Annotated in this window: 39 protein-coding genes and 5 pseudogenes (1 of these 44 cut by a window edge); 19 read left to right on the top strand and 25 right to left on the bottom strand. The window is 58.3% G+C overall.

Annotated elements, in window-relative coordinates; genetic code table 11:
• Positions 1 to 132 (top strand): annotated as a pseudogene (locus NKI67_RS24090) (IS630 family transposase); the annotation flags it as partial.
• Positions 133 to 580: 448 nt separating this feature from the next.
• Here NKI67_RS24090 and NKI67_RS24085 read toward each other — a convergent pair.
• The 3 genes from NKI67_RS24085 to NKI67_RS24075 form a co-directional block, all read right to left on the bottom strand.
• Positions 581 to 937 (bottom strand): hypothetical protein, encoded by a 357-nt coding sequence (locus tag NKI67_RS24085; RefSeq protein WP_352647231.1) that lies wholly within the window; start codon positions 935 to 937, stop codon positions 581 to 583.
• Positions 938 to 1,465: 528 nt separating this feature from the next.
• The gene (locus tag NKI67_RS24080) at positions 1,466 to 1,615 is read right to left on the bottom strand and encodes a hypothetical protein (protein WP_352647229.1); all 150 of its coding nucleotides are present in this window, start codon (positions 1,613 to 1,615) and stop codon (positions 1,466 to 1,468) included.
• A 620-nt stretch (positions 1,616 to 2,235) separates the two neighbouring features.
• On the bottom strand, positions 2,236 to 2,535 hold the full coding sequence (locus NKI67_RS24075; protein ID WP_352647244.1) for a KTSC domain-containing protein: 300 nt from the start codon (positions 2,533 to 2,535) through the stop codon (positions 2,236 to 2,238).
• Between the two features lie 447 nt (positions 2,536 to 2,982).
• Here NKI67_RS24075 and NKI67_RS24070 point away from each other — a divergent pair, with 447 nt between their 5' ends.
• Entirely contained in the window at positions 2,983 to 3,492 is a 510-nt protein-coding gene (locus NKI67_RS24070; RefSeq protein WP_352647227.1) for a ferritin-like domain-containing protein, read from the top strand.
• Positions 3,493 to 3,938: 446 nt separating this feature from the next.
• Positions 3,939 to 4,244: a hypothetical protein gene (locus NKI67_RS24065; protein WP_352647225.1), complete on the top strand. Its 306-nt coding sequence runs from the start codon at positions 3,939 to 3,941 to the stop codon at positions 4,242 to 4,244.
• 820 nt (positions 4,245 to 5,064) lie between these two features.
• On the opposite strand, the gene NKI67_RS24060 is transcribed toward NKI67_RS24065, so the two are convergent.
• Entirely contained in the window at positions 5,065 to 5,241 is a 177-nt protein-coding gene (locus NKI67_RS24060) for a hypothetical protein (RefSeq protein ID WP_352647223.1), read from the bottom strand.
• 259 nt (positions 5,242 to 5,500) lie between these two features.
• On the opposite strand from NKI67_RS24060, the gene NKI67_RS24055 reads away from it, so the two are divergent.
• A complete protein-coding gene (locus NKI67_RS24055; protein ID WP_352647222.1) occupies positions 5,501 to 6,139 on the top strand; it encodes a hypothetical protein in 639 nt (212 codons plus the stop codon).
• Positions 6,140 to 6,160: 21 nt separating this feature from the next.
• On the opposite strand, the gene NKI67_RS24050 is transcribed toward NKI67_RS24055, so the two are convergent.
• The 9 genes from NKI67_RS24050 to NKI67_RS24010 form a co-directional block, all read right to left on the bottom strand.
• Positions 6,161 to 7,822, bottom strand: coding sequence for a DNA polymerase/3'-5' exonuclease PolX (locus tag NKI67_RS24050; protein WP_352647242.1), 1,662 nt, complete (start codon positions 7,820 to 7,822; stop codon positions 6,161 to 6,163).
• 107 nt (positions 7,823 to 7,929) lie between these two features.
• The gene (ligD, locus tag NKI67_RS24045; RefSeq protein WP_352647220.1) at positions 7,930 to 9,828 is read right to left on the bottom strand and encodes a DNA ligase D; all 1,899 of its coding nucleotides are present in this window, start codon (positions 9,826 to 9,828) and stop codon (positions 7,930 to 7,932) included.
• Between the two features lie 452 nt (positions 9,829 to 10,280).
• Positions 10,281 to 10,532 (bottom strand): DUF982 domain-containing protein, encoded by a 252-nt coding sequence (locus tag NKI67_RS24040; protein ID WP_352647240.1) that lies wholly within the window; start codon positions 10,530 to 10,532, stop codon positions 10,281 to 10,283.
• Positions 10,533 to 10,567: 35 nt separating this feature from the next.
• Complete coding sequence (locus NKI67_RS24035; RefSeq protein ID WP_352647218.1) at positions 10,568 to 10,813, bottom strand: DUF982 domain-containing protein; 246 nt, start codon at positions 10,811 to 10,813, stop codon at positions 10,568 to 10,570.
• An 8-nt stretch (positions 10,814 to 10,821) separates the two neighbouring features.
• Complete coding sequence (locus tag NKI67_RS24030; RefSeq protein ID WP_352647216.1) at positions 10,822 to 11,067, bottom strand: DUF982 domain-containing protein; 246 nt, start codon at positions 11,065 to 11,067, stop codon at positions 10,822 to 10,824.
• 217 nt (positions 11,068 to 11,284) lie between these two features.
• The gene (locus tag NKI67_RS24025; RefSeq protein ID WP_352647214.1) at positions 11,285 to 11,527 is read right to left on the bottom strand and encodes a DUF982 domain-containing protein; all 243 of its coding nucleotides are present in this window, start codon (positions 11,525 to 11,527) and stop codon (positions 11,285 to 11,287) included.
• Positions 11,528 to 12,610: 1,083 nt separating this feature from the next.
• Positions 12,611 to 12,949: a hypothetical protein gene (locus NKI67_RS24020; RefSeq protein WP_352647212.1), complete on the bottom strand. Its 339-nt coding sequence runs from the start codon at positions 12,947 to 12,949 to the stop codon at positions 12,611 to 12,613.
• A 50-nt stretch (positions 12,950 to 12,999) separates the two neighbouring features.
• Entirely contained in the window at positions 13,000 to 13,356 is a 357-nt protein-coding gene (locus tag NKI67_RS24015) for a DUF4336 domain-containing protein (protein ID WP_352647210.1), read from the bottom strand.
• Positions 13,357 to 13,481: 125 nt separating this feature from the next.
• Positions 13,482 to 13,745: a hypothetical protein gene (locus NKI67_RS24010; RefSeq protein ID WP_352647208.1), complete on the bottom strand. Its 264-nt coding sequence runs from the start codon at positions 13,743 to 13,745 to the stop codon at positions 13,482 to 13,484.
• A 567-nt stretch (positions 13,746 to 14,312) separates the two neighbouring features.
• Between NKI67_RS24010 and NKI67_RS24005 the strand changes: the two genes are divergently transcribed.
• From NKI67_RS24005 to NKI67_RS23970, 8 genes are all read left to right on the top strand, one after another.
• Positions 14,313 to 14,558: a hypothetical protein gene (locus NKI67_RS24005; RefSeq protein ID WP_352647206.1), complete on the top strand. Its 246-nt coding sequence runs from the start codon at positions 14,313 to 14,315 to the stop codon at positions 14,556 to 14,558.
• Positions 14,559 to 15,119: 561 nt separating this feature from the next.
• Positions 15,120 to 16,262 (top strand): helix-turn-helix domain-containing protein, encoded by a 1,143-nt coding sequence (locus NKI67_RS24000; RefSeq protein ID WP_352647203.1) that lies wholly within the window; start codon positions 15,120 to 15,122, stop codon positions 16,260 to 16,262.
• Between the two features lie 420 nt (positions 16,263 to 16,682).
• The gene (locus tag NKI67_RS23995) at positions 16,683 to 18,332 is read left to right on the top strand and encodes a putative bifunctional diguanylate cyclase/phosphodiesterase (protein ID WP_352647201.1); all 1,650 of its coding nucleotides are present in this window, start codon (positions 16,683 to 16,685) and stop codon (positions 18,330 to 18,332) included.
• 170 nt (positions 18,333 to 18,502) lie between these two features.
• Positions 18,503 to 19,024 carry a ubiquinone biosynthesis methyltransferase UbiE gene (locus tag NKI67_RS23990; RefSeq protein WP_502909359.1) on the top strand — a complete coding sequence of 174 codons (522 nt, stop codon included), beginning with the start codon at positions 18,503 to 18,505 and terminating at the stop codon, positions 19,022 to 19,024.
• Positions 19,021 to 20,199, top strand: coding sequence for a methyltransferase domain-containing protein (locus tag NKI67_RS23985; RefSeq protein WP_352647198.1), 1,179 nt, complete (start codon positions 19,021 to 19,023; stop codon positions 20,197 to 20,199). Before NKI67_RS23990 ends, NKI67_RS23985 begins: the two co-directional genes overlap by 4 nt.
• The gene (locus tag NKI67_RS23980; protein ID WP_352647196.1) at positions 20,196 to 22,562 is read left to right on the top strand and encodes a SpoIIE family protein phosphatase; all 2,367 of its coding nucleotides are present in this window, start codon (positions 20,196 to 20,198) and stop codon (positions 22,560 to 22,562) included. Before NKI67_RS23985 ends, NKI67_RS23980 begins: the two co-directional genes overlap by 4 nt.
• 2 nt (positions 22,563 to 22,564) lie before the next feature.
• On the top strand, positions 22,565 to 23,125 hold the full coding sequence (locus NKI67_RS23975; protein ID WP_352647194.1) for a slr1658 superfamily regulator: 561 nt from the start codon (positions 22,565 to 22,567) through the stop codon (positions 23,123 to 23,125).
• 18 nt (positions 23,126 to 23,143) lie between these two features.
• On the top strand, positions 23,144 to 23,482 hold the full coding sequence (locus NKI67_RS23970; protein WP_352647192.1) for a slr1659 superfamily regulator: 339 nt from the start codon (positions 23,144 to 23,146) through the stop codon (positions 23,480 to 23,482).
• Positions 23,483 to 23,903: 421 nt separating this feature from the next.
• On the opposite strand, the pseudogene NKI67_RS23965 reads toward NKI67_RS23970, so the two are convergent.
• A pseudogene (locus NKI67_RS23965) lies at positions 23,904 to 24,377 on the bottom strand (IS110 family transposase); the annotation flags it as partial.
• Positions 24,378 to 24,449: 72 nt separating this feature from the next.
• Here NKI67_RS23965 and NKI67_RS23960 point away from each other — a divergent pair.
• Both NKI67_RS23960 and NKI67_RS23955 read left to right on the top strand, forming a co-directional pair.
• Positions 24,450 to 24,932: pseudogene (locus NKI67_RS23960) on the top strand (SOS response-associated peptidase); the annotation flags it as partial.
• Between the two features lie 52 nt (positions 24,933 to 24,984).
• On the top strand, positions 24,985 to 25,161 hold the full coding sequence (locus NKI67_RS23955) for a hypothetical protein (protein ID WP_352647190.1): 177 nt from the start codon (positions 24,985 to 24,987) through the stop codon (positions 25,159 to 25,161).
• Between the two features lie 316 nt (positions 25,162 to 25,477).
• Here NKI67_RS23955 and NKI67_RS23950 read toward each other — a convergent pair whose 3' ends face one another.
• The 7 genes from NKI67_RS23950 to NKI67_RS23920 all read right to left on the bottom strand — a co-directional run bounded on the left by NKI67_RS23950 (position 25,478) and on the right by NKI67_RS23920 (position 33,808).
• Entirely contained in the window at positions 25,478 to 26,002 is a 525-nt protein-coding gene (locus tag NKI67_RS23950) for a helix-turn-helix transcriptional regulator (RefSeq protein ID WP_352621304.1), read from the bottom strand.
• Between the two features lie 270 nt (positions 26,003 to 26,272).
• The gene (locus tag NKI67_RS23945) at positions 26,273 to 26,554 is read right to left on the bottom strand and encodes a hypothetical protein (RefSeq protein ID WP_352647188.1); all 282 of its coding nucleotides are present in this window, start codon (positions 26,552 to 26,554) and stop codon (positions 26,273 to 26,275) included.
• A 644-nt stretch (positions 26,555 to 27,198) separates the two neighbouring features.
• Complete coding sequence (locus NKI67_RS23940) at positions 27,199 to 27,600, bottom strand: hypothetical protein (protein WP_352647186.1); 402 nt, start codon at positions 27,598 to 27,600, stop codon at positions 27,199 to 27,201.
• A gap of 759 nt (positions 27,601 to 28,359) precedes the next feature.
• Positions 28,360 to 28,905: a hypothetical protein gene (locus tag NKI67_RS23935; protein ID WP_352647184.1), complete on the bottom strand. Its 546-nt coding sequence runs from the start codon at positions 28,903 to 28,905 to the stop codon at positions 28,360 to 28,362.
• A 178-nt stretch (positions 28,906 to 29,083) separates the two neighbouring features.
• Positions 29,084 to 29,266 carry a DUF982 domain-containing protein gene (locus NKI67_RS23930; RefSeq protein WP_352647182.1) on the bottom strand — a complete coding sequence of 61 codons (183 nt, stop codon included), beginning with the start codon at positions 29,264 to 29,266 and terminating at the stop codon, positions 29,084 to 29,086.
• Positions 29,267 to 31,507: 2,241 nt separating this feature from the next.
• Positions 31,508 to 32,620: a tetratricopeptide repeat protein gene (locus NKI67_RS23925; RefSeq protein ID WP_352647180.1), complete on the bottom strand. Its 1,113-nt coding sequence runs from the start codon at positions 32,618 to 32,620 to the stop codon at positions 31,508 to 31,510.
• Between the two features lie 507 nt (positions 32,621 to 33,127).
• The gene (locus tag NKI67_RS23920; RefSeq protein WP_352647177.1) at positions 33,128 to 33,808 is read right to left on the bottom strand and encodes an outer membrane protein; all 681 of its coding nucleotides are present in this window, start codon (positions 33,806 to 33,808) and stop codon (positions 33,128 to 33,130) included.
• Between the two features lie 1,268 nt (positions 33,809 to 35,076).
• Here NKI67_RS23920 and NKI67_RS23915 point away from each other — a divergent pair.
• The 5 genes and pseudogenes from NKI67_RS23915 to NKI67_RS23895 form a co-directional block, all read left to right on the top strand.
• On the top strand, positions 35,077 to 35,850 hold the full coding sequence (locus tag NKI67_RS23915) for a sulfite exporter TauE/SafE family protein (protein ID WP_352647175.1): 774 nt from the start codon (positions 35,077 to 35,079) through the stop codon (positions 35,848 to 35,850).
• A 29-nt stretch (positions 35,851 to 35,879) separates the two neighbouring features.
• Entirely contained in the window at positions 35,880 to 36,125 is a 246-nt protein-coding gene (locus NKI67_RS33900; protein ID WP_502909358.1) for a hypothetical protein, read from the top strand.
• A gap of 94 nt (positions 36,126 to 36,219) precedes the next feature.
• Positions 36,220 to 37,215, top strand: coding sequence for an oxygenase MpaB family protein (locus NKI67_RS23905; protein ID WP_352647173.1), 996 nt, complete (start codon positions 36,220 to 36,222; stop codon positions 37,213 to 37,215).
• A gap of 20 nt (positions 37,216 to 37,235) precedes the next feature.
• Positions 37,236 to 37,598: a transposase gene (locus tag NKI67_RS23900; protein WP_352647170.1), complete on the top strand. Its 363-nt coding sequence runs from the start codon at positions 37,236 to 37,238 to the stop codon at positions 37,596 to 37,598.
• An 89-nt stretch (positions 37,599 to 37,687) separates the two neighbouring features.
• Positions 37,688 to 38,146 (top strand): annotated as a pseudogene (locus NKI67_RS23895) (Ros/MucR family transcriptional regulator); the annotation flags it as partial.
• Positions 38,147 to 38,309: 163 nt separating this feature from the next.
• On the opposite strand, the gene NKI67_RS23890 reads toward NKI67_RS23895, so the two are convergent.
• The 4 genes and pseudogenes from NKI67_RS23890 to NKI67_RS23875 all read right to left on the bottom strand — a co-directional run.
• Positions 38,310 to 38,621: a DUF736 domain-containing protein gene (locus NKI67_RS23890; RefSeq protein ID WP_352647168.1), complete on the bottom strand. Its 312-nt coding sequence runs from the start codon at positions 38,619 to 38,621 to the stop codon at positions 38,310 to 38,312.
• A gap of 902 nt (positions 38,622 to 39,523) precedes the next feature.
• Positions 39,524 to 39,865 carry a VOC family protein gene (locus NKI67_RS23885; RefSeq protein ID WP_352647166.1) on the bottom strand — a complete coding sequence of 114 codons (342 nt, stop codon included), beginning with the start codon at positions 39,863 to 39,865 and terminating at the stop codon, positions 39,524 to 39,526.
• 271 nt (positions 39,866 to 40,136) lie between these two features.
• Positions 40,137 to 40,280, bottom strand: a complete 144-nt coding sequence (locus tag NKI67_RS23880; protein ID WP_352647164.1) for a tautomerase family protein — start codon at positions 40,278 to 40,280, stop codon at positions 40,137 to 40,139.
• Between the two features lie 118 nt (positions 40,281 to 40,398).
• Positions 40,399 to 40,704: pseudogene (locus NKI67_RS23875) on the bottom strand (SDR family NAD(P)-dependent oxidoreductase); it runs 403 nt beyond the window's last position.

Raw genomic sequence — 40,704 nt, 5'->3', positions numbered from 1 at the left:
AAGGCGCACCTGCGCGCAAAGGCCATCAGAACCATCGACGCCCTGTGGCAGGCCATTGGCGATATCTGCAATCTCTTCTCTCCAATAGAATGCAGAAATTACTTCGCAGCCGCAGGGTATGGACTCACATGAAAGTCCGCCGCTCTAGACTGTACTCTGGCCGCGCTCTGCTACTTCCGCCTTCCTCCCTGCCCTTTCGCAAAGATGGCGGCTGCTTCGAGTAGCTCATGTTCGGGAGCGACTCCGATTGGCGCGGTCAGCCGATGAGGTGTTGGCGATTGTCGAAAATGAGCCGCTTCCGGGAATTTCCACCAATTTGAATAATTCCCGTGTCCAGCCTGGCGTTGTGATGTCTAGGCAGTTCAGCAATGCCTGATTCCATTGACGCGGCGCATACCGCAGTCAACTAAGGGGGCTCGCTACCAGCCGATGAGGCGGCCTTCGCGGGGAATTGAAGCATCTTCGGGGTTCCTTTTCTGCGCGGTAACCCAAACAGAATGTCTGCGTCGTCAAATTACTCCGAGGCCGCGTCGCGCTCCGGCAACGCGCGGTCTGGTTCCCCCGCGGGTACTGCGATCGATCAGCCCCGTATCGTTGAGCGCAGGATGGCCTGCATGTGCTCTTTCAAGTCGAGTTCGCCTCGTGCCTCAACAGTCAACAGGTACTCGGCCTTGACCCGGCGGTCGCCTCGGCTGGTCGCAGGATAGGAACAGATGGCCAGCAAGGCTTGCTCTTCAATTCCGTCTGCCATCTTGCGGTCGTGCCAGTTGCTGCCCGCTCGATGAACAACCCTGTGGAGCGCGGCATAGGCGGTTTCATGGCTTGCGATCAGCGCCTGCAGTTCGCGCGAGATACCTTCGCCTTCAGCAAACGTCGGTTCAACGACAGACGCAACGGCGGTGAACGCAAGAAGTGTACGGCGGGTGACTGCGAGCATGCCTCATATCCTTGCCGTCTGATGAGTGCGGGCACACCATAGCACCGGCGCAGTGTTCGGAGAGATGCTTTGCAACGTGACCCTATTGTCTGCTGACAAAACGTTTCCGATCCCGCGCCTGCTCCTCCTGCAACGGCTGGCACGTTCAGTCTCCTGAAAGGTCCTAGGTGTGACGCTAGTATGCCATTGAACGCCAGCCAATCGACCTGAAAGGCGAGGTCACCCGCATCGACGAGGACACCGTGACGATCGACCTCGGGCCGCTGGTCACGGTCGACCGTGACAAGGTCCGGCTAATGGAGAAATATCGGCCGCCAAAACGACGAAAGGCACTTGTCGATGCCCCGGATTATAACCGACAACATCGCGACAGGCTATGAGGGCAGGCCGCAAGACGGGCCGGTAGAGGACGAGTCGAAGCACTTTGTGCCCAGTCTGCGGCCAAACGTTCGACGCGCGCGATCTTGGACAGGTGTTCCACCACGCTGAGCCGCAGCACGAGCCGCTTCCGGTCGAGCAATAGTCCAGCTAGCTGAGCTCCGGCGGCAGACCGACGTTGAGACCCTTCAGCGCGCCAGCGACCTTGGATTCGGAGAAAAAGGGTGACGTCAATACCAACTTCTTGCGATGTAATTTCCCTTTGAGACAGGCACGCTCGAGGTGGGGAGTGATCGCCATGACCGTCCTCGCCTACAGAATTACCAACGACATTAGAGGATCGTGGAGAGTCGTCTTCGTGCGTGACGAACTGCATTTGTATGCATCTGGACATCGAGTTCAGTCAGCTAGAGGCCGATTCAGATCCGGTCGATTGGATGAGCCTTGATGACTTCCCTGCACGGCGGCCAGCCGGCGCACTCCACAAGCGAGCGCGCGACAGCTTGGTTCCACTGATTTGTAAAGCGCTGACAAAGGACCGAAGCTACGTGATCGCCTCTAGCGTGAACAGACCTGAGGGCGCGCTGATCCACGGACATTGGCCAAGAGCCCGCGTCTCTGGATTGAGGAGACGCGGGCCGCATCGGAGTCAGCCGATCTTGCAGCAATATCGTACGGAGGATGTACTGCGTGCACCGAACCTTCTCCGCGCGCCGGTGTTCCACCCGGACCGCAAAAAAAACTCCCGCCGCACTGCCAGGGCGGCGGGACCGATCAAGCGCCTTTGCACCAGGCAGGGACTTCGGGGGTGGGCTTTGCGAGGTGCGCGCGGACCGAAAGCGAACCTAGGGCAACAGCGGCAAGGCGTCCACCAACCGCCGGTTGGAGCGACAGGACGATTGAGCCACCGGCAGGTCAGGTCATGCCGAGTCGCTATCGCTCGCAACCAGATGGTAGCGGAAATTGTTGCGGATATGGTCGTTGAAATATCGGCCCTTGGCGAACGCGGCCCGGAACGCGGCAAAGGTTTCCGGCGGCACGTCCTCAAACTCGTACCGTTTGCCGCTGGCCAGGAACCAGACCGAGAGGATTCTTCTGTCGGGATCGTATTCCGTTTTGCGTATCGATGTGGAGGGCATGACGGCGGCTCGATTCGAATCGCAATCAACGAGCGGAGAGGCCGTCGCGTTCCCTATGACTGTGCTGGTGCGGTGAGGCACGAGGCTCAATGCGGAGTTCCAGCGGCCGCGATCAGCGCCTCGAGCAGCGCCTCGAGCAGTCAATTCAACTCGCCGAGCGCTGCGAGCTTCATCTGCTGCCGTTCTCATTTGCCCGGAACGACAGGCAGCGGTCGCGGTATGCGGGGCAGCTTCAATATGTCCCGCGTCGGATACCGGGAAAGCGGGCCAGCGCCAGTTGGACTTTGTAATGGAGCGGCGCAGCGGCTAGCACGTTGATCGGCTCGTCTCGGCGTCCACGGGCCATTCTCCTTGCGCCGGTCTTCCGCGATCTTTGCCTTCCACGCATCGCTGCAGGATTTTCGCGAGGTGAATTGAGACCCGCCACAACGCTGATCCTCTGGGACGATCAAGGCTGTTCGACGGACTCTATTCCGGAACTATGTCTTCTTCTGAAAGTTTTTCCTTACATCGCAAAGGAGATTCGAAATGTCAGAAAGCCGCGAATGGTTTGTCCAATGGCTTAGAGATGCTCATGCCATGGAAGAGCAGGCCGAAACGATGTTGAACGGGCAGTTGGGTCGCATCGAGAACTATCCCGAGCTGAGCGACCGAATCCGACAGCACCTCGACGAGACCAAGCAGCAGGCTGCTCGCCTGAAAATTTGTCTCGACCAGATGGATGAGGGTTCATCCACGATGAAGGACGCTGGCGGCAAGCTGACGGCGATGGCGCAATCGCTGAGTGGTGTCTTCGCCGGAGACGAGGTGATGAAAGCATCGCTCGCGAGCTACACGTTCGAGCACATGGAAATAGCCTCCTACACGATCCTGATTGCCGCTGCTCGATCGCTCGGCGAAACCGAGGTTCTTCGGGCTTGCGAAGAGAATCTGCGAGAGGAAGTCGCGATGGCAGATTGGCTGAAAACCCATCTTCCCTCCACGACCGAGCAGTTCCTTGCGCGGGCCGAAGCGGACAGCGACAGCGCCAAGCGGTGATCGACGGCGGCGGACGGCAACGATCGAGGGTGCCCATCGATCGTTGCCGCCAAAGAGAAACACAGCGAAAATTGCTTGTAGGCGTTGCCGTCGCATTAAAGCACGCTCGATACCTGCTTCCGGCGTCGGCGTTCTTCGAATTTACCCGAACGACGTACCTGAAGGCGAAATATCGATGTCCGCTCCACGCTCCTCGTTTGTGGCCATCGCCGGACCGAGAGGAAGTCCGCCGCTCCGCTAACACGTGGCTGGGCGCGCCAAGGTCATCGCTGAATGTAAAGCCATTTCTGCAGAATTCGACGCACACAATGCCGATCCGAGGCCAACTGGGAGTGCATACCCCAGCTTGGAATTGTGCAGAACCGTACGAAGCCGATTGCAAGCAACCAACCTGGTTGGCCGGGCATTAGCAAAGCATCAAATAGGAAAGCATCGGGAGGAAGACCATGCTGCACGTTAACATGCCTCGCGAATTTGAGGTCGGCGATGAGGTTGCGCTGGCAGGTACCGTCATCACGATTCTCCCCAGCGGGCGCGCCAGGGTGAGCATTCCTTCGTATGACCATCCTTATACGATTGATCCGCCACCCAAAGTCCGGGCCGGCGACCGAGTGGTTCTTGTTGGGGACGTCACCCGCATCGATCGCGGAGCAAACAAACTCACTGTGCGGATTGACTGCGGCGGGGTGATCACGGTCGACACGTCGGCGATCACTCGGCTGAGAAAGCACCGCCGGACTTCAGCGGGTTGACACTACGGCGATACAACGGTGCCGCGCTTGTCCGCGTACGGAAGATGCAAGCGCACTTTGAACAGCCCAAGGGTGCGGCGCTGTCCAGCCGGATACGGGGCGGACGAACGGATAAGCGGGAGTTCGACGGCTAGGGCACGCGTCCAGCGTAGTGCGTCCTTGGCGGCTTCGGATTACTGGGTGAAGCAAGTCAGATCTGGCCTATCGCAACCGCGCCTCACCTGCCGTCCGGCGTTCGGATTCGCGATCGTCGCTCTCGGCAAAAGGCGGCGCGCCCGTCCAGAACGTGTCGCACGTGTGCGCTGTGGAAGGAGACGCCCTGCACATTTCGGGTGAAGGCAGCGCGGGCAGCGCGATCGATCGTATCCTTTCTCTGCAGCGAGCGCCTGATCGCCGGTCAGCAGTTTCAATCGCGATGGGCTCCGGCTCGTACCCATTATGGCGATCACATGTCCGTCCCAGGCCCCGATGCCGGCAATAGGTCTGCTTCGGAGCGTCGCGACGGAACTGGGCGACATGGTTGCGGTGGAGTAAGCGCCCTCCCCTGGCTTAACAACCCGGTCGGTGACGGCCGCGACCGCATCGACAACGACCGCAACGGCATCAAGTCGTTGCTGAAGCCCGCAAGGTATCTGTCAAGACATAGCGTGCCGGCGAAGGTCCGCCCTCGCGACAGGGGTTCGTTCTAGGCCGATCGGTCGGCAACGCGACCGGCCAGATGAGCGAGAGCTTACCCTCGGTGTTGGTCTCGACCCGGCTCGCATAGAGGCCGTGAAGGGACATCTCCAAACACTCATCGACGGTCGTCGATCACTGCCGACTACGAGTCGAGGTCGTATGGCTCGTGGCCTAGCTCGTTGTGATGAAGCGCGTCTGCCATACACCTGATGTCGAACGCCTGGCCGCACGCCGGGCAGAGGACGAAATACTCCTCCTCCCGAAGTGGCGATGCATCGTGGTCTTGGGGGATGACGATGTCATTGTATTCGTCGGGCATTGGGTCCTCCGGCAACGCCGCCCGCCATGCTGGAACGCCTGCCGGCAGGATTTGTTTCAAAGTTACTGCGCTTAACAGGGAAGCCCGGAACGGGTGAAGCACAATGTCGGTAAGCGCGAGGCGACGACAATCAGCGGCCCCGCTAACAATCGTGGTTGCGCCTTTGGGCATCGTGGTTCAGACCGCTGGCGGATTAGAACTCTGTTGGCTTTGCGATCGGCTCATCGCTGCCGACAATCGGTGACCTATATAAAGGGGCATGTCCACGCGCCGAAAAATCAATGCAACAGCGAAGCTGATTGGAGAGTGGCCTTTAACCCCAGCTGCAACGTTTGGATCGTCCGTCAGAGCGAGGGGTATTTTTCTCGAAATACGCGCCCGCCTTCCAACGGAGTTCAGGAAACTGCTCCATATCGAGTCCCGCGTGCTTACCCTGCGCCTATCTGAGGGCGCCGAGAATGATGTGCAGGTGGTATTCGGGATCGTAGCCAAAGCACTGCAGAATATCGAAGACCTGCCCGTAATCCCCCGTGAAATCGAGGACATTCTGACGATCTCGACGGCCGAACGGCACCGCTGGCTGAAAGATGGTCGCTTGCAGAGCGCCGGGACGAAAACGGTGAAACTCCGCGGGCGGGCAAGGAACATCACCTTTCACGTGTTCGACCCGCAGCACGTAGAGGATGTGCTTGACCGCGACCTGGTTACGGTCTGGCGCGAACAGGACGCAGCGACAGCTGCAGAGAATAGGCGGCGAGCCGCGGGGAAGGCCGCTATGAAACGTGCTCGAAGAAGCGGTCGCGGAACTGCAGCTTCAGTTGGCTATGGCCCCGATGAGAACTCGCACTCCAGTTTGCGCGGCTGGGAAGATTTTGAGAATGACGGACTCCTGCGCTGATAGGCCGGGCGCACAAGCAGTTTAGGACGTTTGCCTGCGCCGTGCGAGATGCGCAAGGAGGGCCGTCAAACGCATCGCGTTCAGGACCCGTTTCGCAGGGACACTGCCCTTACGCGCCATCTCGACACCCCAATGCATGTGATCGAGCTCGCGGATCGAATGAGCGTCTGGATTGATGCTGAATATGCAGCCCTGATCGAGTGCCTTTTGATGCCAGCGCCAGTCGAGGTCGAGTCGCCACGGATGTGCGTTGATTTCGACAGCGACGCCGTGTTTCGCACACGCTTTGAGGACTTTGTCGACGTCGAGATCATAACCGGGTCGGCGCAACAGCTGGCGACCGGTCATGTGCCCGATGATTGTCGTCCGAGGATTTCCGATCGCCTCAATGATACGCTCCGTCTGTTCCTTCTTGGGCAACTTGAAGCGGCTGTGCACGCTCGCGACAACGAAATCGAACTGCTCCAAGATATGATTCGGGTAATCGAGCGAGCCATCCGCCAGGATGTCCGCCTCGATGCCCTTCAGTATGCGAAATTTTCCATTGTATGCCTTGTTCAGCCGGTCAGCTTCGCGGTGCTGTTCAGCAATCTCCTGCAACGAAAGGCCGCCTGCGTAGTGAGCGGACTGCGAATGATCGGCGACACTATAGTATTCGAAACCGCGCCTACGCGTGGCTTCAGCCATTGCCTCAAGCGTTTCGGTGCCATCGGATGCGGTCGTGTGAGAATGCAGGATGCCATGCAGATCTTCATCCCGAATGAGGGCGGGTAGCTTCTGCTTTGCCGCTCGCTCAATCTCGTCCCTGCCTTCGCGCAATTCAGGCTCGATAAACTGCAAGTCTAGAGCTTGGTAGATTTCTTCTTCTGTCGCTGACGCGATCAGCTTTCTCCCGCGATGAAGCCCGTCGGCGTTTAGGGTGAATCCCTTGTCGGCCGCGAACGTCTTCAGTTGCTCAAGGTGGTCTGCCGAACCGGTTGCCTCGAGCAGGCTCGCGCCAAAGTGCTTCCTGTCCGTGACAACAAGCCTGAGGGCCATATCCTCGATTCCAGTCGACTTTCTGGCCTGCGCTACCAGGGCGAAGTCGGAAACGAGCTCGCAACCGCGTCGGAAGTCACCTGCAATTTCCACGCGCGAAAACTCTGGATGCTGTTGCTTTACCGATATGACCGCATGGTGGAGAAGAGCGGCGGCCTTGTGCAGGTGAAGTTGCGTTTCGCCGCTTCGCACGATGGCCAGGTTCTGCAGCAGCTTTGTCTGAAGCGCCGCGCCGAGGCCTTTGACTGGGCGGATGCGGTCTTCTCTTGCCGCGGCCTCGAGCTCCGCCAGCGAGTTCACGCCGAGCGCCTGATGAAGCTTCAGTATCTTATCGGGACGAAGCCCGGGTATGGCAAACAGCTCCATCACGCCCGCTGGAACATCCTCGCGCAGCTTCTCAAGGCTTGGGTGCGTGCCGGTTTGGTAAAGCTTGGTCACGATGTCTGCGATCGCGTCACCGATCCCCGGGATCTTGGTGAGGGCGCCGGCGGCGATGATCCGATCAAGCGGCTGCGACAGCGCCATCAGACTGTCTGCCGCGCGCAAGTATGCCTTTGTGCGATAGGGATTGTCGCCGCGCATAGACGCCCGTTGCGCGTATTCCCTTAAAAGACTGGCGACGGTCCTAGGATCGATTTTTGCCATGGCTTCAGCCAAACGAGACCGATCTCCGCAGGTTCCAATGAGGCAAGGCCGTGAGCGCCGCGTTGCCCTTTGAATCCCGGCTTTACTGCCTCTTCCCGCGTCGGACGCTACAGATTGGGCAAGGATTGGTCAGCGCGACCCCATCCAGCCAGAGTTTTGGAGACTGCGCGTTTCTTTAATTCAGGAGCATCGCCCACGTGGAAATGAGAGGGCGCATCTATTGTCTTCATCTCCGCCCACGTGATCGGTGCCGCGACAGGAGCGCCCGGACGTGATCTTGCGCTGTAGGGCATGATCGCGGTCGCCCCGCGCTGATTGCGTAGATAGTCCACAAAGATGCGACCCTTGCGGCGCGCCTTTGACAACACGGCCGTGAAATGGGCCGGATCGCTCCGGGCGACCGCCTGCGCCAGGCGAGACGCGAAGTCCTTCACCTCTGGCCACTCGGCGCCAGGGGTGAGGGGCGCGATGACGTGCACTCCTTTGCCTCCCGTCAGCATCGGGAAAGTCGTAAGCCCCAGAGATTTAAGGATAGCGCGGAACTGAAAGGCAGCGTTGCGGACGGCCTCAAAATCGAGGCCTTCATCGGGGTCGAGGTCGAACACGAGGCGGTCGGCCTTTTCGACATCCTCGATCCGAGCCCCCCATCCATGCAGCTCAATCGTTCCCATCTGGACGCAAGTCATCAGTCCGTCGGCATCGTCGATATAGAGATATGGTTCCTCGTGCCCGTCTTTCTCCGTGATGCCGACGTGGTGGACTTTGTCGCCAAAGCTGCCGGCGTCGTGTTTTTGGAAGAAGCACTTCTTCGCGCGGCCCTGTGGGCATCGAACCAGACTGATCGGCCGGCTGCCAACCCAAGGCAGCATGATCGCCGCGACCGCTGCATAATGGTCGGCGAGCTGTCCCTTGGTGATGTTCGATTCCGGATAGATGATGCGGTCACGGTTACTTATCGCGATGGCGGTTGTCGCAGATGCGGCGAGATCGGCTGCATGACGTTCCGTCTCGAGCACGACCGCCTCCGCCTTCTTGTCTTCGCGCAGACCAAGATAGCTCGGATGTCGTAACGTCCCTTCATTTGTCATTTCGGTGAAGGCAATCTCAGCGACCAGTTTCGGACGGAGCCAGTGTGCGCCGCGCACTTCGGCGCGTGGAGCGTCGACGGTCGCGGCCTTCTGCTCAAGCGGCGCCATGATCTTCAAGAGACGAAGAAGTTCAGCGGTATCGAAGCCGGTGCCGACTTTCCCGGCGTAACGCAGCTTGCCGCGGTTATGAACGCCAAGGATCAAGGACCGAAACGCGCGGACCTTGTCGGACGGCGTCCAGCCGACAATCACAAATTCCTGCCGCCTGATGCATTTGATCTTCAGCCAGCTTGCGCCGCGGGCCGCCACATAACTCGAATCCGCGAGCTTTGAGATGACGCCCTCAAGGCCGGCAGCGCAGAAGCGATCGAGCAGCTCTTCTCCGCGGCCGAGGATATGGTCGGAGTAACGAAGGACCGGATTTTTCGCAGGCAAGATCGCCTCCAGCTTCGCCTTGCGCTCAACAAGAGGAAGCCTTGTCAGATCTTCGCCGTCGAGCTGCAGCAGATCGAACGCATAAAAGTCGATAGTCGCCGGGGCACCCTTCAATGCATTTTGAAGCGCTTGGAAGTTAGATCTTCCTTCCGCATCGACAACCACGGCCTCGCCGTCAATCAGGGCGGAGCGCACCTTGAGCTTGCGAGCCTCGGAGAGGATCGAGGGAAAACGGCTAGACCAGTCCAGACCAGATCGTGTGTAGGCTCGCGCCTCGCCACCGCCCACGGCAACGAGAATACGATAGCCGTCGTATTTCGTCTCATGGATCCAACGATCGCCGGCAGGGACCGTCTCCACGAGCGTTGCGAGCTGGACCGGCCGGAAAGCGGGCGGCGCTAAAGTGACCTCGTCACGAGCGGGCGACTTCGCTTGACTAGCGCTCGACGCATTGATTGCCTTACGCGACGTTGGCTTGACCACTCTGACCTAAACCATACTCAGAGACGAAACAGCGTTATCCGCCGTCCAACGCGCGACTACTTCTTTAGTTTCGCTGCCGGCCGTGTTGAGCTTTTCGCGATCATTGCCGACCCGCTTGATTAGCGCCTCGGCCTGAGGCCGTGCTTCCTGCCTCCGGCCCTTCCATTCCCGATTTTCGCGCACAGCTCACAGGCAATAATCAAGAGCAGGAACGTGCCCTCAAATGCCGCCACAGCGTATCCGGTTTCTGCCATCGGCTTTCGAAGCCTGACATTCCGGTTCCGGTCCCCCTACCTCAACGTGCCCCATTGACGCCAAGTACCTCGCCCAGAGCAAGCTCCGATGCCAGTTTCAAGAAGTGCAAAATGGCCCATAAATGCGCCGACCAGAGTGAATGCTCTCGTATCCGGGTCTATTTCGAGCAGCGCGGACTTGGTCAGCATTCAGACAGCCTAGCGGGTCCTTCCCAACATAGCCACGGGCACCGGCCTGCTACTCACGGAGCACCCCCTCCTCCTTGGCAGCAGCTCGAAAGCCTGACGGACCTCTTCCGGAGTGACACGGTCCTGAAAGGCGTCGGCGCACAGTTGCACAGCCTTCCTCCACTTAGGTCCCATCTTGGTCCACTTCATGAGTTCCTCGGCGGCACCCTCGACGTTGTTGCACCCGTAGGTGACCCCAGGTCGGTCGGTCTTGACGTACACCGGAGGGGAGAACCAATGGGTTGCCACGACACCTCCTACTCAGGGGAGAGATACACGTTGGCCTCCTTAGCGGCAGCCTCAAAGGCCTTTCGTATTATGTGGGGGTCAATCGAATCGCCCTCCAAGGCTGACAGGCACAGGGTCACCGCCTTATGCCAGCGAGGCCCTCGCCGGGTCCACATCTTGAGCTGCTCAAGGGCTTCCTTCGCGTTGTTGCAGCCATGCCTGACACCGGTTTCACTCTTCACGAACACCGGAGGGACGAACCAGATGGGCGCCATGATACCTCCTACTCAGGGAAGAGATACACGTTGGCCTCCTTGGCAGCCGCCTCAAAGGCTTCACGGACCTTATGGGGGGGCACCCTGCCCTCGAACGCGTCGACGCAGGATTGGACCGCCTTCGTCCACCTCGGGCCCTTTGTGTCCCACCCCATGAGTTCCTCGGCGGCTCCCTCGACATGGCTGACCCCCTTGCGAATGCCCGGACGTTTCGTCTTCACGTAGACCGGTGGAGAGAACCAGAGAGGACCCATAAGGGAGAACTTAGAGCGGCAAGAGCCGGCTGACCAACCCCGCTTTAGCCGCAGCTAAGGGAACGATGTAGGCCCCCGCGGGTTTAGAGGTTGCAGTGGTCCTTCTCGGATGTGCAGCCGCTGTGGCGGGGTCCGTCGCCTCTCTTTGCTGGCGGCGGGCTCCTTTCGCGAAGGCGGTGTTGGTAAGAGACTTTACCGCATCCAATTTAGCTAGTTCTCATTGGGGGAGTAATGTCCCCTCCTCTTTTGCAGCAGCCAGGAACGCCTTGCGAGCCTCCTCAGGTTCCATCTCGTCGAAAATCACGGCCATGCAAACACGCACCGCGAGGTCCCACCAAGGGCCACGCTCGGTCCACTTCATCAGCTCCTCGCCGGCTGCCTCGGCGTTGTTGACGTTGTGGATGATCCCGAGACGCTCGGTCTTGACGGGGACCGGAGGGTTGAACCAGTGGAGGGTCATGCGGTCACTCTTTGTCGACCTTATCAAGTTCCTCCAGCAAATACCTTTGCTCAGCCCGCAGTTCCCGTTCTACAGGCAGATTTAGCAGGTTGCGAAGGTAATTACGGATTACCTCCGACTATTGAAAAATTGAAAATGGCGCAGGACGGCGCGCTTTCGTTGCGATGCCACAGTGACTGAAGTTGGCTGACAGCTACTCGCGACAGTCGAAAGCCACGCAGAGGCCCATGGCAGTTGCTGCCTCGACGATCGCCTCGGTTAGTTCTTCGTCGGAGGCCACCAAATAAGGCGCAGTCTCCCGAGCTTCGCGTAGTGCCGCTTTGATCGAGACGGTGTCGCCACGGTCCGCCCTGTTGAGGAGCACGGTGATTGCTTGCTCTAGAAGCGGACCGACCCTTTGCGCGAGCTCATCCAGCCCTCCCCAGGGACACGCCGAAGGGTACTCTACTCCCTACCTGAGCGGCATCAAGGCCATGTACGTGTACAATTGGTACGGTGCTGGGCCGCAACAGTCAGGAATATTTGGTAGAAATTTCTGAGCGGGGGATCGGATAACTGGCTCGCGCGACGACCCCCGGTACCCCTTCGATCCGCCGCAACCGGCTCCGACGCTGCGCTCAATGAAGGCTTCGCGTCTCCGCGGGTTGCTCAAACCGCGCCATACGGCATAACAGAAACGGCCGAGGCTGAAATCGCCACTGGATGAAAGCTTCATCTCCCACTACCGCCTGCAGCAGTGCGATCACCACCGAGAAGGTTATTCAGCTTCGAAGAGGCATGGCGGCTCGTCCCATAAGCGAAACGCGGCAACACTACTTCGAGCGTGTAGGCTTCGCCAGTGGCCATCCGATTATCGACGTAGATTGCAGGATGAGGGCCGAGGAGGTGCTGCAAGGTCACTACTGCCCAGATGCGGCAGACCACGTGCTACACTGACAGCCAGCGTCGGCTGGGAGTGTGAACTTTGCCGTTCGTCTCGTCCATCGAAACGAGCAAGGAGCAAGGAGCGCTCATAAAGCGATCGGGGCGAGCGGCGGAGCCGACCCGAAATGGACATTTGGCTTCCCCCAAACCACTGCGTTACTAAGCCGACTTTCCGAATATTCTACCGACAATCTCGTCTTCATTCGCATCGAAGCACCGGCCGTGACTGAGAATCACCCGCCGCGGTTGCCACGACCGGAGTTTGCTTATTACTGCCTGTGTCTTCCGTCGATGCAGGAGAATTGGCAGCCGCATGCCAAAGAAGGTCCGCCCGTGCGGGTAAGCCATCCGAGTCAGGTTGGTCACCGTGCGCCAAGGCTCATCGATCATGTCCAATTCGAGATTGATGATCGTGTCTGTAAGGATCAGCGTCTTTGAAGCGTGGTGGAACAATATGAACTCTTTGAAGTAGCCACCGGGAAACAGTATCTGGTCCATGTCCCGCCGCCACTCCTCCGGCGGATCGGCTTCCAAATCCCGAGCGAACGTCACATCAGCATGCCGTGCGCGTGCTCTTTGGCGGACTCCGGGCGATGCCCAGTGGTTGCCTCAGGGAACGCCTTCGACCACTCACCGACATGAGCGTAGTGAAATTGGTTGGGTGAGACGAGGTGGCGAATTCTGCCCAAGTTCCGTAACTCTTCGGCCACTGTCGAAGCAAACTTGATGGGCGAATGAAGGAACAGATCGCCGTTCGATAGGCGCACCACCGTCATCCGAGTGGTGAATGGCAGCGGAAGTTTTACTCCTGCTACCGTCAAATACTCAAACGGACCGTCAACGACACCAACATCGGGTCCCTGAGGTTTGTAGACGTTCACCGGCTCGTAAAGGGACGCACTCATAGCCCATTCCACTTCACCAGCTCGGCGCAAGGCGATGCACGCTATCTGCGCCAGGTTTCGTCATGCCGAACCGCAGCACCCGCTGCTTCTGGTGGAGCAACAGAACTTGCGCTCGAGGGCAAGTCTCAAGACGCGCGTGCCAAGGCAATCGAGATCACATCGTCCGTGTCAATGTCAGGCAAATCGAAGATCATTGGCAATTGCCGCGTCATGGCCATCTTCACGATCAACTCTTCCATCGATTCAACCGGAAGGCGGGCGTTTGAACGCTGCCGCATTAACAATGCAAGCTTGTGGACCGGCACGGGCGTCGACTTCGCGCGGTCATCTAAAAGCCTGCCGATTTCGATCAGAACGTCTGCGTCGATGGTGTTGGGCAATTCGCGCATGGTCTATTCCTCCCTGCCCCTGACCATGCGCGCCTCGGGCAGCCGAGTCTCGGGAAACCTCCGTACGTTTTTAACGATGTTGAAGAGCGTAAATGCAACTCTCTGGCTGCAGAGTGGCGTGAGCCGATAGGCTCGGCTGATGTTCACCACCGGTCGGCCCGCCTTGCCGTGTGAATTTGTACCCCCTTTAGTCGTGAGACCATTCTGCGAGAATGTCTGGAAACGAGCTCATAGTTGCCGGTGCTCGATCGGTGACGAAAGCGAGACGGACGCGACCGAATAGGGACTTAGCCGCGGAACCATCGGCGCGCTCGCTTGCGCCAAGATGCCAGCAATCGAGACTTCCGCGACAGCAAGGTCCGCTTGCACCAAAAACGATCTTCCGAAGCAAATATCAACCGGTGGAGGGAGTAGTATTGAAACCACTGTGAACCCGTGCCCGCGGCGGTTTTCAAGTCCGGTGTCTTGGCAACAGCGCGTCGCGACTGAACGGATTCATGCGACGCGCCTTCCCGCAGCCTTTTGCCAATGAGACTTGACAGCCGCAAGTAGTTCGCGCTCGCTGGTGTGAGCATTTCGAAAAATGGCCACGACCATTACCGTCAAGATTTCGGCCGCCGGGTCCAAAGGGTCGAGATGCTCATCCGCGCAGACCTGATCGAACACGCGTTCGCAAATAGCCAGATCATGAGGGCTGAGGCAGGTGCGATTGAAATGCCGAGGCAGCATCTGTGCGAACCTTTCAGTGCCCGCGACCGTGCTTGCGGCGGGCTTTTGGCTGATGAACCGCTGAAGCGGTGGCTGTCAAAATGACATTGTCATCTGCAGTGACTAGGAATCAATTTACTTGGTTCCTGATTGCTCCTTTATTAATCCTAGCATAAGCGCACACTCACGGGCTTTATATTGTCCGGTAATCATAAGTCTATAGTAATCCTGCCGCTTGTTTTCGGGGACGTGAAATCCGCGCCGAAATTCCGCCGCCTCTTTTGGAGTTCGAGTGCAACCGAGTTTACTGGCCGCGACCTTCAAACTCCCCAGTGAGCATCCGATTTTTGCCGAAATGTCTCTCAACGGTTCGTTGTTACCGTACCCATCAAGAATTATCTTGCGACGATCTTCGCTGTTGAGCTTTGTGTTCATTTCAGCGGTCCCCTCAACTACGCTTTCATGATGCCCGATTCTATACGCACCAGGTTGAAGAGTGTCGTTAGCTTCGCATCCAGAAACTTATCTCGGCATGCATTTCTGACTGTAATCCAGCGTGATCGCCGTTTCAGTCGCCTCGAGTCGGCCAGTCTTGCCAGATGCCTGAGGTACACCACATGATTGAGAAGGGCATGGGCATACCCGAATCGGATATGACACCACGCGATGGATGCTAAAAGGCAAGAGGAGGCGCTTGCGAGGCAGGCGCTCGAGCGTGATCGACGTCGTTGGCCGCGCGAAGCTCAACCTTACAATGAGGGTGCCCCGTCACTTGCGCCGGCGCTCGAACCTTTGCCCTTTTCAACGCTCGAACTGGCGCCAGAGGATCAATTCGCCGCTTGGCAGGCGCATATGGCACCGCTCGTCGAGGTCAGGTTGCCGGATGACAAATCGCTCGACGATGGCTTTCCCGCCGACCACACGGCTTGGAACCTCGACGGCATGCTGATCGTTCAACAGCGCGCACCGGCACATAGTTATATGCGTTCTGCCGCGAAGCTTCGGTCCAGCTCGATCGATCACTGGTATATCGCCTTGCCACGTACTGGCCGGTCGTGGACGGAGGTCGATCGCCGTGTAGCGGAGAACCAGCCGGGCAAATTGGAGATCAGATCGCTTGGCTACCCGTTTCGCGGGAGGACAACGGACTCCGAAAGTCTCTTTGTCTATTTGCCGCGCGATTTGTTCGCCGATGCGGCGGCAACCCTGGACGCCAAGAACAATTCAATTCTGTCCGGCAACTTTGCCAACCTGTTGCTCGACTACGTCAACAGCATCGAAGCAAGCCTGCGCAGCCTCACGGCTGACGATCTGCCCCGCATCGTGCACGCAACACGCAGCATGATCATTGCCTGCCTCGGGCCTCCGGCGGAACAGGTTGCGGCCGCGGAACTGTTGACGAGTGTCGCGCTAATGGAGCGAGCGCGTCGATACGTCCACCACAATCTGGATGCGGCTCATTTGACACCGGATTCAATGTGCCGGGCGCTCGGCGTCTCGCGCTCTCGTCTCTATCAGTTGTTCGAACCAAGCGGCGGTGTTCTCCATTACATACAAAGTCGCCGCCTTCTAGCAGCCCATATTGCGCTAAGCGATCCGGCGGACAGCCGGCGCATTGTTGAAATTGCTGAAGCCTTCGGGTTTAGTTCAGCGGCTAATTTCAGCCGGGCATTCAGCAAGGAATTCGGTTACAGCCCCCGCGAAGGCCGCAGTACTGTGGTATTGCCGCGCCCCGCCCACTCTGTTTCGCATGCCGGAGGCCAGGAGGCCTCTTCCTTTGAAGGTTGGCTCAAGGCGCTCGGAAACTGATTACAGGATCGCGAAGCTGATTGGGCGGACTTAGAAGAGGGGTTGCCCGGGGCGGCGAAGGTCACGCCGCCTCATGGGCCACAATATCTTCGTGTCGCGCCTACTGCGCATCAATCACACAGCTGATTCTCACCAATTCACGGTTTGTTAACGAACTGTGACGGTTCATTTTTATCGATAATTTGCCGCCGATCACGGCGGAGCATACATGGAACTAGGCTGCGGGCGGCTCTTATTAAGAGTGCGATTTGAAAGTTTGCCAAGCTTGACAGTTATGCTATTTCTAGACTGGGGGGCGCGAGTCTGCACCGCCTATGGAGGTGGTTCTTGCCCTCAGAGGCTTCAGGCGTCGGCACGGAGAGTGAGGGGCCTTCATCGAGCGACGCTCCAAGTGTCGGCGATGGGGTTCTCGCAGACCTTTTGGCGAACACGACCGAACTTTTGTCGTTCTATGACCGTGACTTTCGCCTGACGCACTACGCGGCCAGGCTCAAAGGCTTGTACGGAGGCGCGGTAGCGCCGGGCGCCGCCATCTGGGAGATCTACCCGAGCTTTCTCGATGCGAGCCATCGCGACGAATTTCTTCGTGTGTTCCAGGGCGGCTCCCCGGCACGCATCGATTTGCCGCCATCATCAGGCGAAGCGCCCCGGTCCGTTTTCGTCTTCGCCACTGCAAATGGGGTGGGAGTCATCGAATCAAGGGTGCACGGCGGGCGGAGCGCTGCGGAGGAGCAAGAGCATGTAATTCTGCTCCATCAGGCGACGCACGACGTGCTGACCGGACTGCAGAATCGGCGGCGATTCGGCGAGCGGCTCCAGCAGGCAATGGCGGCCCTCGGCGGATCAAAGCCGAAAGCCGCCCTTCTGCAAATCGACCTTGACGATTTCAAAGCGGTCAACGACACGCTCGGCCATGGAGCAGGCGACACTCTTCTTCAACTCGCGGCGGGTCGTATCCGCGACGCGCTGCAGGACGGCGAATCCGCATACCGGTATGCGGGCGATGAGTTCGCTGTCATCCAATTGGGAAAGGAGCAGCCAGCAGAGGCTGAACGCCTCGCCGGATCTCTAGTCGACGCGTTCAAGGACCCGTTCGTCATCAACGGCATTCCCGTGTTCGTCGGCTCAAGTATCGGAATTGCTTTCGGGCCGGAGCACGGGACCGATGGCGAACAGTTGATGAAAGCCGCTGACATTGCTCTTTACGCGGCCAAGACAGATGGACGCGGCTGCGCTCGAACATTCAACCGTTCGATGCTGCTCTTGCTCGAGCAACGCGAGAATCTCAGGCGCAGCCTTCGAACCGCGCTGGAGCGCGGCGAGCTTTATTTGGAGTATCAGCCGCTCATTCGGCCTCCCTCGTCAGTGACCGGTTTCGAAGCGCTGCTGCGGTGGCGGCACCCTGAGGTCGGAATCATTCCACCCAACGTGTTCATACCGATCGCCGAAGCCGACGGTCTGATGGACGAGATTGGACGATGGGTGCTCGAGGAAGCCTGTCGCCAGGCGTTGACGTGGCCTTCCTCGCTGACAGTCGCAGTGAACCTGTCGCCGGCTCAGTTCCTTAGCGGTTCGCTGACGGACACCGTCGCTCAGGTCATCGACGCAGTTGGGATTGAAGCCGACAGACTTGAACTTGAGATAACCGAGAGGGTTCTACTTGAGAAGACGATCGACAATATAGACACATTGAATACGCTGAATGTCTTGGGAATACGAATATCGCTAGACGATTTTGGAACATACTATTCATCGTTGAGCTACCTTAAAAATTTTCCCTTCGATACGTTGAAGATAGATCAGTACTTTATTGCGGACTTGGAGACCGATCTCAAAAGCCAAACGATCGTGCGATCGATCATGAATCTGGCGCACGGCCTCGGGATAAATGTCACTGCCGAGGGGGTCGAGACCCCGGCACAGGCACGGTGGCTGATCAAGGAGAATTGCGATTGCCTGCAAGGCAACTTCCTGGGAAAGCCGCTTGGAGCCGAGGCGATCAGCGGTTTCATCAGGCGGTCCCCGCTGAGGGTGGTACGCGCGATGGAGGAATCAAAACAAGCGCTCTAGCGCCTGCGCCCTTCGTTAACGGTGAGGCGGAGATTTGTAGAACGATCGAGACAGATACCGCGCAATTTTCGAGTCGGTGCGAGACTGACTCATTACGGGCGCGGGAAATTTTTCATCGCGGGCCATCACCCCGCGAGAGCTCAATACTGGTGGAACAAGTGAGGATGCCGATGGGACCTGTTCATCATGACCTGGCTGGCGAGCCGACTTTTGAGCCGATGATCCAGATCGACATGGAAATCAAAGCGTTTGTCTCCGCTTGGAAGCATTGCGATTATGTCTCGACATACGTGGCCCGGATGATCAGTCAAAACAGGTCAGACTCGGTCCACCATTCAAATCTCTTTTCCTCTGCCTTCAACGAATTGCTGGAAGTCGCCTTTCGTACGCGCCATGCCGATGGCGAACTGGCATGCAGGGTGTCTCGCCACGGCGCGACGGACAGGATCGAGTTGACGTTTCCTTGCCTGCCAGAAGAGCGCCAGTTCTACGAAGAAGCCGTGTCGCAAGTCGCAGGGTTCGAGGCCAGGGAGCGATACCTCAATTCGGTGTCTGGGGATCTCACGCCCAGCCGCGAGGTCGTACTCCTGGAACTGGCTGTCGACTACAACGCGACACTCTGGATCGAGGAAGTCGACGGCGATGCAATCAAACTTGTCGTGGATCTTCCGCTCGAGGGCCTGGAAAATTGAGCCCTTACGACCTTCTCCCGCGCTTCAAGGCGCAATACGACGCCAACAACCAGGAGTTCTCCATATCGGGAGTGGTCCGGCCTCAGTCGATCGATGAGCTTGGGCCGAGCATAGCATTGCTTCGCGATGCGATCGGCCGTGTGCGCGGCGTTCTCTACGTCAATGTCAGACGTCTGACGCAGATGAACAACGCTGCGTTTCACACCTTTTCGAGGATCATCATCGACGCCTGTCGCGCTCGACCAGATCTCAAATTCGTGGTCATCACGTCAAGCGTCGTCGGATGGACCTCGCGAAAATTCGGCCGCCTGAGCGGAATCGAACCGAACATCACAGTCGAGGAGTATGACACCGAATTCTATCCGGGGCAGGGTTTTCTTGAGGAAGGCGGGTTCGTACCGATCCTGCGCACTCAGACAAAGATGACATGGCGTCACGAGCGCGCAATCTTGCCGCGACACGGCATGAGGCCCGGGATCGTCATGGCCGACATCTGTTGCGGGATCGGTGATTTCGCCGTGCTCGCGCAGAAGGAGTTCCAGCCATCGCGGATCGTCGCCCTCGACCACTCCATATCAAGCCTGAACTATGCTCGACAAGTGATGCGGGAGTTCGACATCCGAGGGATCGAATATACCTATGGCGATGCGTCGGAGATGCTGCTCGACCAAGCGCAGTTCGACTTGGTCACCTGCCGACATTCCCTTCAAATCTTCAATCGACCTGAACTCATCCTCAAGGAGCTCTACCGCATCTGCAAGCCAGGCGGGCGGGTCTATATCACCAACGAGAAGAATTCGCATTGCCTCGGCGAGCCGCGCGCAGAAAGCATTCGTTGGACCTACAACGAGGTGGCGAAGCTGTTCGGGCATTTCGAGATGGATGTCGAGCTTGGGCCCAAGAGCCGGCGATACCTGATCGAAGCCGGATTCCAAGACATCCGTGTGGAGACCTTCATGGTCACTAACCTGGACGGGGATCCGCAGGACTTCGCCGATGTCATTGCGGCCTGGGCGGACGTCTATGCGGGCGAGATGGCGACCAGACGCGGCGATGGACCGGAGTTCGTCGCACGCTTCCGGCAGGGCTTCGAGGATCATATTTTCGCTGCGCTCCACCCCAAGGGTTATGCGGGTTGGCCGATCTGGGTCGCATCGGGACGACGGCCGCAATGAAAGCCGACGATGAGCCTACACCGCGATTCGGCCTGCGCTCCTTTCGAGCGAAATTCGTATTGGTCGTTGGCGGCGCGGTATTGTTCGACCTCCTTTTGAGCGGTGGCCTGGCGCTTTGGAATGTTCAAAAGCTGTCGCGCGACGCCACATCCGAAGTCGGTGAGGGCCTGACGATCGCAAACCAGGAATACATTCGTTCCTATGCCGAATCGACAGCGTTAAGCGTCGACCTGCTGCTCGATCGAGTCCATGGGGACGTCAAGGCGTTGGCCGGCGTGCTGCAGGCCCAGATCGACGATCCAAGCAGGCAGCAACAGGTCGGAGCTACCCTTTCGCAGGAGGCGCCCGACTCGGTAAAGGTCGTCTACGACGCGAAGGGCGACTGGGCGCAGAACCTGCCGGGCGCGCCTTCCGTGGTCAGCGTCTGGGGCTACCTGCTGGGCGCCGACCACAGTCCGCTGCCAAGCGTTCAGCAGGAAATAGAAGACAGTACCGTGCTGGATCTCGTCGCGCCGACGCTCATGGCCAGCGGGTCGTCCAAACTGCAGATGTATTATATTGGTCCAAAGGAACGCCCGATCTTCAGGACGGTACCGTATACGGACCAGGCACAGACCTTCGATCGACTCTATCCAGGCCACAACAAGGCGGAATTCTGGGAATTCTTCTTTCCAGGCATCTATGGGTCATGGCAGCAATGGGCCAGGGATTCAGCCTCGCGTCCGGTCCCTGACGATATCACCCAGACAGCGCCTTACACCGATGCGATCACGGGAAAGTTGATCGTCAGCTTTTTCCACCCGCTTTGGACGCGCGACCGCACCGGTATCGCCGGCACGGCGGGAGCAGACATCACTCTCGATCAACTCGCAGAAGTCGTCGAACGTGTGAAGATCGCTGAAACCGGGTTCGGCTTTCTCACGATGTCGACTGGCAACGTGGTGGCGATCAATCCGTTGGGCCAGGCGATCATCGGCCTGACTTCATCGAGCGATGCGGGCACCCAGGGCGTCACCGGCCTGGAGAGGTCCCTGCGGGGAAGTACGCAGCCGGCTATCGCGTCGCTGCCTCTCGACCAGAACAATGACGGTGTCATTCAGCATGTCATGCTCGCCGACAAGGGCGAACGCGTACCCTACATTGTTGTCCTCAAAAGATTAAAGCCGACCAATCTGTGGAGTTCGGGACCGATCAAGTCCGAGATGATGTCGGTCGGGATCGTCGTTCCCGAACGAGAGATCTATGCATCCCTGTTCGCCGCGCAAATGAGTATTTCCCGCGCAACCAATCGTATCCTGCTCTTTCAGATCGCCGCGATCGTCGTTTCGCTTCTGATAGTTTTTGCCGCCGTGCTCGGAATTTCGAAGCGGATCACGGCAGGCCTCAGGGCGCTTGCCAGTGCCGCCCAGCGGCTCCAGTCCAAAGATTATTCAGTCCGCGTGAGCATTCCAACGCGCGACGAGGTTGGAGCGGCGGGAATCGCTTTCAACCGGATGGCCGAGCAGATCAGCTTTCACACGGAAAACCTCGAGCAACTCGTTGACGAGCGAACCAGGGAGCTTGGGGACGCAAATCAGGAGATTTCCGCACTCAACGAAAAGCTGCAGGACGAGAACGTCCGACTTGGCGCCGAACTCGCGGTCGCCAGGCAGATCCAGATGATGGTCCTGCCGAAACAATTCGAACTCGAAGCTATTCCGGGGCTGGAGATAGCGGCCTACATGCGGCCGGCCGACGAGGTCGGCGGTGACTATTATGACGTCCTGCAGAACGGGTCGCGGGTCAAGATCGGCATCGGCGACGTGACCGGCCATGGTCTGGAGAGCGGCGTGCTGATGCTGATGGTCCAATCCGTTGCACGGGCGCTGCAGGAGACCAACGAGGGGGATCCGCACCAATTTCTGGATCGGCTGAACAGAGCGATCTACAAGAACATCGAGCGGACGAACACCGGCAAGCATCTCTCGCTGGCCTTTCTTGACTTCGAGGATGAGCGGGTAACGCTATCCGGCCAGCATGAGGACGTTCTCGTCGTGCGTGCGGACGGAGACGTCGAACGTATCGATACGATGGATCTGGGTCTGCCGGTCGGCCTCGAGAATGATATCTCGAAGTTCATTGCCACGCGTGACATCCTGTTCGGAAGCGGGGACGTGATCGTGCTGCACACCGACGGTGTGACCGAGGCCGAGGATCAAGACAAAACTCTGTTCGGGTTCGAGCGCCTCTGCCAGAGCGCGCAAAAACGTCACGGCAGTAGCGCCGAGGACATCAAGACCGGGATCATCGACGATCTGATGGCTCATATCGGGATCCAGAAGATCCACGACGACATCACCCTCGTGATCATAAGGCATACATAGCAATGACAACGCTGTTCGGTACCCCTGACATTGCAATCGGGATGAAAGAGAGCGTCAGTCGCGTGCGGCTGTTCGACGGACCTCTCGACTTGAGTTGGCGTCATTGTGCCACGACCTCGGATTTCATCGCCGATCTTTTCGCGTTGCGCTTCCGGTCGTCCCGCAATGACTACTTGGAAGTGCGACACAGCATCGGATATCTGGTCAACGAACTCATCGAAAATGCCGTCAAGTTTCGCGCACCGGGTGAGATCGTGATCGAGGCGTCGATGGATTCGGATTGCTTCAAGCTCAAGGTGTCGAATGACGTCGATGGTGAAGATGCGTCTGAGTTCCAAAGTCTCCTGGCGGACATCACGGTTGGCGACCCCGTGGACCTGCTGATACAGCGAATTGAAGCCAATGCCGCCAACCCCAACGCAGGAGGCTCCGGACTTGGATTGCTGACGTTGATGAGCGACTACGGCGCACGCCTGGCTTGGATATTCAGCGCCGCCGATGAAAGCGATCGGATTTGCGTGGAGACATATGCTTCCATTCCGATCTCGCAAATTCACAACTAAATGAAACGAAGCAAGACCATGGAAATCAAGACAGACGACTACCGCGTATGGACCGAAGGAAGCGAAATCTTCTTCGATGGTGCCATGCGGCTTGCCAGTTCCGACGCCGGTGCGCCTATCGCGGCATTGGCGGCCAGTGTTCTTGCCTCGAATCCCGCTTCCATTACGCTCAATCTGAAGGACCTTCACTTTCTCAACTCTTCCGGCATCAACCTGCTGGCGAAATTTACCATCGAGGTGCGCAAGCATCCCGATGTTCGACTCGTCGTGCGTGGAACGCCAGACATACCCTGGCAATCGAAATCATTGCCGAATCTGAAGAAGCTGCATCCCGCTGTGGTGCTTTTGATGGACTGACGAAAGTCGTCCGAAATTAGCGAGATATGTACGCCCGGATAAGTATTCGGATGCGAAGCTAACGACAATTTGGCCACGTGCGCAGATGCTCGCAATGGCTTGGTGGGGCTGGCACAGGCGGCAGGCGTCCGGGTTGGGGGGATGTCGGGCCGCCTGTGCCGATCAGCCGTCGCTGCGCAGTCAGAAGTGTGGGTCGTGCAGTCGCGGTCCACGACCGTGAGATAGATCGTGTCGCTCGACGGCGCGGGCGACTTCGGCAGTGGCACGCGCTTGCCGGGATCAAGCAACTTCGCGAGCTTCCTCGCAAAGCCCTTGTCGAGCAGCCCCGCGATCGGCTCACGCATGTAGGCAGGAATCCGCGATGTGCGTGTCCCGTTCGCCGAATGCAAGCCGCGCGGCTTCGAACGCGAGATGCAGCCGCTCCGAAGTTCGGTAGCAAGCCGCGGGGATCGTTCTCAACGGCAATGGCCTTTTCCTGCAAGAGCTTGCGGGCGGTCAGCAGCGCCCGGCGCTTCTGGCTCGTCAGGGTCTTCACATGCACCGGGCGAAACAGGTTGACCCGCATCATCTGCGCATCTGCGCAATGCCGCGGGCATCATTGCGGTCGGTTTGTTCACCTGCGCCTTAAGGAATGCCTTGGTGTGGCGGGTCTCGATGCAGATCACCGGCTGGCCGGCCCTGGCCGGCCTTCGAACAACCACTGCGACAAGGGCCCGGCTTCAAGCCCAACCCGCTCAACCCACCAGCTGGGCTCCTTGAGCACCCGTGCCAGATCCTCCGGATGGCTCGCCACCTTTATCTCGCGGCAAATCTGGCGGCAAATCTGGCCTGTTTCGTCGATAATGCAAATGGCGGTCTCTTTCACTGACACATCCAATCCCGCATAATGCTTCATGCTGCGCTTCTCCCTTCTGATGCTTGTGGCTGCCCATGCAGACCACGTTTATCATCAGCTCGAAGCGCAGCACCTTCGATCAACGCCAAGAGCGAGACCGTAAAGACCAACGGCATGTTCAAAGCCGCCGATCAGTCACGCCGCGCGCCGATGCCGATCGACGGCTTCTTTGAATGGAAGGACATCTTCGGCACGGGCAAGAACAAACAGCCCTATGCCATCGCGATGAAGTCGGGCGAGCCGTTCGCCTTGGCGGCGCTCTGGGAGGATTGGCGCGACCGCTACCGGCGACAACATCCGCACCTTCACGCTGCTGACCTGTGAGCCGAATCCGCTCATGGCGACGATCCACAACCGTATGCCGGTGATTCTGACGCCCGAAGACTACATGACCTGGCTGACGACCCCGACCCGGAACATCTCATGAAGCCGTTTCCAGAAGAGCTGATGACCGTGTGGAAGATACATTCTCTCTCGTTCTTACATTGTGAGCATGCTTCTGAATCCGGTTCTTTGGCCATTATGATGGGCACAGACAGGCAGGCAAAAGCATAATCACAGCGTGACAACCGCCGGTTCAATCTGAGGAGAGAAAATAGAAAACGACATGATCGCCCTACCCACCCAATTCGATGCCATCCACCCGGAAAGCGGACGGATAGTCAAGGTCGTCGGCACCGACGGCACCAGCGCATTCTCGCCGAAACTTGTGCTCGTCACAGATGTCGACGGGACGCACGTCCAGGCTTTGGACTACGTCAAGAACAAGCGGCCAGGGGCATAATAGGGCAACCACAAGGCCGGTGATATCTAAGGATTCTGCGTGCGGTAGAAGGCGCAAATTACAAACGCGTGCCGATGAGGCGCATCAAACCAGGGGAATATGAATAGGCTACGAAGTAGGCGACCCCAAGCACAGCAGTAGCTATCAACCACCTGCCTGTGTGCTTGTCCGTAGACGCCATTGCGGCTTTGGTGCCTGCGAGTGACTCTCTTTTTCGAGATTCATACTCCTGCTGCCCGCCCGCGCCATCGCCCAGCGGAAAATCAAAGCGTTTCGGGATTGGCTGTCTGCTGAGATGGAGTCCAAACGACGGCCCTTATGGCAAGACTGAAATGCGCCCAAGAAGAGCCACCAGTTCCGCCTGACGTTTCGTTTCGGTCTTGGCGAACAGCGAGGCAAGCTGGGAGCGGATCGTGGTGCGGCTGAGGCGCCAACTACGGGCGATCTCCAGCGGCGCATCGCCCTGAGCCAAGCGCAACGCCAAGTGCGTTTCCGCGCTCGTCAAACCAAACATCTTTTGCAGTGTCTGAGGATTTGGCCCCGACCTGTTCTCGCGGTCCAGTAACGCCACAATGCTCGTTCCGTCAGGAGCGATAAACCCGTTCTCGTTCAATATCACCGGCCTGTCGCCGTTGCTGCGGATCACCACCCACGATAGTGAGCCCGGCAGGAAATGGGCTGGAACATTCGCGATCAGCCGCCTCAAGGCCACCGAAAGACCGCTGGCCGTATCGGCCACTTCTCCCTGGCGCTCCAGCGTGGTTTGAGCGGCTGCGTTCCATTCGACCACTTTCCTCTCGCGGTTCAGCACGAGATAGCCGCAGCCGATGCGATCAAGCATGCCGGTTATGGATTCCAGGCTGCGTGCTCTTGGCTCCCCGACCCCTGCGCCCGATGCACGATCTGGAGGAAAAACATAAGAGGGCCGCGTCGTATGCGCCTCATGGTTATACTTGGTCGTTATCGCAATGTATCGGCTACCCGAAACAGGATCACTGTGTCTGTCCATCAGAGTCATTTTCTACCCCTACCCAAAGTTTTTCACGGCCAGAATAGAGTTATTCGTGATCTACAGAAAGTCTTCAAGTGATGATATCCGTCGGTAGTAATATTACTCGAAATGTCCCAAAATTTGCGCGCAATCGCGAGATTTATACCGTCCAGAAATCATCAACTGTTTGTAATCTTCCCGTTTGTGTTCCGGCATATGAAAGTCACGCGGAAATTCCGCCGCCTCCGTTGGGGTTCGAGTGCAACCGAGTTTACTGGCGCTGACTCTTAAACTCGCCAGTGAGCATCCGATCTTGGTCGCAATATCTTTCAACGGTTCGTTATTAAGGTATCCATGAAGAATTATCTTGCAACGGGCTTCCCTTTTGAGCTTTGCGTTCATTTCGGGGGCTCCTCAACTACGCGTTCACAACACGCGATTCTATACGAATCAAATTGAAGATTGTCGTTAGCTTCACATCCAGAAACGTATCTCGGAATGCATTTTTTAAGATTTCTTGATGCCGCCAAGCTGCCGATAATATTCCTGCTCACCTGTTTCCAACACCACACAGCCCTCCCACGAAAGGGCAAGATTAATAACGAGCGAGATGGCGAGAAAGAAAGGTGGCATAGGGGTGGTCGCCGACCTGGACGACGACAGTAAGGACCGGTCGCCAAGTCGACTGTTATCGTTTATACAGGACAGAACTTCTCGAGGTCGATGTCCGACGGCATGAGTGTCGAGGCCTTGGCACTGCATCTGAAGGACCACTGGCCCGAACTTCGCGTCCAACTGCTCGAAGGCTCGCAAACGAGCTGCCGATCCGCCTCATTTCCACTCTCGGGAAGTCTTGAAAGCTTCCGCACCTGGAACGGTACACGCCTACATTGCTAGACGGCATGCCTCCGTTCCGGCAAAGCTGCGAATCGCGGGGCCACTGGCAATCCGCAGGTCGGCGGGTTCAGGCAATGCTCACTGAAAGATGGGCCGCCGACTTCCTTTTGGCTGTAAAGCTCGGCGGGTTGTCGCTCTCAATTGCCGTCTCAAATTGATCGGCGGGACGTGGCGACGCGGATGGCTGTCACACGCTTCCATTCGGACGCACCAGCGTCGTCGGCGCCTTGCTTTTGTGTCGGAACAGAAGACTTGCCTTTGGGTGATCCCCCGTCCTGACTAGGGATGAAGCAGAACAGGGTGTTCGCTACTTTTGCACAAAATGGGCTGAAGAGCGCGGGCTTCCTCATCAGCCAGAGAATCCAAGATTTTCCGATTTCTTTTCTTGGCTTGAGCAGAAGTCGCCGGGCCACGCGAAATTCCGAAGCAGTACTTCGGTGCGGGACGACGTCGAGCGATGGTTCACCGACGAATTCAAGCGAGGTTGGCGCTACTAGCAAGCGATTTCCGGAGAAGCCGGTGCCGTGCTCCGGGCCACCTTCCGCGATCACGCCATACCCACCTCACTTGCCTCTGTTAGCTTATTCCCTGCGGCGGGAGACCCCAATCCCACCTGGCCGGCGCCTAACAGGCAAATCTACCCCAACGCCCCCCAAACGGCGCCGGCCACCTTCCCGGGAGCGACTGTCAGCCGCTCACCTCATCCCGAAACCTTTCGGTGTGCCAGCGGATTTGCCCCGTCGGGGCCCGACCGTGCACGGATGCGTCGCCTCGGCCTTGGCGGCCTGCTCGCATGCCAGAACGGCGTCAGCCTGCAGAATCGGGTTGCGGGCGGTGAACGTTGAACCGCGTTACGGACGGGTTGCACGTCCGGTTCAGCTCGTCAGCCATTTTCTTATCGCCGCGCAGGGCTTGAATGGCGAAGTCCCGGAGCTATCAGAACGGCCATAAGCCTGCCAAAAAGGCCAGCATTTCGCTGCCCCACTGCAGGAAGTTTTGGTACCAGCCAGACACCGTTTCAAAAGCAACCTGCAGTGCACACCCAGGAAGAAAACGAAACAGATCACGATAGCAAATACCTTGCCAAACCCCTCGTCACCCTTCGGCTCGCTGCTCTGGACAAAAGGGAGAAGAAGGACGTCTTTAGACGCCTCGCGCTGCGATGAGTGGCAGCAATGGTCAGTTTCCTGCAATGCTAGATCGGTAAGTTCATGTCGGAAGTTGACGCTCTGCTCCCCGGACCTGGATGGCGAAGTAGAGCTGGTCGCCAGCGAACGCCCGTGCGCGATGGCGGCCAGTTGGTCTGAGCGTTATCTCTTCATGCACTGCCCGGAGCCGCCGGGATCGCAGACTTCTCCTACACCGCAATCGAAATCGCGTGTGCAGGCGGGCGGCGACAAGGGCGGGGCGAGGACGATATAAGGCGTATGGACCCTGTCGCCAGGCGGCACGAAAGCCGGCGCTCGCTCGCCTGCGTCACCGAGTGTGCGGATATAGAGATAGAGCGACTTCTTGTCCTCATCGCTCATCGCCCGTACATTATACCCTGGCATCGGTGGATAAGTCCCAAGGCCTCGAAGATATGAAACGAAGCCGTCGGCTGTGAGGTCGACGGCCGTCAGCCGTAGGTTTGCCGCATAGCTGGTTCCCCACGGTCCCTGAAAGCCGAGTGCATTTCCCTTGAGAGCCTTGGCCGGATCGATCTTGCCGCCACTTTCGCTATAGCCTTCGGTGTGGCAATCGTGGCAGCCGCCGATGATGGAGATGTAGAGTCCTCGCTCGACCGAAGGTTCCCCTGCCGCCGGCGCGGCATTGAGAGCAAGCGCGGCAATGCGCATCAACCAATATGCACGCATCGCATTCCCCTTCTTTGGTGCCGAACGGCTTCTGCGAGGGACTTGTATCCGGCTTTGTCGCGCTTTGTCATGTCGGCCGAGCTTCCCCGCCTGTCGCGCAACTCGGAGATCAGGGAATAGTTGCATTAGGGATCAGGAATGTTTGGGTACTGGGCTCGGGTAACTGGCACATTCGGCCCTAATCAGACGAGCGTAGCACTAACCCCTCCTCCTCGGCAGCAGCCAGGAACGCCTTACGTGCCTCCTCAGGTTCCATCTCGTCGGAAATGCATGCGATGCAGACGCGCACCGCTTGGTTCCATTTGGGGCCACGCTTGGTCCACTTCATCAGCTCCTCGCCGGCTGCCTCAACGTTGTTCACGTTGTGGGTCAGACCAGCGCGCTCAGTCCTCACAGGGACCGCAGGGGGAGAACCAATGGGTTGCCATGGCGGGGAATGTAGAGCGGCACAGGCCTACCGACCAACGCAGGTTATAGGGAACGATGTAGGCCCTCGCGGTTTTAGAACTCGCAGCGGTCGGTTCTTCTTGGATGTGCAGCCGCTGTAGGGGTCCGTCGCCTTTCTCACGGGTGGCGGGCCTCCTGGTTAGAGAGCTGACAACAGTCCGCTGGTTGCCATTGGGGGGAGTAAACTCCCCTCCTCTTTTGCAGCAGCGAGGAATGCCTTACGGCCTCCTCAGGTTCCATACTGACCGGCTCAGCGATGAGGACGTTTAACCATTTGTTAGCCACGTGTGAGACCGTGATGGGACTGTTTCCAAACGTTCGTCGACGGTTGTCGGAGCGGTCGGTACGAAGCCGGTATGCATCATCTTCCGGTATTTGTCGCCCTGGCCATTTCGCTTGTTGTGGGTTTGGTCGTGGCGATAGGTTTAACATGAACGCCAACACGCCCCCAAGCGAGGCTATTCGCGAAGGTCGAACCCGACGCACATGCCAAAGGCTGGGGCAAGGTCGACAATAAGCTCCACCAGCTCGCAGTCACTTTCCGCCAGATGCGGGCCGTCTCGGCGCACCGCTGCGATAGTCTCTTTGACGGAGATGATTTGGCCGCGCCGGGGCCTGTAAGATCAGCTCTTCAACAAGCTCAATGGCAGTCACTTTTTTGGGTCGGCAGTTCGTCCAAACGTTCATACAAGGCCTCCCACCTCAGCGAGAACCCAAGGGGAACATTCATGATCCTCTGTCGGGAAAAATCAAGAGAATTTTTGGTAGAAATTTCTGAGCGGTAATTAGAGAAACAAGCACGGAGCGAGCCTCTGTACTCTTTCGCTTTGATGCTCAGCCAGCCGCTAAGGACCTTCTTCCGTCGACCCCTGTTTTGCCTGGTCAATAGCCGCAAGTAATGACTGTAAGGTTGGCGGCAGTTCTGGTTCGACCTCCAGATTTAAGAACGTTTGTACGTGATGACGATAGCCTTCGGAACGGATCAGTTTCCGAAACGCTTCGGAGACAGACTGATGGTCTGCTTTGTTGCTGGTTCTCATGTTCGGGAAGTCCGTCCCAATGAGCCGTAACTCGCCCGCAGCGAACGGGTTCCATCAGGAGGTCGGAATATTTGGTAGAAATTTCTGAGCTGGGGATCGGATACAGGGAAGCGCGCGATCACCCCCGTGCCCCCTTCGGTTCCACCACACAGCACCCTCAGGAACGTTTAGACAGCCCCGCTTTACCCAACGGGTTGACGCGCCAGGGACGCAGGGGCAGACCTTCGGCGGTTACAATAAGGGTGGGCCGAAAGGGTGGGCCGACCGATGCACAGAAGGCGGCTTGTGTCGAGGCCGTGAAGCTGCCTAAGCAGACCACTAAAGCGCAGCCAAGTAGCGGATAAATGCCATTCCTCGCGGGCCATGAGGACCGCAATATCGATGGGGGCCTCATGCTCCTGCTCTTCGGCCGTGCCGTGTCGGAACGGGTGGGCTGTTTTGGCCCAATGCCTGAACTGAGTAAGCAGCCGTTCGACCTTGTCCCCGGCATCGGTATATGAAGCATAGCGAGCTAACAGCTTCGGCTTCAGATCGTTCTCGAGGGTCCCCTCATTGAGGTTGTTTACGCGTGGATTAGCGAGGACAACCAGATACGTACTTTCCGTAGCTTCGAAGACTTCCCGAATGAGCCCCTTACCGCTTGGGTGATCGATCTTCAGGTGCGCGAAGGCCTTCTGGAGGGCTACCCACGCCGCAGTAAAGCGTGGACCCTCTAAGCCAGCTATTGTTGCCGAGGCGGACCACAGCAGTTGTCGTCCCAAGTGTGGACTAAACTGGAAATCGGGCTTCGGGCATATAGTGGACAATAGGCCTTTAAAAATCCACTGGTGTTGCTGGGAAGTGTAAGCCAGTACCCAGCTCATCGCTTGCCCGCAAGACACGATGGTGGTACACAGCATGCAATTGGCCGCAAAACATCACTTAAAATCAGCTAGTTGCTGGCGATCTGGGCGAGTTCAATCCTCTCTCGCAGCACCCGATCATCCACTCAGCATACGTCAGGTTAATGGCGTAGCGCGTCTTTGTCGGCGGGACGCGCGTTCCTGAGCGACAACGTGCCTGATCACGCCCTACTTTGCCGCCGTCGAGTCTTGCAAACTGCCCGCAGCAGCACGCTATGGCGACACACCAAGCGCGCGCAGTGCCTTGCTTGCGGCGACATATTCGATGATATTGCGGGGGCAGTCGCGGACGGCTAGCCGGTAAAGTCGCAAGGCCCTGTTGGGATGGCCCTTGAGTTGGTGGAACTCCGCCGCATAAAAGTCGGCCTCACACAGATTTCCGCGGTTCCTGCTCGGGACCGGATCGTCTGCTTCGGCGAGTGCCGCTTCGGGCGTCTGCACGCCAAGGAACATGCGAACGAGCGGGGCAGGCCATTTGGTCATGTCCAACTTGCTGGCAGCCTCACGCAAATGGCTGACGCCGCTACTGCGCTGCTCCGCCAGATCCGCCCAAATCGCATAATAGGCATTGCCGGGTGCTAGTGCTGCCGCCGTGGCAAAATCGGCTTGCGCTTTCGCCGGATCTCGGCCGTAGAAATAGTAAATTCCCCTGCTTCCATACGGGTTGACATAAGTCGGATCGAGCCTGATCGCATGGCTATAATCGGCGACCGCCCGCTCTGCATCACCCTTTGCACCCCAGGAAATGGCCCTGTTGTTATAAGGGAACGGGTGCTGGGGATTGAGGCGGATCGCCTCGTCGAAGTCGGCGATGGCGCGGTCGAATTCGCCCATCCTGTTGAAGACGAAACCGCGGTTGTTGTAGGCCTGCATATATGCTGGATCGAGTTCGATGGCTTGGCTGTAGTCGATGATGGCGCGAGCGTCGTCACCGTTGCGAGCCCAGCCTAAGCCTCTGTTATAGAACGCCCTAGCTTTTTTCGGATCGACCTCGGCCGCCCGGTCGAAATCGCGGATGGCGCGGTCGTTCTCGCCCTTGTCGAGCCATAGGACTCCGCGCTCGTTGTAGGCATCGGTGTCTTTCGGATCGAGGGCGATCGTGTTGTCGTAGTCCGCTATGGCCCGGTCATTGTCACCGCTATCAGCCCACGTGATTGCCCGGCTGTGGTAAGCCTTGGCGCGACTTTCGGGGCTTCGCGCGCCGTCCTCGATGATCCGCGTGCAGGCTGCGATCCGCTGTGAGCCTGCAGCGGCGCCGGCGCAATCTTCGCTATCCTCAGCCAAGGTCGGAGCGCCGAGCGCAAGCAGCACGATGAGACCGGCCAACACCCGCTGTCCTGCTTGAATCGACCGTTCGATTGGCGGCCTATCAAACATCATGTCAGCACACTCGGATCACCATTGCGGGTTATTGGCCTCGTGCGAACTTGGTCGAACAAATTTTTGTTCCTCGAAAGTCGACCCTGCAAAGAACGACTATCTTGACCCGGCCACACAACTGATGAGCCCTCGAACGTTGTCTTCTCCCGGATCCGAATACGTTCAAGCGCGGAGCTCAGGATGGTAATACCATTGCGCGTTACCGCACGTCTGAGCTCCCACGACTCTCGCCGACAGCTTCATCCGTCTCTCCAGCGTAAGCCTTCGTTGAAGAGCTCTATTCTAATAGTAAGCTGCTTGTGCCACTGGGACCCGGTTGCGCAAAAAGGTCAGCGCAATCGAGTGTCCGACCAGCGGAAGAAGGGTTATCCAATTCGCTTGCCGTCCACCCAATCGAAGGCCGACGCCATGCACTCGACATGGCGTAAGAACTGCAGTCAAGGCGCTGCTCAATCAGAACTTATAGGCGATGCCGATCCTGATCTCGTTTAGCTTGATTTTTTCGTGCTCTTCCCAGCCTGGATCAGTGTTGTCGGTAGCCGTGGTGATCTTGCCCAGGTCGGTGTAACGATATTCGACCTTGCCGAACCAGTTACTGGTGAAGGCGTAGTCGACGCCAGCACCAATCGCCCAGCCAGCCTTGACTTGCGACTCGGAATCCGTTGCTCCGCCATCTTCGAACTTCGTGCGGATATGCGCTACCGCCAAGCCACCGGTGACATAGGGCAGCCAGTTGTCGAAGGCATAGCCCAAGCGCCCGCGCAATGAGCCTTGGGCGTTGATACGGGTGTTGTCGTCAGTGCCGAATGGCCAGTCCGGGTTGTGGCCGACAATCCCGGAGGCCTCGACGTCACCTTCAATGCCGCCGACAACGCTGCCCCACTGCATATTGTAGCCGGCAAAAACGCCACCGGTCACGCCCCGCATCTTGAATTTATCCGAGTAATCGGTGGACCCGTCAGCGAGGTTTTCGTCCTGGATGTGGTCTCTCCCCCAGGCGTAACCGATCTGGCCGCCGACATAGCCGCCCGTCCAATCATATGTGGAAGCAACTGGAAGCTCTTGGACCACATCTGCCGCCATCGCCGACGTGAGCGTTGCGCCGAGAATTGCGGCTGCCAAAACAAATTTCATTTCTGTGTCCCCACCAGGTTCGATAGGCTCAACGTATCAGAAAAACTGCCCGACGGAATGCAACCGACAAGCCGGAGCGCGCAATCTCACCGTGTGTTGCAGACAAGCAACAAGCGGTGGTCCTGATCAGCCAAGAGGGCCAAGCTACCACCGACGGCAGCACCGCGGGACATTACGGGGCCGGGCCGCTGGTTTGTCCCGATCGGAATCGTCACCGGCCCCGACGAGCAGATGCACTCTTCCTGCACAGCGGAAACATTGTCGGGCGGATCGAGAGGGAGGGCTTGCTCGTGGTCGGGAGTGCTGCACAGCTCGACCAGGCCGAAATTGAGGTTTGACAAATTCGAAGAATATTCAGCAGAATCAATGGACCATTTCGAGTAGGTTTGACACTCTAATCCTTTGATATGCCGCAAGCCACCCGGCAATGTCCATGACACTCTCCGTGTAGTCGGAGACAGACAGATTAACACCGAGCGAGCCCAGGGCGAAGCCCGGATGCGCAAGCCGAGACATCAATGTCACGTAGGATAGCGCATGCTGAGGAGTGAGCTTGGGATTCCGCAGGGGACAGATCGGTGTCGCGTTCGTCGGCGCCGAGCATGAAGCATTCCAAACCCGATCAAATCCGGGAGGCGGCCTGAGAGGAATGCGCTGACACAGGTCGATAGTCGTTCGGGTTACTCAACCCTGGGAATGTCGCGAATGACTCGCTTCGAGCCCTTTGCGACAACGCTCGCGAAGGTCTGGAACGGCTCATAAATTCCGGTTCCGGACTAATGGGTCGCACCGAACGATGTCGCTGCGTCGCCGAGCGATTTGGACCCACGCCCTGGCTCGTCTCAGTCTCGGCTAGTCCGACTAGAGATCAGGCGCACAACATTTCGGAGGACAATGTGCACCAGAAGCCGACATTGGAGATGCAGGTTGAAGGTCAGGTCAGCGTCTTGCTAGTGACCTTCAATTCAAGAAATGCCGAACTCTCGGTTGGTTATTATCCCCTGTCGCAAGAATGGGATGCCCCTGAAGCCAGGTCATCGCTATTGCCACCAAACCTGGCGGGATTGGCGTCATTCATGGGCCTTGCGGCCATTATGCTATTAGGCCCGCGCTAAGGGCTGAGTTTCGCGGAACAAGCCGACGCATGGTCCGTTTCCTGCGTGCCAAGAGCATCACGACTGCAGCTTGGTCGAGCCATAAAGCCTCGGTGTGCCACTGCACACGTGAGGCTTCGTTATGCGCGACGCTACTCATGCGCGGAGCCACTCATGGAAGAGTTCCTACTGTTCGCAGCCGTCGGGTTTCTGGCCCAGGCGGTCGATGGTGCTCTGGGGATGGCCTATGGCGTGATCTCTTCGACGGTGCTCCTCATCTTCGGGGTGCCACCGGCACAAGCATCAGCTTCAGTTCATGCTGCGGAATTGTTCACCACCGCCGCTTCCGGATCGGCTCATCTTTATCATCGCAACATCGATTGGAAACTGTTTTGGCGACTGATCCCCTTTGGTGTCGGCGGCGGTATGCTCGGCGCTTTCGTACTCACTTCGTTTGACGGAGATCAGGTCAAGCCATTCGTTACAGCATATCTCGCGGTTATTGGGAGCTGGTTACTATATCGGTCGTTTCATCGTATCCCCACCAACCCCGTGAAGCTGAAAATTGTGGCGCCGTTGGGCGCAACCGCCGGATTCCTGGACGCCGCAGGCGGTGGGGGCTGGGGTCCTGTCGCCACCACCGGTCTACTCGGCGCGGGTGGACAACCGCGATTCGTTATCGGCACGGTCAATGCGAGCGAGTTTCTGATTGCACTTTCAGTGTCGCTGAGCTTCCTCGCCACGATTGTAACCGGCCATTGGGAGCAAGCCGGCGAATTCCGCGACCTAACATCTGTTGCCGGACTGATCGTTGGAGGCGTTTTAGCGGCGCCGCTGGCGGGAAGGATGGTCAAGACATTGCGGGAGAGGACGCTCCTGCGGCTTGTGGGAGTTCTGATCACGCTTTTGGCCGGCTACCAGACACTCGAACTAACTGGATCGCTCTGACCGTGAGACAGTCGAACGGAGGCAAGGAAATGAGCACTTCGACCAGGATCGGCATCGGAGCGGGCTGGCTGGGCGGCGCGATCGCCGGATCCATGCTCGATGCCGGTGTCGTCAAGCCACAAGATCTTGCCTTCTCCTATCGGCGGACGAGGCCCGACTGCGGCGGAAGCTCGCGCTGGATCGAGGCGACATGGATGACCACGCCCGAGCCTTGCTCCATCATCATCGGCAACAGGGCAGATCAACCAGGGTTCATCGGCTTCGCGCGAGGATGATTTGGAACGACGGGAAGACCAAAGACGTTCGTGCATATTGCATCCGCTAACCGCAGGTCTAACGCTTGCTATTCTCAGTAGTCCGAGGCGTACCATGTTTGGCAACTCCGGCATCATTTCTCTGCCTCGCCCGCTTGTGCGTCGTGTGGACACTCTTGCCCAGTCGTTCATGCGCCAGCGGCTCGGATCTCAGATGGACTTCTCGACTCCGGAAGGCGAGCCGGCGCTGTTACCAACCAATTCCGTAACCTGGCGTATTTTCAAGAACCCTGTTGTGCTGTTCATCGGCGGGGTAACGGCGGTGCTGCTCGAATTGGCAGAGCCGCGGGTTCGCGACGCCATTTGGCAGCACAGCAGCTTCCGCTCTCTCGCGCTCCGACGGTTACAGCGTACGGGCCTCGCTGCCTTGGTCACGGTCTACGGCCCCCGATCCAAGGCTAAGGCCATGATTGAAGATGTGGTCAGGATGCATGGGCGCGTTTCAGGTCGAACCAGCGAAGGCGAGCCATACCACGCCACCGACCCGGAGCTGCTGGACTGGGTGCAAGCGACGGCCGGGTTTGGTTTCATGGAGGCCTATCACATTTATGTGCATCGCCTGCATTTTTTCGAACGGGACGCGATGTTTGCTGAGGCTCGCCCCGTCGCACTTCTCTATGGGGCCGTCGGCGCGCCCACGTCTCAGGCCGAGCTTTACGCGCTGTTCGACGTGATGAGGCAAAGACTCGTCGCGTCGCCGATCGTCTCGGAGTTCCTGCAGATCATGGAAGAAGTTCCCGCCTTGCCGGGAGTTGCTCGACCCCTTCAGCGGCCGCTTCTGAAGGCGGCCGTCGAGATCCTACCCCAATGGGTCCGCAAGCGGTTGGAACTCGGCGACCGCTGGACCTTGAAACCGTGGGAGCGTGCTGTGAAGACGACGGCTGCAATTTGCGACAGCACCGCGCTTCATTCATCACCAGCCGTCCAGTCGTGCCGCCGCCTCGGCCTTTCCGAGAGCTATCTCTATCGCCGAACGGCATCCGAAAACCTACACAGAAAGCCCGAAGCGGCGGAGATGTCCGGCATAAATGTCGGGAGCATCTTCATATAAAAGCGGGGCAAGAAGCCGAAGTGGACCGGCGATCTCTGTTGCATCCGAGTGCCCGGGCTCAATTAAGCAGCGCTGCTAATTGCGTGCGGCGCCAATATCGCTTGACACTGCGGGTTGGCGGGCGGTCGAACCGGCGTTGCTTCAGCGACGCGCAGAAGCAGGCGATCGTGCATGAGATGGAGAAGCCCGGCGTCGCCGTAGCGCAGGTGTGTCGCCGCCACGGCGTTGCCACCAGGATGGTGTTCCGCTGGCGTGTTGAGTTCGGCCCTCGCGCGGGAGACGAGGGGGAAATGTTCTTGTTTCCCCGACGCCAGCGGCAACTTGTCCGCAGCCGGACAGAACGATCACGCGAAACTTGCCTGCTTGATATTTGCACGGCATGAGGTGTTGGCAGAGTAACGAATTATTTGCCTGATTGGCGAATAGACATACCATCCGTTTTCAAAGCGCCCTTTGGACAAGAGGAAATTCGATGACCGTTTCTCCAGACCCAAGCGACCAGGCTGATCTCGTATCAATCACCGCCGACATCGTTTCCGCCTACGTTTCGAACAATCCGTTGCCGGTCGGCGAGTTGTCGAAGCTGATCGGGGATGTCTATGTCGCTTTGCAAGGGATCGGCACACCTGTGGCTCCGGCCGCAGCCAAACTGGAGCCGGCGGTGTCGATCAAGAAGTCAGTGTCACCTGATTTCATCATCTGCCTGGAAGACGGGAAAAAGTTCAAATCCTTGAAGCGGCATATCGGAACGCATTACAATCTGAGCCCTGACGAATACCGCCAGAAATGGAACCTGCCCTCCGACTATCCTATGGTTGCGCCGAACTACGCGGCGACTCGCTCGGCCCTGGCAAAATCAATAGGATTGGGCCGCAAGGCGGCAGCGCCAGCGACAGCTGCGGCAGAAAAACCAAAACGACCTGCTCGCGCAGCAGCAGCGACAACAACCACAACGGCAGTCAAGTCGCCGGTGAAGAAGGCGCGCAAGGCACCCGTCAAAGCATAGCGTCCTGCACCTGATAAGGGCGTCCATGCAGTGGCGTACCTGAACATGGCGAAGCCCCGCCTTGCGCGGGGCTTCGTGTTTAGTCGGATCACTCTGCGGTGCGACGAGACCAGATCAGCGAGAACTCGCCGTCGGTGTCGGTCTCGACCAGGCTTGCATAGATCGGAGCCGGGAAGCTCGGATCGTCGAGCTTGACCGAGTGATAGTCGCGGCCCTCGCGCGAGGTCTTCTTCCATGCCGCCCCGAACTCGGTGGCCCCGGCGAAGATGCGGAAGTCCGGACCTTTTTCATTGTCGCCGTCGACCGGAGTGAACGACACTGTCTTGACGTTGAGGTTGAGGGTCTTGACTGAGCCGGAGAAGCCGTTCGCGGTGCGGGAAAAAGTGCCGATCGTCGCCATTGTGGTGGTTCCTTCTGTTTTCTCGGGCTGCGCCTATCGCGGCCTCGATGGTGGTCGCGAGACCGGGGACGATCGGGCCGCACCCCAAAGTGGCTGAAACGAAGTGGAAGACGGCGGCGCGAGGCTTTCTTGGACCGCGAGGAATGGACGCAAACCGGGTCCCCGCCACCGCCTGCGTGGAGGGGTGGTACGGCCAGGGGAAGAAAACGAGCGCCGACGTTGCGGGAAGACGATCGAGACTGAGAGAAGCGAAGGCGGTCCTTGGTCAGACCCAACCCATTCGAGGACGCCATGGGCTTAGGACGAACAGACAGAAGTGAACGCGGGGACGGCGATCCGTCACGCGCTTTCGTATCCTGTCATGAGCGCTTGGCGGGCAATACAGGTAAACTACACCTCAACCATGGCAGGCGATGATCGCCGCTATATGCCGACGCCAAGATGGCCGGTGACCGGAGCTGGGCTGCGCCGTGAAGCTGGGCGTACCGGATCATTCGCGGCGAGCGATTGCCAAAGCCGTTCTCCGTAGGCGGCTCGTACGTACGCTTCGTCAGTGATCCGAAATCGGCGTTCCAGTCTGCAATCTTATGCGACTTTCGAAGCACAAATCATGAACATGGGATGACGGGTATGGGTTCGAATTCGCCGCCAGGGGTCAGCTTCGCGCCTCGAAGCCGCGGTAGCGGTATGGTCACTCTGCGCCACAAAGCGGCCGCTGCTGAGCGCTGTCCTTGGATAGCGTCGGAACGTCCAATAGTGCGAACTGGGTATTTACACTGTGTGTCGGCTGCTACACACAGAAATTCATTCCTCTTTGTTCCAGAGCGCTTGAGCGAATCCGGGTATTGTGCATTTTTTTACAGTGGAAACCCGGTCGTCGCGGAATACCCGTCCTTCCGGGACTAACCGTAAACGACCTCCGGCCTACTCTGACCCACTTCGATAATGTAGCCGTCCGGATCGCGAATGTAGCAACGCGTTTCGCCGTACTTTTCCATAGGCTCGGTGATGAATTCAGCGCCCCGGGCCTGCCAAGTTTCATAGCAGCCATGGATGTCGGCAACGCGGATGTTCATGAAGCTGCTGAGTAAATCCGGATCTGGGGGAACACGGAGCGTCACCGACGGTTTATCAGGTGTGGGGCCGCCGCCGACGTTGAGGATGAGCCACGTGTTGGCGATCTGAATATATCCCGGCGCGCCACTACTGTCGCCCAAGCTCAGGATACGGCCTCCAAAGACCATCTCATAAAATTACGCCGAGCGTTCGATATTGGAGACTGTCAAAAAATGCGCGACGGTAAATCCGTCCTGCGGGGGCATTGCATAGACTTTATCCTCAACTCGCACTTGGGTCATCCGGGACTCCTACTGAGACAGGTTCCGGTCGCGAGCCGCCGTGGCGCGCGCCTCACAGGTTCTAACGTGGCCTCGCCGGCTCCGGCTTTAAGTTGGCCTTTGTCATCGATCCGTCTCTGAGCCGGCGCGGCAGTTGCGTTCGGGGACGCAATGAGGCTCAACCGCCCCTTGCGGCCAGCAGCTTGCGGTATTCGCCGACTGGCATCCCGCCCCAACCCCAATTCTCCATCTCCACTTCCTCAAACACGACCCAGGTCCAGTCCAGCGGCTTGCCGAGGACGTCGAGCAGTACCTCGCTCATGCCCTTGTAGATGGCTGCTTCTGCTCCGCTGTAACATGATCCACTCCGGGCTCCTGCCCTCGCGCGTGAGTTGGACGGTAACGATAGGCATGAAAATTCTCCCTTGTGACCAGCTGAATCAGTGGCCAGCGCTTTGGCTGCCCTCGACATGAAGCGTTTCCCCCGTCACGAAAGGGGCATTCTCCAAATACATGACCGCGCCGACAATGTCGGAAATCTCGCCCAGCCGGCCCATCGGATGCAGCGCCGCCAGCGTCTCGTATGTCTCCGGTTCGTGCATCGGCGTCCTAATGACGCCAGGCGACACCGCATTCACCCGGATTCCACTGCGGGCATATTCGATCGCCAGACTCCTAGTTGCGGCGTCGACCCCGCCCTTTGTTAGGGACGCGAGCACCGATGGCACCTTCGAGTTGGCCTGCTT

The organism is Mesorhizobium sp. M0408, from assembly GCF_040321495.1.
In the GTDB taxonomy this organism is placed as follows: Bacteria; Pseudomonadota; Alphaproteobacteria; order Rhizobiales; family Rhizobiaceae; genus Mesorhizobium.
This window is presented reverse-complemented; position numbering and strand designations above follow the sequence as displayed.

Bases quoted from the DNA above. Each gene is read 5' to 3' on its own strand.
- NKI67_RS24085 (WP_352647231.1), bottom strand. From the start codon at position 937: ATGCTCGCAGTCACCCGCCGTACACTTCTTGCGTTCACCGCCGTTGCG.
- NKI67_RS24080 (WP_352647229.1), bottom strand. From the start codon at position 1,615: ATGGCGATCACTCCCCACCTCGAGCGTGCCTGTCTCAAAGGGAAATTA.
- NKI67_RS24070 (WP_352647227.1), top strand. From the start codon at position 2,983: ATGTCAGAAAGCCGCGAATGGTTTGTCCAATGGCTTAGAGATGCTCAT.
- NKI67_RS24065 (WP_352647225.1), top strand. From the start codon at position 3,939: ATGCTGCACGTTAACATGCCTCGCGAATTTGAGGTCGGCGATGAGGTT.
- NKI67_RS24060 (WP_352647223.1), bottom strand. From the start codon at position 5,241: ATGCCCGACGAATACAATGACATCGTCATCCCCCAAGACCACGATGCA.
- NKI67_RS24055 (WP_352647222.1), top strand. From the start codon at position 5,501: ATGTCCACGCGCCGAAAAATCAATGCAACAGCGAAGCTGATTGGAGAG.
- NKI67_RS24050 (WP_352647242.1), bottom strand. From the start codon at position 7,822: ATGGCAAAAATCGATCCTAGGACCGTCGCCAGTCTTTTAAGGGAATAC.
- NKI67_RS24035 (WP_352647218.1), bottom strand. From the start codon at position 10,813: ATGGCGCCCATCTGGTTCGTCCCTCCGGTGTTCGTGAAGAGTGAAACC.
- NKI67_RS24030 (WP_352647216.1), bottom strand. From the start codon at position 11,067: ATGGGTCCTCTCTGGTTCTCTCCACCGGTCTACGTGAAGACGAAACGT.
- NKI67_RS24025 (WP_352647214.1), bottom strand. From the start codon at position 11,527: ATGACCCTCCACTGGTTCAACCCTCCGGTCCCCGTCAAGACCGAGCGT.
- NKI67_RS24020 (WP_352647212.1), bottom strand. From the start codon at position 12,949: ATGGACCAGATACTGTTTCCCGGTGGCTACTTCAAAGAGTTCATATTG.
- NKI67_RS24015 (WP_352647210.1), bottom strand. From the start codon at position 13,356: ATGAGTGCGTCCCTTTACGAGCCGGTGAACGTCTACAAACCTCAGGGA.
- NKI67_RS24010 (WP_352647208.1), bottom strand. From the start codon at position 13,745: ATGCGCGAATTGCCCAACACCATCGACGCAGACGTTCTGATCGAAATC.
- NKI67_RS24000 (WP_352647203.1), top strand. From the start codon at position 15,120: ATGGATGCTAAAAGGCAAGAGGAGGCGCTTGCGAGGCAGGCGCTCGAG.
- NKI67_RS23990 (WP_502909359.1), top strand. From the start codon at position 18,503: ATGGGACCTGTTCATCATGACCTGGCTGGCGAGCCGACTTTTGAGCCG.
- NKI67_RS23980 (WP_352647196.1), top strand. From the start codon at position 20,196: ATGAAAGCCGACGATGAGCCTACACCGCGATTCGGCCTGCGCTCCTTT.
- NKI67_RS23975 (WP_352647194.1), top strand. From the start codon at position 22,565: ATGACAACGCTGTTCGGTACCCCTGACATTGCAATCGGGATGAAAGAG.
- NKI67_RS23970 (WP_352647192.1), top strand. From the start codon at position 23,144: ATGGAAATCAAGACAGACGACTACCGCGTATGGACCGAAGGAAGCGAA.
- NKI67_RS23955 (WP_352647190.1), top strand. From the start codon at position 24,985: ATGATCGCCCTACCCACCCAATTCGATGCCATCCACCCGGAAAGCGGA.
- NKI67_RS23950 (WP_352621304.1), bottom strand. From the start codon at position 26,002: ATGCTTGATCGCATCGGCTGCGGCTATCTCGTGCTGAACCGCGAGAGG.
- NKI67_RS23945 (WP_352647188.1), bottom strand. From the start codon at position 26,554: ATGAACGCAAAGCTCAAAAGGGAAGCCCGTTGCAAGATAATTCTTCAT.
- NKI67_RS23935 (WP_352647184.1), bottom strand. From the start codon at position 28,905: ATGCGTGCATATTGGTTGATGCGCATTGCCGCGCTTGCTCTCAATGCC.
- NKI67_RS23920 (WP_352647177.1), bottom strand. From the start codon at position 33,808: ATGAAATTTGTTTTGGCAGCCGCAATTCTCGGCGCAACGCTCACGTCG.
- NKI67_RS23915 (WP_352647175.1), top strand. From the start codon at position 35,077: ATGGAAGAGTTCCTACTGTTCGCAGCCGTCGGGTTTCTGGCCCAGGCG.
- NKI67_RS33900 (WP_502909358.1), top strand. From the start codon at position 35,880: ATGAGCACTTCGACCAGGATCGGCATCGGAGCGGGCTGGCTGGGCGGC.
- NKI67_RS23905 (WP_352647173.1), top strand. From the start codon at position 36,220: ATGTTTGGCAACTCCGGCATCATTTCTCTGCCTCGCCCGCTTGTGCGT.
- NKI67_RS23890 (WP_352647168.1), bottom strand. From the start codon at position 38,621: ATGGCGACGATCGGCACTTTTTCCCGCACCGCGAACGGCTTCTCCGGC.
- NKI67_RS23885 (WP_352647166.1), bottom strand. From the start codon at position 39,865: ATGGTCTTTGGAGGCCGTATCCTGAGCTTGGGCGACAGTAGTGGCGCG.
- NKI67_RS23880 (WP_352647164.1), bottom strand. From the start codon at position 40,280: ATGAGCGAGGTACTGCTCGACGTCCTCGGCAAGCCGCTGGACTGGACC.